Source organism: Pseudomonas sp. ERMR1:02 (assembly GCF_002277815.1).
Lineage (GTDB): Bacteria > Pseudomonadota > Gammaproteobacteria > Pseudomonadales > Pseudomonadaceae > Aquipseudomonas.
Genome location: NZ_NKJI01000010.1, coordinates 1 through 57,671, shown reverse-complemented (window position 1 = coordinate 57,671; position 57,671 = coordinate 1). Strand labels below are relative to the sequence as shown.

Annotated in this window: 44 protein-coding genes and 12 pseudogenes (1 of these 56 running past the window's edge); 33 read left to right on the top strand and 23 right to left on the bottom strand. The window is 55.2% G+C overall.

The annotated features are described in order from the left end of the window. The 3 genes and pseudogenes from CES87_RS18540 to CES87_RS18530 form a co-directional block, all read left to right on the top strand. Positions 1-471: the 3' portion of an aldehyde dehydrogenase family protein gene (locus tag CES87_RS18540; protein ID WP_128607261.1), read on the top strand. The gene continues 108 nt to the left of window position 1, outside the view; only the last 471 of its 579 coding nucleotides appear in the window; its start codon lies off the left edge, out of view; the stop codon is at positions 469-471. Between the two features lie 14 nt (positions 472-485). After that, a complete protein-coding gene (locus tag CES87_RS18535) occupies positions 486-956 on the top strand; it encodes an aldehyde dehydrogenase family protein (RefSeq protein WP_371858226.1) in 471 nt (156 codons plus the stop codon). Between the two features lie 15 nt (positions 957-971). Then, a pseudogene (locus tag CES87_RS18530) lies at positions 972-1,153 on the top strand (TolC family protein); the annotation flags it as partial. A gap of 68 nt (positions 1,154-1,221) precedes the next feature. Here the strand turns inward: CES87_RS18530 and CES87_RS18525 are convergent. The 4 genes and pseudogenes from CES87_RS18525 to CES87_RS18510 all read right to left on the bottom strand — a co-directional run. Further along, positions 1,222-1,320, bottom strand: a pseudogene (locus tag CES87_RS18525) (AAA family ATPase); the annotation flags it as partial. Between the two features lie 20 nt (positions 1,321-1,340). After that, positions 1,341-2,661, bottom strand: a pseudogene (istA, locus tag CES87_RS18520) (IS21 family transposase). 326 nt (positions 2,662-2,987) lie between these two features. Continuing rightward, a pseudogene (locus CES87_RS34390) lies at positions 2,988-3,170 on the bottom strand (hypothetical protein); the annotation flags it as partial. Positions 3,171-3,229: 59 nt separating this feature from the next. Next, positions 3,230-3,649 carry a helix-turn-helix domain-containing protein gene (locus CES87_RS18510; protein WP_128607259.1) on the bottom strand — a complete coding sequence of 140 codons (420 nt, stop codon included), beginning with the start codon at positions 3,647-3,649 and terminating at the stop codon, positions 3,230-3,232. Positions 3,650-4,004: 355 nt separating this feature from the next. Here CES87_RS18510 and CES87_RS18505 point away from each other — a divergent pair, with 355 nt between their 5' ends. The 9 genes and pseudogenes from CES87_RS18505 (at position 4,005) to CES87_RS18470 (ending at position 11,572) form a co-directional block, all read left to right on the top strand. Further along, positions 4,005-4,922, top strand: coding sequence for a LysR family transcriptional regulator (locus CES87_RS18505; protein ID WP_128607258.1), 918 nt, complete (start codon positions 4,005-4,007; stop codon positions 4,920-4,922). 128 nt (positions 4,923-5,050) lie between these two features. Further along, a complete protein-coding gene (locus CES87_RS32645) occupies positions 5,051-5,194 on the top strand; it encodes a hypothetical protein (protein ID WP_218196329.1) in 144 nt (47 codons plus the stop codon). Between the two features lie 67 nt (positions 5,195-5,261). Then, the gene (locus CES87_RS18495; RefSeq protein ID WP_128607257.1) at positions 5,262-5,981 is read left to right on the top strand and encodes a TetR/AcrR family transcriptional regulator; all 720 of its coding nucleotides are present in this window, start codon (positions 5,262-5,264) and stop codon (positions 5,979-5,981) included. 299 nt (positions 5,982-6,280) lie between these two features. Further along, complete coding sequence (locus CES87_RS18490; protein WP_128607256.1) at positions 6,281-6,763, top strand: VOC family protein; 483 nt, start codon at positions 6,281-6,283, stop codon at positions 6,761-6,763. 292 nt (positions 6,764-7,055) lie between these two features. Further along, positions 7,056-7,586: pseudogene (locus CES87_RS34385) on the top strand (FAD-dependent oxidoreductase); the annotation flags it as partial. Positions 7,587-7,723: 137 nt separating this feature from the next. Then, complete coding sequence (locus CES87_RS33280) at positions 7,724-7,978, top strand: hypothetical protein (protein WP_256590986.1); 255 nt, start codon at positions 7,724-7,726, stop codon at positions 7,976-7,978. A 31-nt stretch (positions 7,979-8,009) separates the two neighbouring features. Beyond that, on the top strand, positions 8,010-8,372 hold the full coding sequence (locus tag CES87_RS18480) for a DUF485 domain-containing protein (RefSeq protein ID WP_128607255.1): 363 nt from the start codon (positions 8,010-8,012) through the stop codon (positions 8,370-8,372). Then, positions 8,369-10,023 (top strand): annotated as a pseudogene (locus CES87_RS18475) (cation acetate symporter). Before CES87_RS18480 ends, CES87_RS18475 begins: the two are co-directional and overlap by 4 nt. A 211-nt stretch (positions 10,024-10,234) precedes the next feature. Further along, entirely contained in the window at positions 10,235-11,572 is a 1,338-nt protein-coding gene (locus CES87_RS18470) for an OprD family porin (RefSeq protein ID WP_128607254.1), read from the top strand. Between the two features lie 239 nt (positions 11,573-11,811). Here CES87_RS18470 and CES87_RS18465 read toward each other — a convergent pair whose 3' ends face one another. From CES87_RS18465 to CES87_RS18455, 3 genes are read right to left on the bottom strand one after another with little or no spacing between them, the layout of a single operon-like run. After that, positions 11,812-14,067, bottom strand: a complete 2,256-nt coding sequence (locus CES87_RS18465; protein WP_128607253.1) for a molybdopterin cofactor-binding domain-containing protein — start codon at positions 14,065-14,067, stop codon at positions 11,812-11,814. Beyond that, positions 14,064-14,528, bottom strand: coding sequence for a (2Fe-2S)-binding protein (locus CES87_RS18460; protein WP_128607252.1), 465 nt, complete (start codon positions 14,526-14,528; stop codon positions 14,064-14,066). The genes CES87_RS18465 and CES87_RS18460 overlap by 4 nt, the downstream gene beginning before the upstream one ends. After that, positions 14,525-15,799 carry a cytochrome c gene (locus CES87_RS18455; protein ID WP_128607251.1) on the bottom strand — a complete coding sequence of 425 codons (1,275 nt, stop codon included), beginning with the start codon at positions 15,797-15,799 and terminating at the stop codon, positions 14,525-14,527. Before CES87_RS18455 ends, CES87_RS18460 begins: the two co-directional genes overlap by 4 nt. 244 nt (positions 15,800-16,043) lie before the next feature. Between CES87_RS18455 and CES87_RS18450 the strand changes: the two genes are divergently transcribed. The 5 genes from CES87_RS18450 (at position 16,044) to CES87_RS18430 (ending at position 20,761) form a co-directional block, all read left to right on the top strand. Beyond that, complete coding sequence (locus CES87_RS18450) at positions 16,044-16,961, top strand: LysR family transcriptional regulator (protein WP_128607250.1); 918 nt, start codon at positions 16,044-16,046, stop codon at positions 16,959-16,961. 112 nt (positions 16,962-17,073) lie between these two features. Further along, on the top strand, positions 17,074-17,718 hold the full coding sequence (locus tag CES87_RS18445) for a DsbA family oxidoreductase (protein ID WP_128607249.1): 645 nt from the start codon (positions 17,074-17,076) through the stop codon (positions 17,716-17,718). Positions 17,719-17,755: 37 nt separating this feature from the next. Further along, on the top strand, positions 17,756-18,868 hold the full coding sequence (locus CES87_RS18440) for an alkene reductase (protein ID WP_128607248.1): 1,113 nt from the start codon (positions 17,756-17,758) through the stop codon (positions 18,866-18,868). A gap of 53 nt (positions 18,869-18,921) precedes the next feature. After that, positions 18,922-20,064, top strand: coding sequence for an FAD binding domain-containing protein (locus CES87_RS18435; RefSeq protein WP_128607247.1), 1,143 nt, complete (start codon positions 18,922-18,924; stop codon positions 20,062-20,064). Between the two features lie 31 nt (positions 20,065-20,095). Beyond that, a complete protein-coding gene (locus CES87_RS18430) occupies positions 20,096-20,761 on the top strand; it encodes a DsbA family protein (RefSeq protein ID WP_128607246.1) in 666 nt (221 codons plus the stop codon). Positions 20,762-20,823: 62 nt separating this feature from the next. Here the strand turns inward: CES87_RS18430 and CES87_RS18425 are convergent, their stop codons facing one another. Further along, on the bottom strand, positions 20,824-23,628 hold the full coding sequence (locus CES87_RS18425; RefSeq protein ID WP_128607245.1) for a winged helix-turn-helix domain-containing protein: 2,805 nt from the start codon (positions 23,626-23,628) through the stop codon (positions 20,824-20,826). Positions 23,629-24,268: 640 nt separating this feature from the next. Between CES87_RS18425 and CES87_RS18420 the strand changes: the two genes are divergently transcribed. The 6 genes from CES87_RS18420 to CES87_RS18395 all read left to right on the top strand — a co-directional run bounded on the left by CES87_RS18420 (position 24,269) and on the right by CES87_RS18395 (position 32,357). Beyond that, positions 24,269-25,486 (top strand): MFS transporter, encoded by a 1,218-nt coding sequence (locus tag CES87_RS18420; protein ID WP_128607244.1) that lies wholly within the window; start codon positions 24,269-24,271, stop codon positions 25,484-25,486. Between the two features lie 326 nt (positions 25,487-25,812). Further along, entirely contained in the window at positions 25,813-26,712 is a 900-nt protein-coding gene (locus CES87_RS18415; protein ID WP_128607243.1) for a LysR family transcriptional regulator, read from the top strand. A gap of 1,707 nt (positions 26,713-28,419) precedes the next feature. After that, positions 28,420-29,484, top strand: coding sequence for a DDE-type integrase/transposase/recombinase (locus tag CES87_RS18410; protein WP_128607242.1), 1,065 nt, complete (start codon positions 28,420-28,422; stop codon positions 29,482-29,484). A gap of 14 nt (positions 29,485-29,498) precedes the next feature. After that, positions 29,499-30,260 carry a Mu transposase C-terminal domain-containing protein gene (locus CES87_RS18405; RefSeq protein ID WP_128607241.1) on the top strand — a complete coding sequence of 254 codons (762 nt, stop codon included), beginning with the start codon at positions 29,499-29,501 and terminating at the stop codon, positions 30,258-30,260. 14 nt (positions 30,261-30,274) lie between these two features. Then, a complete protein-coding gene (locus tag CES87_RS18400) occupies positions 30,275-31,156 on the top strand; it encodes a TniB family NTP-binding protein (protein ID WP_128607240.1) in 882 nt (293 codons plus the stop codon). Then, a complete protein-coding gene (locus CES87_RS18395) occupies positions 31,149-32,357 on the top strand; it encodes a TniQ family protein (protein WP_178081444.1) in 1,209 nt (402 codons plus the stop codon). Before CES87_RS18400 ends, CES87_RS18395 begins: the two co-directional genes overlap by 8 nt. On the opposite strand, the gene CES87_RS18390 is transcribed toward CES87_RS18395, so the two are convergent. Both CES87_RS18390 and CES87_RS18385 read right to left on the bottom strand, forming a co-directional pair. Next, on the bottom strand, positions 32,270-33,307 hold the full coding sequence (locus CES87_RS18390; RefSeq protein ID WP_128607238.1) for a tyrosine-type recombinase/integrase: 1,038 nt from the start codon (positions 33,305-33,307) through the stop codon (positions 32,270-32,272). The two genes, CES87_RS18395 and CES87_RS18390, sit on opposite strands and share 88 nt — an antisense overlap. A gap of 374 nt (positions 33,308-33,681) precedes the next feature. Next, on the bottom strand, positions 33,682-34,794 hold the full coding sequence (locus CES87_RS18385; protein ID WP_128607237.1) for a site-specific integrase: 1,113 nt from the start codon (positions 34,792-34,794) through the stop codon (positions 33,682-33,684). A 93-nt stretch (positions 34,795-34,887) separates the two neighbouring features. Between CES87_RS18385 and CES87_RS18380 the strand changes: the two genes are divergently transcribed. Beyond that, positions 34,888-35,760, top strand: coding sequence for a DNA-binding protein (locus CES87_RS18380; protein ID WP_128607236.1), 873 nt, complete (start codon positions 34,888-34,890; stop codon positions 35,758-35,760). Between the two features lie 321 nt (positions 35,761-36,081). Here CES87_RS18380 and CES87_RS34380 read toward each other — a convergent pair whose 3' ends face one another. From CES87_RS34380 to CES87_RS32640, 3 genes are all read right to left on the bottom strand, one after another. Continuing rightward, a complete protein-coding gene (locus CES87_RS34380) occupies positions 36,082-36,582 on the bottom strand; it encodes a Mov34/MPN/PAD-1 family protein (protein ID WP_128607235.1) in 501 nt (166 codons plus the stop codon). Further along, positions 36,579-37,247 carry a ThiF family adenylyltransferase gene (locus CES87_RS18370; protein WP_256590985.1) on the bottom strand — a complete coding sequence of 223 codons (669 nt, stop codon included), beginning with the start codon at positions 37,245-37,247 and terminating at the stop codon, positions 36,579-36,581. Before CES87_RS18370 ends, CES87_RS34380 begins: the two co-directional genes overlap by 4 nt. A gap of 1,118 nt (positions 37,248-38,365) precedes the next feature. Continuing rightward, positions 38,366-41,008: an SAVED domain-containing protein gene (locus tag CES87_RS32640; RefSeq protein WP_218196327.1), complete on the bottom strand. Its 2,643-nt coding sequence runs from the start codon at positions 41,006-41,008 to the stop codon at positions 38,366-38,368. A gap of 286 nt (positions 41,009-41,294) precedes the next feature. Here CES87_RS32640 and CES87_RS18355 point away from each other — a divergent pair, with 286 nt between their 5' ends. Both CES87_RS18355 and CES87_RS18350 read left to right on the top strand, forming a co-directional pair. Further along, the gene (locus tag CES87_RS18355) at positions 41,295-42,674 is read left to right on the top strand and encodes a transposase (RefSeq protein WP_128607233.1); all 1,380 of its coding nucleotides are present in this window, start codon (positions 41,295-41,297) and stop codon (positions 42,672-42,674) included. A gap of 604 nt (positions 42,675-43,278) precedes the next feature. Further along, complete coding sequence (locus CES87_RS18350; protein WP_128607232.1) at positions 43,279-44,289, top strand: NAD(P)-dependent alcohol dehydrogenase; 1,011 nt, start codon at positions 43,279-43,281, stop codon at positions 44,287-44,289. 194 nt (positions 44,290-44,483) lie between these two features. On the opposite strand, the pseudogene CES87_RS33275 reads toward CES87_RS18350, so the two are convergent. Then, a pseudogene (locus CES87_RS33275) lies at positions 44,484-44,794 on the bottom strand (nucleoid-associated protein); the annotation flags it as partial. Between the two features lie 45 nt (positions 44,795-44,839). Between CES87_RS33275 and CES87_RS18340 the strand changes: the two are divergent. Next, complete coding sequence (locus tag CES87_RS18340) at positions 44,840-45,196, top strand: autotransporter domain-containing protein (protein WP_256590966.1); 357 nt, start codon at positions 44,840-44,842, stop codon at positions 45,194-45,196. A gap of 55 nt (positions 45,197-45,251) precedes the next feature. Here the strand turns inward: CES87_RS18340 and CES87_RS18335 are convergent. From CES87_RS18335 to CES87_RS32385, 9 genes and pseudogenes are all read right to left on the bottom strand, one after another. Further along, positions 45,252-46,577, bottom strand: a pseudogene (locus tag CES87_RS18335) (MFS transporter); the annotation flags it as partial. A gap of 220 nt (positions 46,578-46,797) precedes the next feature. After that, positions 46,798-47,444, bottom strand: a pseudogene (leuD, locus tag CES87_RS18330) (3-isopropylmalate dehydratase small subunit). Between the two features lie 8 nt (positions 47,445-47,452). Continuing rightward, complete coding sequence (leuC, locus tag CES87_RS18325; RefSeq protein ID WP_128607229.1) at positions 47,453-48,856, bottom strand: 3-isopropylmalate dehydratase large subunit; 1,404 nt, start codon at positions 48,854-48,856, stop codon at positions 47,453-47,455. A gap of 190 nt (positions 48,857-49,046) precedes the next feature. Continuing rightward, positions 49,047-49,265, bottom strand: coding sequence for a fumarylacetoacetate hydrolase family protein (locus CES87_RS34375; RefSeq protein ID WP_371858225.1), 219 nt, complete (start codon positions 49,263-49,265; stop codon positions 49,047-49,049). Continuing rightward, positions 49,193-49,918: a fumarylacetoacetate hydrolase family protein gene (locus tag CES87_RS18320; RefSeq protein ID WP_218196323.1), complete on the bottom strand. Its 726-nt coding sequence runs from the start codon at positions 49,916-49,918 to the stop codon at positions 49,193-49,195. Before CES87_RS18320 ends, CES87_RS34375 begins: the two co-directional genes overlap by 73 nt. Positions 49,919-49,941: 23 nt before the next feature. Continuing rightward, positions 49,942-50,208, bottom strand: coding sequence for a hypothetical protein (locus tag CES87_RS32630; protein WP_218196320.1), 267 nt, complete (start codon positions 50,206-50,208; stop codon positions 49,942-49,944). A gap of 26 nt (positions 50,209-50,234) precedes the next feature. Further along, positions 50,235-50,918 (bottom strand): cupin domain-containing protein, encoded by a 684-nt coding sequence (locus CES87_RS18315; protein WP_218196319.1) that lies wholly within the window; start codon positions 50,916-50,918, stop codon positions 50,235-50,237. 66 nt (positions 50,919-50,984) lie between these two features. After that, the gene (locus tag CES87_RS18310; RefSeq protein WP_128607228.1) at positions 50,985-51,266 is read right to left on the bottom strand and encodes a hypothetical protein; all 282 of its coding nucleotides are present in this window, start codon (positions 51,264-51,266) and stop codon (positions 50,985-50,987) included. Next, positions 51,248-52,638 (bottom strand): annotated as a pseudogene (locus CES87_RS32385) (FAD-dependent monooxygenase). The gene CES87_RS18310 and the pseudogene CES87_RS32385 overlap by 19 nt, the downstream one beginning before the upstream one ends. A 523-nt stretch (positions 52,639-53,161) precedes the next feature. Between CES87_RS32385 and CES87_RS18300 the strand changes: the two are divergent. The 6 genes and pseudogenes from CES87_RS18300 (at position 53,162) to CES87_RS34360 (ending at position 57,425) form a co-directional block, all read left to right on the top strand. Continuing rightward, on the top strand, positions 53,162-54,124 hold the full coding sequence (locus CES87_RS18300; RefSeq protein WP_128607226.1) for a 3-keto-5-aminohexanoate cleavage protein: 963 nt from the start codon (positions 53,162-53,164) through the stop codon (positions 54,122-54,124). A 117-nt stretch (positions 54,125-54,241) separates the two neighbouring features. Beyond that, positions 54,242-54,928 carry a DUF1302 domain-containing protein gene (locus CES87_RS32625; protein ID WP_128607225.1) on the top strand — a complete coding sequence of 229 codons (687 nt, stop codon included), beginning with the start codon at positions 54,242-54,244 and terminating at the stop codon, positions 54,926-54,928. Beyond that, the gene (locus CES87_RS34370; RefSeq protein WP_218196339.1) at positions 54,909-55,157 is read left to right on the top strand and encodes a DUF1302 family protein; all 249 of its coding nucleotides are present in this window, start codon (positions 54,909-54,911) and stop codon (positions 55,155-55,157) included. Before CES87_RS32625 ends, CES87_RS34370 begins: the two co-directional genes overlap by 20 nt. Positions 55,158-55,339: 182 nt before the next feature. Beyond that, positions 55,340-55,384 (top strand): annotated as a pseudogene (locus CES87_RS34365) (hypothetical protein); the annotation flags it as partial. A gap of 25 nt (positions 55,385-55,409) precedes the next feature. Continuing rightward, complete coding sequence (locus tag CES87_RS32610; protein WP_218196315.1) at positions 55,410-55,844, top strand: DUF1302 family protein; 435 nt, start codon at positions 55,410-55,412, stop codon at positions 55,842-55,844. Between the two features lie 53 nt (positions 55,845-55,897). After that, positions 55,898-57,425 (top strand): annotated as a pseudogene (locus tag CES87_RS34360) (DUF1329 domain-containing protein). Positions 57,426-57,671: the final 246 nt, after the last annotated feature.

The window sequence follows — 57,671 nt, the reverse complement described above, 5'->3', positions numbered from 1 at the left end:
GGTCCGCTGCTGCTGTCGCTGCGTCCAGCGATCACCGCCCTGGCAGCTGGCAATACCTGTGTACTGAAGCTCAGTGAAACGCTGCCAGCGACTACAGCTCTGTTGGAGCAGTTGGTCGAGAAATACTTCGATCCGCGCGCCGTGACCACGGTACGTGGTAATCGCGAGGAAACCGGCGAGCTCTTGAAGCTCCCCTTCGAAAATCTCACACCGGTTATTCCCGAGCTTGGAGGTCAAAACCCGGCTTTTGTCGACGAGTCCGCCAACATCAAGGATGCCGCCAGGAAGATTGCGTGGGGCGGCGCATGGTGCACGTCCCCGGGATATGCGTACGTGCACGAGTCCGTAGCGGAAGAGTTTGTGGCAGAGGCAAAAAAAACGCTGGTCGAGATGTATGGCGGGACCCCAAAAATAACCCCGACTTCTCCCGCATCATCAACGCAAAAGAGGCGTCTCGCCTGGCTGCGCTGATTGATCCGGCGAAGGTGGTGCATGGCGGCGGATCCGACCCGCAAGCCCACTACGTGGATCCAACCATTCTCTATCCGATCTCATGGGAAGACCAACTCATGGAGGACGAGGTCTTCGGGCCGATCCTGCCGGTGCTGGTCTTCAAGACGCTGGACGAAGCCTTTGCAAAAGTACGTGCCAACCCGCATGCGCTGGCCGCGTTTATGTTCAGCCGAGACCAGGCCAACATCGACCGGTTTACCGCCGAGCTGACGTTTGGCGGCGGCGCAATCAACCAAGTCAACATCCACCTCTTTATCGAATCGACGCCATTTGGCGGAGTAGGTGCCTCCGGCATGGGCCACTACTACGGCCAACATGGTTTCAACTCCCTGACACACGCAAAATCGATCCTCGTTTCGCCGCCTGATGTCGCCATCGAGCATCTGATTCCGCCCTACACGGAAGAGAAGAACCGAGCACTGAGCCTGTGGTTTGACTACTGACACAAAGGAGCCGGGATCGCCAAGTCGTTGCCGATTGGCGATCCCGGCGAGCTATTGCCCCGGCGACCGAATGTGCTCGCCGCCGGGCGCGGTTGGCAGCTTCAACGGTCGATATCGGCATGGTCACCGCAAACCTGTTTCCACGGGTGAGTTTGAGTGGGTTCCTTGGGTTCACGGCGGGGGATGGTTCACAAATGCTTTCTGTATTTTTAGGTTCATTCAACAGCCGTTCGTACCTCCGGCTCGACCTGTGCGATCTCTACTCCGATTTGATGTCAGGCGTTGCGTGTTGTTCGCCAAGCGCCTTGACCATGCCGTGCAGTCTCAGGGTTTGCAGCTTATCGAGAGTTGGGTTGGGCAGCATGTTTATGCTCCTTTTTCAGGTCAGTGGTAGTAGCCGGGGCCGCGCAGGTTGATGTGTTCTTCGGGCAGTAACGGCAGGTTTTGCTGGGCCAGTGGTAGCCGCTCCAAGCCTTGGCGCAGGATCGATTCCAGGCTTTTGTAGCTGCACGTGCCCAGTGCCAGCGCTCGCTGGCAAGCGGCTTCCAGCCGCTCTTCGCCGTGCTGTTTGCCCAGGCGCAGGATGCCCAAGCAGGCGCGGAAGCCGTGCTGCGGATGGATTCGGCGTTCGAGGATGTAGGCGATGACACCGGCCGTATTCGGGCCCGTCTGCTCAGCCCAGCGGATCAGCCGCTGGGGCGTCCACTCGGCGTGTTCGCGGTGGCTCTTGGGCATGTGCTCGGTTTGGGTGGTGTGGCGGCCTCTATGTGCTGAGCGCAGATGGCTGGCCACGCGCTGGTTGGCGTGGAAGCACTCGACGGTCTGCGCAGTCAGCCGCACTTCGAGTTGGTGCTTCACCAACTGGTACGGCACCGAGTAGTAATGGCCGTCAAGGAGAAGAACTGGCGGTTGCGCAGCACCGCCAGGATCCACCGCTCGACTACCTGTACGCCGACTTCAACCTTGGCTTTGTCCTTGGGTTTACGCGAACGCGCGGGCAGTACGGCTACGCCGTAATGCTCGGCGAGATCGCGGTAACTGGGGTTGATGTCGGGCTCGTAGCGATGCGCCTTGGTGACGCCGCTGCGCAGATTGTCCGGTACCAGGATCTGCGATGTACCGCCGAGAAAGGCGAAGCCGCGCACGTGCGAGCCCAGCCAGTCGGGCAGTTTCTGCGACCAGGTGGCCTCGGCGAAGGTGTAGCTGGACGCGCCGAGGACGGCGACGAAGATCTGGGTCTGGCGGATCTCGCCGGTTCGCCGATCAATGACCGGCACGGTCTGGCCGGCATAATCGACAAATAGCTTTTCGCCGGCACGATGTTCCTGGCGCATGACCACGTCGACCTTCGCGGCCCAGAGGCGGTAGTGCTCGCAGAACCAGCTGTATTGGAAGCCTTGTGGGTGGCTGAGTCGATATTCCTGCCAGAGCAAAGCCAGAGTCACGCCGGGGCGGCGCAACTCGGCGTGAGCCCATGCCCAGTCAGGCACCGGACGTTGATCGCTGGGAACGGCGGGCGACGGTGGAAAAAGCCGCCGCTGCAACTCGGCGTCCGTGAGCACAGAGGGCCAAGTCAGCCGCTGGCAGCAAAACGATTGAGGTACTCACCGACGCTGGCTCGACCCACTTGCAAGCTGACAGCGACTTGGCGGGCAGATAGGCCGACCTCGAATTTGAGACGTAGCACTTCTCGAATCTTACGCATGGATAACCGCTCCACGACGACCTCTCTGCTTCGATAAAAGAGGTCGATGGTAGTGAATTAATCCTGCGTTGCTGCCTGCTTTAAGGGTGGCCGGATGAGCGTGGAACGGGTGGCCGGATCACCGTGGAATCAGTGGCCGGATGTTCATGGAATAGGTGGCCGGATGGCCGTGGAATCCGCATTTCTGTATTTAAAGCGTAGCCAGCGGCACATCGCTAATTGTTGGCTTCGGGCATCAAGTCAACCCGTTTCCAGCAGCTCACCCGGGGGTAGGTGCTGATCCGAGCTTTACTCATAATGCCGTGCGCTCTTTTCCATGATAAGCACACAATTTCAGCCGCACCGAGGATTGGTTCTCCCGGTTGGTCGAGAAGATGTACTCCGACATGCTTGGGCAGTTGTAGAAATCGCATGATTAGATAGCCGCTCCAATCGTAGCTACGCACACCTCCTGCGTCGTAGCCAACCTTCTCAAACATCGTCCAGCTAGCCGACTGCACGATGCCGCCTAACGGCCAAGCTATTCAGCGAAAAACATCTCGCGAAAGCTTGTCCGTGAACAGGGTATCTACGGGGTATGTGCGTCGCCAACGGAGCGGACCGTCCGGCAACGCCAGGCAAACGGAGTTGTACCTTCGCTGCGGGTAAACATGTGACAGAAATGCACCTGATCGCAGAAGCCGCACTCCAGGCTGATTTGGGTGAGGCTCAGGTCCGTGTGCTGGATCAACAGCTTGGCCCGGGTGATGCGTTGCCGGCGAATCCAGTCTTTAGGCGAGTAGCCGGTGCTGCACTTAAAGGCACGGGAGAAATGACTTCGTGACAACGAACAGGCCTGGGCCAGTTCGGACACTTCCAGGCTGTCGCCGAGACGATCGAGGATCAGCTGTTTCACCAGCCGTTCGCGCTGCGGTCTGAGCCCCCCACTGGCTGATTTGCGTGGCTCGCTGGCGGGAGCACGGAAGATGCTTTGCTGTAAATGAGCCATGGCCAATATCCATGTCGGTGGGAATGCACGGATGCACTACATGGAGGATCAGCGCATTCCCATTGGAGAAAGAACAACTCTAAGCAGACGGTTTTATTGTTGGGCGCCCCCCACCGGATAACGAGTTAAACGTTGTTAATTCAGTGCTTTTACAGCCAAATCAGCACACCGTTGCATGCCCGCGCCCGGTGGGTGCGGGCAAGATGGGCTCAATAGGGGTGGACCATTTCGGGCCGCCGTTTTTGGCTCGATCAACGGCGGACAGATGAACGGTCGAGGCCGCTTGGAGGTGGCGTAATAAAGTTTCCATACTAGTGCCCCCTTAGAAACATACTGATTTCATTCAAGGACTGTCATGGATAAGCTGCTCGCATTGAAGATGTTCGTACAGGCTGTGGATTCGAAGGGCTTTTCATCTGCCGCTCGACAGTTAGGTCTGGCGACGTCTTCTGTGACTCGGATGATCGATGGGCTCGAGGCGGAACTGGGCGCTGTCCTCCTTAACCGCTCTACGCGTCAAATCTCATTGTCAGATGCCGGCGCCGCTTACTACTTGAAAGCGCGGGAGGTATTGAGCGCCGTAGCCGAGGCGGATGCCTCGATTACCGACCGTGGGGAAGTTCCCGCAGGGCATCTTCGTATTTCCGTACCCGTTGCGCTTGGACGTCGTCTGATTGCGCCTCATATTGCCTCGCTTCTGAAGCGTTATCCGCAACTCGTGTTGGACATGACTCTTTCTGACGACATCGTTGAATTGCTGGGGGAGCGTGTCGATCTAGCGATCCGATTGGGATCGGCAGCAGCAATGGATGGTGTCGTCAGTCGTCCTGTCGGTCATTTCAGGCGCAAGGTGGTTGCCAGCGCCGAGTATCTAAATGCACGCGGTTTCCCCGAACATCCCATGGAGCTCATGCAGCACGAATGTGTGCGTTTCAGCTATAGCCCAAAGCAACAGGTCTGGACTTTTTTAAAGGACGGTGAGGAGACTCGAGTGCCCATTGAGGGTCGCTTTAAAAGCAACAATGCGGAGGTTTTGCGTGAGGTCTCACTGGCCGGCGGTGGGGTGGCTCTGTTACCTGATTGGATCGTCAACGATGATATCGATAGCGGTCGCCTGACTTCATTGTTCGAGTCTTTTGTTATCAATCCGAACGATGCGAGTTCGGCCATTTCTGCGCTGTATCTTCCCAATCATCGTGGCTCCAAACGCGTCAATGCGTTTATCGATTTCATCAGCGAACTACTAGGGCCTGACGGCTCGCCTGAGAGTTGAACACCTTATCGCCGCTTCTCGTCCTCACGAAGCCAGGATTACCGCGTTTGAATCAAATGCGTTTATGGCGACCTTTGACTCGATCATGGAGTCCTCGTTGCAGGACCATATCGAGCGAAAGCAACGGGATGCGCGACGTCCCGCAAGCGCGCGGCCTTTTTTCGGAATTCGCGCTAAAAATCGATGGTCAAATGGCAGTTCTGGCCATCGGGCATTATTTAAGCCGACCAGCCTTGTTCAAAAAGGATATTGAAAGCCGGCTGACCAAATAGGTGTGGTTCATAGTCAGTGCATTCTTTTGTTTTGTATGATGCCTCTTTGAAGCTCTAGTGAGGCGTTATGCAAGACTCAAAAAACTGCGGCGAGAAAAAGTCGGGAGAATCAGCAGACTCGGCAGACCTCGTCAAATTGACGACTCGACGCCTTTCACCTGAGGTCCGGGAAAAGCAAATCGTGCAGAAAGCCATTGAGCATTTTGCGACGTGCGGATTCTCGGGGAGTACCCGTGAGCTGGCACGACAACTGGACGTTACCCAGCCTTTACTCTATCGATATTTCCCTAGCAAAGAGGCTCTGATAGACCGCGTGTACGACGAGGTCTATCGGTGGGATAGCTCGTGGGAGACGATGATCAAGGATCGCTCGCAACCGCTTCAGTCTCGCCTGGTTCATTTCTATACCTCATACGCAGGTGTGATTCTGCGGCGAGAATGGATTCGTATCTTTGTATTCGCGGGGCTGACACGTGCAGGTATCAATGACCGGTATCTGTCGAGATTGCGTGAGCGAGTCTTCATTCCTGTCATTGCAGAAATTCGCCATGCGCATGGATTGGCGCCATCCTCAGGTGAAACGATCAATGAAAAAGAGCTTGAGCTGATCTGGAGCCTGCATGCCAGCATTTTCTACATTGGCATGCGCAAATGGATTTACGATCTTCCAGTGACGGAGGACATTGATGCGCTGATCGAGCAGATGGTTGATGCGTTCCTTAACGGCAGTCCCCACGTACTGCAGCAAGTCGATAACGACCTCGACGAGAAGTCTCGCTTGAATTGATCGGCATCGATCCGATTTTTCACCTTTCTTGCCTCTTGATTTTTTGCTTCGACCCTCTTTTTTGTCGACCACTCATCACCTGTTTCAGCCCTCAGCTGAGCGAGTGATGAGGGGCGTGCGCGGGCCATTCTGCCCTGAAAAGCCCGTTCCCAACGCCTGAAGCCTGTCCTCTTTTGGCGATGCCAAGACATGGTTCAGGCCAATCCTCAAAAATTTGATCCTCCAGCTATTTACTTCAATTATGTCAGGTCGTATTGTTTATCGACTGATAAATAAATACAAAAACTGCTGGAGGCATCATGCAAGTCTTGAAACTCGCTCATTACTCGATCCGGTCGTTCGACCTGGACAAGTCCAGTCGATTTTATGAAAGGGTGCTCGGTTTTACCGCTGGCTACCGGCCGCCATTCGATTTTCCCGGCGTCTGGTTGTACATGGGAGGGGATGAGGAGGACTTCGGTACGGTCCACATTATCGGGATTGATCCTTCCAACCCCGAAGGTCTGAAGAAATACCTCGGCGATAAAGACATCCCGCTGACAGGCACTGGCACCGTTGACCACATTGCTTTTTTGGTAACAGGCTTGGTTGAGTTCTGGAGCGTCTTCAAAGCCGAAGGGATTGCGTGGCGCGATCGCACCGTCCCGAGCCTTGGCCTGCATCAAGTCTTCATCGAAGATCCTTCTGGTGTCACCATCGAGCTCAACTTCCCAGCCTCCGAAATTGAAGCAGTCGGTTCTTATGCCGCCCATGCAGCCGCAACTGTGGGAGAGCAGTCATGATTAATTCCTTGAACAAGCGCCGCGCTATTGTTGTGGGTGGCTCGCTGGGTGGTCTGTTTGCAGCAAATATGCTGTTACGCAAAGGTTGGGATGTTGAGGTCTTCGAGCGCGTTCCGGATGAGCTCGCTGGACGTGGCGCAGGCATCGTTACACACCCTGAACTGTTCGAAGCGATGGCCGCAGCGGGAATTCCCCTCGACGCATCTGTAGGTATCGATGTGCTTTCGCGCGTCACTTTGGCCCAGGACGGCGATGTCGTCCTTGAGAACGCACTTCCACAAACGTTGACGGCATGGGGAAGATGTACCAAGTGCTTCGCTGCGCATTCCCAGACTCACTGTATCGCTGTGGTGGCAGTGTCGTGTCGGTCGAAAGTACTGGAACCCATGCCAGCGTTACATTGGCCGATGGGACGACTCATCAAGCAGACGTCATTATTGCAGCTGACGGGTTTCGGTCGACGATTCGCCAACATTTTTTACCCGATGTGCAGCTGCAATATGCAGGCTATATCGCCTGGCGCGGGTTAGTCGATGAAAGTGCTTTGTCTGACGCTGCCCACGCCGCACTTTTCGATAAATTCGCGTTTTGTTTGCCCCCGCATGAGCAGATTTTAGGTTATCCAGTTGCAGGGAACTCCAACAGCACCTTGGCAGGCGAACGCCGCTATAACTTTGTCTGGTACCGCACCAGTGGTGACGAAGATCTGCGCGATCTGCTGAGGGATGAAAGCGGTAAACAATTTGAAGGCGGAATTCCTCCGGCACTGATACGCCGTGACGTACTCGACACTATGTATAAGTCCGCAGAGACCTTGCTTGCACCGCAGTTTGCCGAAGTCGTAAAGAAAGCTGCTCAGCCGTTATTCCAGCCAATTTACGATCTGGAAGTACCAAAGATGAATTCGGACGTGTTGCTTTGCTCGGCGATGCAGCATTTGTGGCGCGTCCTCATTGCGGGATGGGTGTTACCAAAGCCGCCGGTGATGCTTTGGCAATCACGGAAGCACTTGAGCGACATCCGTCTGTTGAAGAGGCATTGGCGGACTATAGCGAGCAACGCTGTCGTTTCGGGGCGTCGATTGTTCAGCATGCCAGGCATCTCGGTGCGTATATGCAGGCGCAACTGAAAAGCGAGGAAGAGCGCGAAATGGCGGAGTTGTATCGGACCCCGGAAGCCGTGATGCGTGAGACTGCAGTGCCCGTGAAGTTTTAAATCAGCCACAAGCCCTTTGCAGGAGATAACCATGGAACATGCATATCCGCAAGACGGTGGCCCGGCCATGTCCGCTGAGCAGGTTAATGTCGCTATTCAAAATCCGATTCTCGAAAATTCGGAGTTTCGTGCGTTGGTAAAACAACGACGAATATTTTCGTGGAGTATGACTGCTCTTATGCTGGCGGTGTATTTCGGTTTTATTCTTTCTCTGGCCTTCATACCTGCCCGTTTGGGTACGCCGATCACCGAAGGGCAACCGATGACCTGGGGCGTGCCAATTGGCTTTGGAATGCTCGCCTTCACGATTCTCCTCGTTGCTGTCTATGTATGGCGCACTAACACCTGCTACGACCCTAAAATAAAAACAATCATCAGGAGCTTCACCAAATGAAGCGTCTACTTATTGCACTCTCTGCCGTCCTTGCACCGGTAGCGGTATACGCGGCCGACGCCCCTGGCGTAGCACACAAGCATAATCCCATTGCGATCGGCATGTTTTTAGCGTTCGTTATATTCACTCTGTTTGTCACACGATGGGCGGCGCGTAAAAACAATAGCGTGGCGGATCACTATGCAGCAGGGGAAAAATTACCGGCTTCCAAAATGGTTGGGCCATCGCCGGGGATTATATGTCCGCGGCGTCTTTACTGGGCATCTCCGCGCTGGTTTTTACCAGTGGTTTTGATGGACTGATCTACTCAATCGGCTTCCTTGCGAGCTGGCCGATCATTTTGTTCCTGATTGCGGAGCCATTGCGAAATCTGGGGCGCTACACCCTGGCAGACGTGCTGTCCTATCGGCTGAAACAACGACCTATACGAGCATTTTCGGCCTCCAGTTCTATTGTGATCGTGTTGCTTTACCTGGTTTCTCAGCTGGTCGGCGCTGGAAAACTGGTGGAATTGCTGTTCGGCTTCGATTACACCGCGGCTGTGCTACTCGTTGGTACGCTGATGGTGATCTACGTTTTCTTTGGCGGGATGCTAGCAACCACCTGGATTCAGATTATCAAGGCAGTTTTACTGCTGACCGGATGCGTCTTCATGGCTTTCATGGTGCTATCCCGGTTCGGATTCAGTTTGAATCAGCTGTTTACTCAAGCTACCCAGGTTCATCCGTCCCATGTAGCAATCATGAGCCCAGGAGGGCTGATTACCGACCCGGTATCTGCGATCTCACTAGGATTGGCATTAGTCTTCGGCACGGCAGGCCTGCCACATATTCTCATGCGGTTTTTCACTGTCGGTAACGTTAAGGCCGCGCGCCAAAGTATTCTTTATGCCACGGGTCTTGTCGGCGTAGGGTATGCCCTGATCGTAATCATCGGCTTCGGCACCATCGCCCTGGTTGCCAGCAATCCCGATTACCACGATGTATCAGGTGGAATATTAGGCGGCGTTAATATGGTTGCGATTCACCTCGCACACAACGTTGGCGGTAATGTTTTCCTGGGGTTCATGTGTGCTGTGTCGTTCTCGACGATATTGGCGGTGGTGGCCGGGCTCACCCTTGCAGGCTCGTCTGCTGTTTCCCATGACCTCTATGCACATGCCTTACGCCGGGGTACCGCCAGCGACCGTGAAGAGATGCGCGTCTCTCGCGTTACAACCATCGTGTTGGGTGTGTTGGCGATTCTATTGGCCATCGCTTTTGAAAAACAGAACATCGCATTTATTGTGAGCTTAACGTTCTCCATCGCCGCGAGTTCCAATTTTCCCGTGCTGTTATTGTCGATTTACTGGAAGGGCCTGACGACACGCGGCGCCGTGGTTGGTGGATCGTTGGGGCTGGTATCAGCCATTACCCTTTGCATTCTCAGTCCAACGGTTTGGGTCAAGATTCTTCATAATCAGCAAGCCTGGTTTCCGTATGAATACCCGGCCCTGTTCTCCATGGCCGTAGCATTTATCGGTATCTTTTGGTTCTCTATTACTGATCGCTCGGTCAGTGCGATAGGTGAGCGCAATCGATTCGAAAGCCAGCTGGTCGATTCTGAACTGGGTACACCGGCAACATGGAAGGCGCAGTTGAAGGCGGATTGAACCAGGTAATAACTGCCTGCATTAAATTATTATAGTATTTCTGCGTAAAAGTGCAGCGCCTGTAAAGTTGGTCGCGAGAAGTTCATTTTATAAACGAATGTAGGTTTGACTGTGCGCTTCTCGCGCACCATAAGCAGTCGGGATTTCTGCGCCTGGAAAGTCGCTTAATAGTTTATACAAAAAATAATAATCTCAACTTGAGTGCGAGCCAATGAAATGTATTTTGACTGTTGCAGCCGCCCTATGTGTATTGGCGCAGCAAGCCCACTCGGCTGGTTTCATCGAGGATAGTAAAGCTGCGCTTAAACTGCGTAACTTCTATATAAATAGTGATTACCGAGATTCAGCGACACCCGCTCAAAAAGCCGCCAACCAGAGTTATCAAGCTGAGTGGGGGCAAGCCTTTCAGCTCGAATTCATTTCGGGTTACACCCCGGGGCCTGTAGGTTTCGGTGTCGATGCGTTGGGTATGTTGGGCGTCAAGCTGGACTCAAGCGCCAGCAAGCATGGCAATCCGACGGGTACAAACTTCGGTGGCATTGTATTTCCAAGCGACGGCAATCATGCCGTTGACGATTTCTCCAACCTGGGCTTGACCGGCAAAGTAAAAATATCCAAGACCGAGCTGAAGCTCGGAACGTTGGTCCCGAAACTGCCGGTGATCTTCAGCAATGATGGACGTTTGTTGCCGCAAACCTGGCAAGGAACCCAGGTTACTTCGGCAGATATCAAAGATCTGACCCTGGTGGGTGGGCAAATTGATGAGGTGAAGGGGCGTAACTCCAGCAACAATGAAAACATGTCCATCGCGGGCGCGAATAATGCCGTCACTGGTCGCTTCAGTAATAAATTTATCTATGCCGGTGGCGACTATAAACCGACCAAAGATCTAACCTTGCAATACTATTATGGCAATCTAAAAGATTTTTATAAGCAAAACTTTCTCGGCCTGATTCACAACTGGGCAATTGGTCCTGGCGCACTGACCAGCGATTTTCGATACTTTAATAGCAGGGATGATGGTGCAAACGGCCATGACCCTGCGTACTTCACGACAGGCTACTACGGCGGGAATGTATTAAAGGGTAAAGTCGACAATAATCTGTTCAGCGGATTATTTACTTATGCGGTTGCCGGTCACACTTTTGGAGCGGGCTATGAAGTTAGCGATGGGAAAAGTGATTTCCCCTATTTGAACCAAGGTGATGGCCCGACCACTTATACCATCACGGAAATGCAGGTTCAGAAATTCGTTCGTGCCGGCGAGAAGTCATGGCAAGCACGCTACTCTTTTGACTTCGCGAAACTAGGGTTGCCAGGTGCGACAGCGGGTGTCGTTTACGTTAAAGGTGATGATATCAATACTATTGCTTCCAGTAATTCCAGTGAATGGGAGCGTGACATAACGCTAGCCTATGTCGTGCAATCAGGCCCCTTAAAAGGTTTCAGTGTCATGTGGAAGAATGCAATGGTGCGAAATAATATACCGAACGCCCGCCAGCAAGATGAAAACCGGGTAATTATAAATTATCAATTGGCACTGTTTTGATTTTTAACGGCAGGGTTACGCTTCGCGTAAGCAATATTTCCAACTGAAAGACATCTTCGGTGGGTCAGTGCTGTTTTAGGCTGACCGCTGTAACTGACAGGCAGCTCTTTAACGAGTGTTGCGTGTACATGTCGTTCTCTTCCAACGGCATGTTTTATAGAAGAGATACATTTCCCTTGATTGGGTAGGGCGGTGCAAGTGATCCTTCACCGCCTTTTTTTATTTTGAATCTGGATCGATCATGACCCCAGTACATCCTGCCAGCCACGTCGTGCCAGGGGCAGATCGAGCAAGCGTTTGCCGGTGGCATCGTTGATGGCATTGCCCAGCGCTGCTGCCATGGGGCCCTGGACGATTTCCGCAGCACCGAGAAATGGCTGATCCGGCTGATCAATCATGTGGACCTCGACCTGTTGCGGCAAATCGGGAAAACGCATGATCGGATAGCCGCTCCAGTCAAAGCTGTGCATGCCACTGGCGTCATAGAGGATTCGTTCATAGAGCGTCCAGCTGGCGGACTGCACGATGCCGCCCTGGATCTGATTAAGCAGCCCGTCGGGGCTGACAATTTGGCCCACGTCGACGGCGGCGACTACGCGATCAATGGTTATCTGCCCGGTCTGGCGCTGTACATGCAACTGCACGGCGATCGCACAGTAGCCCATGATGTTTTTATAGCGGGCGAAGGCGAAGCCGATTCCGCTGCCGGGTCCCGTTGCTTTTTGCGGCCAATGGAACACAGCGGCCACGCGCTCCACCACCGCCCGTGCTCGTGAATCGCTCAAGTGATTCAGGCGAAATTGCACAGAGTCCAAGGCGGCCCGAGCCGCCAGTTCATCGACGGTGCTCTCGATGGCGAACACGTTGATATGGGCCCCGAGCGAACGCATGGCCGAGGTCCTGAATGGCATGGTCAGCACAAAGTTCAGATCGACCTTAAGGTTGGGTATCTCATACAACGGAACGGCGTTACGGTCGCCGTCACCTTCGGGTTGCGCGATCGGGACTGAAGGTGCCGGGGCGAAGGGGTTGGCCAACAACCACGCCGGCAAGAGGCGCCCGGCATTGACGATACGTTCGTTGTGCGGAGTACTCCAGAGTTCGTATTTCCAGTCACGAAGATGCCCGCTGTCGTCCAGTCCCGCTTCCACTTCGGCAAGCATGGCCGAGCTGTAGGGCTCCCAGAGATTTTCCTGTTCGCGCATCCATTGCACCCGTATCGGCTTGCCAGGAATGGCCATGGCGATCAGCGCGGCATCGGCGGCGGCGTCATCGGCCCCGTTGTGGCCATAGCAACCGGAGCCTTCAGCGTGGATGCAACGCACTTGGGGCACCGGCAGGCCGACCATCTCGGCGATGCCTGTGCGCAGAGGATAGACACCTTGAGTATGGGTCCAGACGGTCAGTGTTCCATCCTTGAACCAGGCCACTGCACAGGACGGCCCGATGGATCCGTGCATGAGGTATTGCTTGGTCACCCGCGCTTTATAGGCGCGCGGCACAGGTTGCGTGAGGTCACCTTTTGCGCTCACCGGGTAGTGACGTGCCGGCAATTCGGTGAGGAGTTGATGGATGTGTGTCGAGTCGGGTAGCGGATTACCTTCTGTCCAGCGGGCAGTGGCGTAGCCCTCGCGCATCGCTTTGACTGCCAGCCATTCATCGGTGGCGACCACGGCGAAGTAGCTGCCGTTGCGGACCAGTTTCACCACGCCGGGAAGTTTCTTGAGGGCCGTCTCGTCGATGTTCAGTAACTGGCTGCCGCGTCGGGGTGGACGTATCACACGGGCATGCAGCATATCGGGCAGGCGCATGTCCTGCACATAGGCTGCACCGCCGCTGACCTTGGCGGGGATGTCCAGCCGAGGCAATGATGTGCCGATAAGGGTGAAGCTGTCGGCTGGTTTGAAAGGGGAGCTGGCCGATGCGAAGCGATGCAGTTGAACCCCGACAACCGCTTGTGCGTAGGTCATGCTGCGGCCTTGAGCGTCGTGGATCACGGCGTCTCGCGTGCTCAGGCTGTCGATGTTGCACTGCCATTGCCTGGCCGCGGACTCTAGTAACAGTTGACGCACCTGGGACGCGGCGTTGAACAACGCAGTGCCGCTGTCGACGATCGAATGGCTGCCGGCGGTGTAACCTTCATTGGGTGTCAGCGCCGTGTCGGCAGTGAGAAAACGGATGAGACCAGGTGACACTTCCAGGCGTTCGGCGGCGATCTGCAGGAGCGCAGTTTTAACGCCAGTGCCCAGTTCCACTTTGCCGGTGTAGACGGCGATGCCATCTTTCGCATCAATGCGGATCCAGGCGTCCAGATACGGCGTGGCCCGCAGACTGCCGGGCAGATCAGGCGCCAGAATTGCCGTACCCAAAGTGTCCACTTCGGTGTCAGCGAAGGCCCGGGGAATACCCGCAAGCATCGCGAACCCCATCACCAACGCTCCATTTATCACGAAGGCGCGACGGCTCAGATTGATGTTCTGCGTGGGGTTTTTCATACCTTGCCTCCCTGTGCAACGACCGACTTGATCGCGGCGAGGATCCGCACATGGGTGCCGCAGCGACACAAGTTGGGCGCCATGTAGCGACGGATCGTTTCATCGTCTGGATGAGGGTTGGCCTCCAACAGGGCCTGTGCCCGTACGATCATCCCCGCGATGCAATAACCACACTGGGCAGCCTGTTCGTCGATAAAGGCTTTCTGCAACGGCCCCGGTTGGTCGGCGCTGCCCAGGCTCTCCACGGTGCGCACCGATTTGCCCGCCAGTGCACCGCACGGTGTCAGGCATGAGAACACCGGTTTGTCGTTCACTAACACTGTGCAAGCGCCGCACTGACCCAAACCGCAGCCGTATTTGGCGCCATTGAGCCCCACCTGGTTGCGCAAGGCATACAGCAGGGGCATGTCCTCCTCGATGTCCAGTTCGTGGGTCTTGCCGTTGATGTCGAGTGTGATCACGGTTGCTGCTCCTGAGCCCGAATGCTTTTGATTGTCTTGTCGAGATCCGTCCAGGGTCTGGTCGCACAGCTTTCGTTGCGCAGGTACTCGGCAAGTGCAGCCACATGGGCATCGTCCAGACTATGGGCGAAGTCAGGCATGTAGTGGCTGGAAGCGGAGGCGGACATCGGGATCCCCTGCAGGATGGTCTGGATCAAATTGCGTGGCGAATCCGCCATCACCGCTGAAGTGCTTGCCAGCGCCGGCCTTGATTCAATGACGCGCATCGGTGCCGCGCTGCCGTGGCAACTCGCGCACGCCCCCTCGAACAATGAGGCGCCCGGAAGCGTTCTGGCGCTGGGCTTGGCCCCTGAGGTGCAGGGCGGCGATGTGGCATCCGATGAGGTTTTTTTGAGGTCGAGAATGTACTGCGCGATGGCGTGGGTGTCTTGCGCTGGCAATTGCGCAATGCTCAGGCTCACCGGCAACATCGGGCCCGCCGCTGCGCCGTGTCCTTCGGCGACCTCGCCCTTCAAATAGGCCACCAGCTGGGTTTCATTCCAGGGCTGTTGCGCCTCGGTCATTGCGCGCAGGGCAGGGGCCGTCCAGCCGTCGACGACGCCACCGTTGAACAGTTCACTGCTTTTCTCCCCGCCAATCAGATTCAGGGGCGAATGGCAGGATGAGCAGTGTCCCGTTCCCTCAACCAGATAGCGTCCGCGGTTCCATTGTGCTGAGCGGTTGGGAAGTGGCTCCAGCGGATCCCCATGCAGGAACAGCAAGTTCCAAAAAGACACCAGCGGACGGAAGTTCATGGGGAAGACCATATGGTTTTCCGGTGCAGTGTATTTGACCGGATCCACGCTCATCAGGAAGGCATAGGCGTCGGCAATATCGGCGCCGCTCATCTTTCGGTAATGCACGTAGGGGAAGGCTGGATAGAGAAAATGGCCATCGCGCGCGATGCCTTCACGCATGGCCCGTTCAAAGGCGTCCAGCGACCACTGACCGATACCGGTTTCTGGGTCGGGGGTAATGTTGGTGGTGAAGAGAGTTCCGAAGGGCGTTACCAGCAGCAAACCGCCTGCCATGTACGCGCCCCCTGGCCGTGTGTGGCAGACCGCACAGTCTCCCGCTTCGACGATGCGGCGGCCACTCTCCAGGGTTTCGCGACCTGCATGGCGGGGCTCGCTGACAGTGGCAATTTCCGGCCTCCACATCATCCAGAACGCAAACCCTATCCCCACGACGCCGATCGCCAGAACGGCACCGATGATCGTATTGCGCTTCATCGCCTTACCTCTCGAGCAGAAATAACGACAGATTTTTCAATCCACCGCGTGCGATTGGCGTACGGCGATTTCCCATGGAGTGAGCTTAGAGAGGGCGGTTGTGATGGAGTACCCCATCAAGGCGCAACGCTACATTGCGCCAGACGCAACGGCGGCAGAATTAACAACCGTTAACTCGCGTAGCGTGCGCCCATGTCCAAGGATAGGTCCTTAAGGACCGTAACTATGCTACGCAAGGGGTTCAATGGATAAGCTGCTCGCGCTGAAAATGTTCATCCAGTCGGTAGACGCCAAGGGCTTTTCCTCTGCCGCCAGGCAACTCAATCTGGCGACTTCTTCAGTGACCCGAATGATCGACAGGCTAGAGGATGACCTCGGTACCGTGCTGCTCAATCGCTCTACACGACAAGTCACGTTGACGGATGCCGGTACTGCTTACTACCTGAAAAGCCGGAAAATTCTGAACGCCATGGCTGACGCGGACGAGTCGGTCTCGGATCGGGGTGAGATGCCCGCAGGACAGCTGCGTATTTCTGTGCCCGTGGCGTTTGGGCAGCACCTCATTGCCCCGCATATCTGCGCGCTTCTAGAGCGTTACCCATTGCTCGTACTGGATATGACGCTATCTGACGACATCGTCGATTTGCTCGGCGAACGCATCGATCTATCGATTCGGCTGGGGTCACCAGCGGCGATGGAAACTGTGGTCAGCCGCTGTATCGGTAGCTTTCGACGCCGAGTCGTCGCCAGTGCTGAGTACCTGAACGCTCGAGGATTGCCCGAGCAGCCCATGGACCTCACGCAACATGAGTGCATGTGCTTCAGTTATGGCACACCGCAACAGGTCTGGACATTTACACAGCAGGGCCAGGAGATTCGCGTGCCCGTCGATGGGCAATTGAAGTGCAACAATGCAGAGGTCCTGCGGGACGTAGTGTTGGCGGGCTGCGGACTGGCGCTGTTACCTGACTGGCTGGTCGACGATGACATCGAGAGCGGTCGCCTGACCTCCTTGTTCGACGCTTTTGTTGTCAATCCGAACAGCGCGAGTTCGGCGATCTCGGCCCTTTACCTGCCCAATCATCGCGGCTCAAAACGTATTAATGCGTTCATTGATTTCCTCACCGATTTACTCAGGTCGGGAAGTCAGCCCGTGGGGTGATCGCTCCATCTTTGCGTTTGGCGAAACGCTACGTTGTGCAACAGGTGGATTCTCTGACCGGGTTCAGGCGCCTACCTTGGGGATGTGAAAACATTCAACCACGGAGACCGTCATGAATTTGCACTCATCCAATATTCAGGTGACTTACGACTTCATCTGCCCATGGTGCTGGATCGGTGAAGAGAATCTGGAACGCGCGCTTGCCGCGTCGGGTTTTACAACTGACCGGCAAGTGACTTTTCTGCCTTATCAGTTGAACCCGGACATGCCTGCTCAAGGCATGGATCGTAAAGCCTATCGCTCTGGCAAGTTCGGCAGTTGGGCGCGTAGCCAGGCCATGGACGCGCAGGTCACCCACGCTGGCAAGGCTGTCGGTCTTGAGTTCGATTATGAGCGAGTCGAAAAAACCCCCAATACCCTGGCAGGGCATCGGCTGGTTTGGCGAGAACAACAGGCGGGTAGGGACGCTTGCGTCCTGGTCAAGGCCATTTTCAAGGCGTACTTCGGCGAAGGGCGGGATATCGGCGACCTCAATGTGCTGGCCGACATCGCTGCCGAAACCGGGCAGGACCGCAGGGCAACTGTCGACTTTCTCAACACCGATGAAGGCACTGCTGAAGTCTTGAAGCTCGAAGCCAAAACCAAGGCCTCCGGCGTGCGCTCTGTACCGAATATTCAGATCGCAGAAGACGTGATTACTGGTGCTCAGCCCACCGAAATAATGATCCAGATACTCAGACGCAGCCAGGCTGCCTGAGCCGCTTTTTCAATACCTATCCACTCAGGAAACCATCATGCCCCATCACTTGTTCAGCCCAATCAAACTCGGCCAGCTCAACCTCGCTCACCGCGTCGCCATGGCCCCACTGACTCGCTCCCGGGCGGGGCAACCAGGCAATGTACCGACACCGATGAACGTCGAGTACTACCGTCAGCGTGCCGGTGCTGCGTTGATCATTACCGAGGCTACGCAGATTTCGCAGCAGGGCCAGGGCTACGCCTGGACGCCCGGCATTCATAGCGACGAGCAGATTCAGGGCTGGAAGGCTGTCAGCGAAGCCGTGCACACAGAAGGCGGGCGCATCTTCCTGCAGCTCTGGCATGTCGGGAGGGTGTCACACCCGGTGTTTCAACCAGGCGGCGGTCTGCCGGTGGCACCCACCGCGCAGCCGGTCCCCGGCAAGACGTTCATCCTTAATGAGAAGGGTGAGGGAGTCTGGGGTGACGTACCTGTCCCTCAGGAGCTGGACATTCCGGGGATCGAAGCGATCGTTGCCGACTTCCGCAACGCCGCTCGCAATGCTCTTTTGGCCGGTATGGACGGTGTGGAAATTCACGCGGGCAATGGCTACTTGCTTGACCAATTTATCAATAGCGCCAGCAACCAGCGCAGTGACCGCTACGGTGGAAGTATCGAAAACCGTGCGCGGCTACTGCTTGAAGTCGTGGAAGCCGTGACTGCGGAAGTGGGCGCCGAACGCGTTGGTGTGCGCCTGACACCGATGGGGCGTTTCATGGGGATGGACGATGACACCCCGGAACAAACTTTTGGCTACATTGCCTCCCGGCTAAATCACTGGAATCTCGCTTACCTGCATTTGGTAGAACCGATGATGGTCGGCACAGTGCTCGATGAAAGCAACGATCCACGCTGGGACGCCATCATCAAGCAGCTGCGTACAGATTTCCACGGCGTTCTGATGCTGGCGGGTGGTTACACCGGCGAAACGGCCGAACAGGCCATCGCGCAGGGGCGTGCCGATCTCATCGCTTTTGGTCGCCCGTTCATTGCCAACCCCGACTTGCCGGCTCGCTTGCGCGGCCGTAACGAACTCAACGTGGCGGACGGCAACAGCTTTTTTGGCGGCGACGCCAAGGGGTACATCGACTACCCGGCACTGGCATAACGCAACGTCCAAACCAGGGCTTGGGAAATCACCACGCAAGAAGGAGAAAGGTAATGAAAAGTCCAGACGTTCCAAAGGCCTTGGTCATTGGTGGTTCTCTGGGTGGTTTGTTCACCGCCACGGCGTTGCGTGCGATTGGCTGGCAAGTCGATGTTTTCGAGCGATCCCCCGCGGCGATGGATAGCCGTGGCGGTGGCAACGTTCTGCAAGCGGATGTTCTACAGCATTTTCGCTTTGCGGGGATCAAGCACACAAATGCGCTGGGGGTCCGTTCCCACGATCGTCTGTATTTGAATAGAGCTGGCACAGTCGTGCACAAAGAGCCGATGCCACAAACTCAGACATCCTGGAACACTCTGTACAACGCATTGATCTCGGCATTCCCTGCCGAGCGCTATCACCGTGGTAAGACGCTGGTTGATTTGACTCAAAATGAGCAACGAGTGACTGCGATTTTTGCAGATGGCAGCAGCGCCGAAGGAGACCTGTTGATCGGCGCCGATGGCGCAGGTTCAACCGTGCGAAGTCTGGTGTTGCCCGGCGCGGAATATACCTATTCCGGGTATGTGGTTTGGCGTGGTCTAGTTAATGAAAATGAACTTCCAGACTTCGCCAAAGCGCAGCTGTACGAGGACTTTGTATTTCAACAGGATCCTGAATCGCTGATGTTGGAATACATGGTGCCGGGATTGAATGGCTCCGTTATACCTGGTGAGCGACGGTTCAACTGGCTTTGGTATCTGAAAGCTGCGCAAGGGCCAGAACTTAACGCTGTACTCACTGATCATGATGGACGACGGCGTAGCCACTCCATCCCCCCGGGGGCTTTGTCCGCTGAGAGGGAAGCTTACATACGAGAAATGGGCGAGCGGCATGCCAATCCCGCGTTTCGTGAACTGATTCGCCAGACAACGGATATTTTCGTGCAGGCGATCCTTGATCTCAGAGTTCCCCGAATGGTGTTTGGCCGAGTGTTGTTGACTGGCGATGCCGCCTTTGTGCCACGCCCTCACACTGCCGGAAGCACTGCCAAGGCAGCCCAAAATGCACTGTCCCTGGCTCAAGCAATCAACGGTAAAGGAGGCATCGATGCCGCCCTGGTGGTCTGGCAGCAAGAGCAACTCTCCGAGGGCAAGCGCATGGGTGATTGGGGCGTGAGTATGGGCAATCGGATCATGGGCATCACCCAATCCTGATTCACTTGTTAATTACTGTGGAAAAATCGAAATGAGCATTGCAATCTTGCACTACGTCTACGACCCCTTCTGTGGTTGGTGCTATGGCGCAGCACCGATGATCACCGAAGCTACTGCTGTTCCTGGCCTGGAAATACAAGCCCATGGGGTGGGCATGCTGTCTGGTGAAAAAAGCAAATTTGTATCTCCCGAATGGCGTGACTTTGTTCGCCCTCACGAGGCACGAATTACTGCATACAGCAAACAAAATTTTGCCGATGCCTATGTCCAAGGCGTACTTGAGCATGAGGATGTACGGCTGGATTCTTCTCCCCCGATTGCAGCCATGTTGACGGCGCAACAACTTTCCGGTCGCGGAATTGAAATGCTTAAACGCTTGCAAACCGCCTATTATCAGGAGGGTCGAGCCATTGCTGATCACGCTGTGATTCTCGAAATAGCCAGAGAACTAGGTTTTGAAAGCGAAGCATTCATACTGACCTTTGATGCTGTCACTAAAAGCTCCTTGCAAGCTCATATCGAGCGTAGCAATGAAATGCTCGAAGCACTGCACGCGCGAGGATTTCCGGCGTTTGCGCTAGAAATCGATGGTCAGTTAGAGGCTCTTCCGGTGGGGCATTATTTAAATCGACCAGCGTTGCTCAAAGCGGACATTGAAAGCCGCTTGAATGCTTCATCCATGCCTGCGGTCGTGTGAAAGTACGCTGGACACACGTTAAAGCCTTCGGGCGTTCGAGCGTCAGTCCTGCGCGCTTGGTTTCAGATAGTCAGCTGCCCATGGAGCTCGTCGAGTAGGCACCTGACTATGGTCAGGTCCGGCGTGGCTAAGCCTTCGGTGAACCGGGCGTAAACCGGTGCCAGCAATGCGTGGGCTTGTTGGAAGCGGCCCTGACGTTGCCAAAGCTGTGCCAGCGAAGTAGCGCTGCGCAGTTCCCAGGCTAGAGCGCCTTGGTGCTGTGCCACGCTCAACGCCCTGATCAACACCGCTTCGGCCGCGTCGGTTTTCAGCGGGCATTTCTCTGTGAGGAGCGTATCGGCCTTGGCCCGCAAAATTTCCGCCGTGCTCCAACCGGCCTGGCCGGAATTGGCGCGCTGCAACAGTTCATCGTCGACGAAACCAGTGTCGAGCGTCACCATGATTTCCTTGATCAGGCCCGCGCCCGGTTGCGGCGTCGCCTGCGTATGGGCGCCATCGATCACCCGGGCATACTGTTGCGCCCAAGTGTAGAATAGCTGCACCGAGTGCTTTTGCGCTTGCTCAAGCAACAGGTGCAAGAGTTCGCGGGCGGTCCGGGTGTCTCCGTTGTAGTGGGCGATCAGGCAACCGGCCAGCGCCAGGGTGTAACAGATCGACGTGCCGTGGTTGATCTGGAGCGCGATGTCCAGCGCCTGCCGTGCGGTGTGCCAGGCCTGTTCCGGTTGGCCTTGTATCCAAAGGATGCGCGCCAGGACCGTCAGCGCAGCCACGCTCGGGTCGTAATGGAAGCCAAACCCATGGGTGAAGCGGTTGAGGTGACCGCTCTGAGACATGCGCTGGATGACCTGTTCAGCGTTGGCCCGGGCGAGTCGCTGATCGCCGATGAAGTGCAGGGCCAGCACCCGCAAGCGGTGAGTGCTCAGGGACAGCACGGCGTCTTTGTCCAGCCCCAGCCGATCGAAAAGCTGACTCTGCTCCAATGCCATTTGATAGTTGCCGCAACTGAGATTGACCGCCATGTGCCCTGAAACCGCCCTTAGCTGACCGGCCACGTCGTCGTTGCTTTCGGCCAGGGTTCTGGCGCTGACGAAGGCTTCGATGGTTTCGGCACTGCCGCCCTGGGTGTGATAACAGGAGCTGCCGAGGGCCAGCTTGAGAACCATTTTCAGGCGAGGGCAGGGCTCGTGTGAAGCGTCGAGCAGGGCCAGGGCCCGGCGCACATAACCGCCATGCTCCTTGAGCAGCGACAGTTCCTGCCACAACGGCGTGGACGTTGCCGCTAGCCGAATCGCCAGTGCGTGCGGCCCTTGAGCATTTAAACCCCAATCGAGGGCCGAGCGAATGTCTTCCAAGCCACGGGCATAACGCTCTATCCACAGGCCGGTGGGGATGTTTTCCCAATCGATCTGCGCCTGATGCATCAAGGCCAGGCAGCGTTTGGCATGGCGCTCGCGGGTGTCCGCCAGGTCAACGGCCTGATCGAGTTTTTCCATGGCATAACTGCGGGTGGTATCGAGCAGGCGGTAGAACACCTCTTCGTCCCCTACCTCGACGTTCAGCAGGGATTTGGCCACCAGTTGCGTGATCGAGCCGAACACTTCACAGGGCTCAATATGGTTGCCGACGATCACCGCCGCTGCCGACTCCAGCGTGAAACCACCGCGGAAGACACCCAATCGACACAGGCAGGTTTGTTCACATGGGCTGAGCAGTTCGTAGCTCCAGTCCAGCGTGGCGCGCAGGGTCTGATGCCGGCCCGGCGAGGTCTGGAAACCTTGGGTAAGCAGGCGAAAACTGCCTTGCAGTTTCGCCAGCAACCCGCTCAGACCGAACTGGCCCACTTGCGCGGCGGCCAGCTCTATGGCCAGTGGAATGCCGTCCAGACGGTGGCAGATTTCTATTAACAACGGCAGTTCGTCTTCGCTCAGCTCGAAGCCGTCGTAGCTGGCCATCGCTCGCTCGACGAACAGTTGTAGCGCGGAAAAGCTAAGCGCTTGAGCACGATTCAGTACCGCGATAAGGGGCGGGCAGTCCAGTGATTCAAGGCGTTGAACGAATTCACCTTCCGCTCGCAGGCTTTCGCGGCTGGTGGCGAGAATGTGCACGTCGGGCGCGGCACGCAGCAGGCTCTCGCTCAGCGGGGCAATGGCGTCGATCAGGTGTTCGCAGTTGTCGATCACCAGAAGCATTTGCCGGTTGCGCAAAAACGCGGCGAGGCCGCTCATGGGTTCGGCATCGTGCAGTGACAAGTCAAGCAAGGTTGCCAGGTGAGCGGTGATCATCGACGGATCGTTGATCGGCGCCAGATCCAGCAGACGAATGCCATCGCGGTAGCGCCCGATCGACTGCTCGGCGACGCTCAGGGCCACGGTGGTCTTGCCGATTCCGCCGGGGCCGACCAGGGTAATGAAACGCTGGAGTGGCAGCCGCAACTCCAGGCTATCAACGAGGGACTGGCGCCCGATCATCCGCGTCCGCCGCACAGGAAGGTTGTGGCCACTCGGCGCAGTTGCTGCGCTAGTCGGCTGCTGCTCGATGTGTTCCAGCGAATAGGGCGCCACAAAACTGTAGCCGCGCTGGGCTACGGTGACGATGTAGCGCTGGCCAGCCTGGCCATCGCCGAGCGCCTTACGCAACGCGGCCATGTGTACCCGAAGGTTGATGTCCTCGACTACGCTCTTGGGCCAGACCCCGGCGATCAGTTGCTGTTTGCTCACCACTTGGCCGGCGTGTTCGAGCAGTATCAACAGGATGTCCATGGCTCGCCGACCCAGGCGCAACGACTGGTCGGCCTCCATCACCAGACGTTGTCCGGGATAGATCCGGTAAGGGCCGAAGTGGATGGCCTGTTCGGGGGAAAGGGTCAACGGGTTGCTCCTGTCTTAGGCGCGGCTCAGCGGGCATGGTCCGTATACTTAGTTAAATGACTTCTTCACGCGCCTGTCTATGTAGCGGGCAACTGCTATTGACCGGTTGCCGCAAAGACAGGCGCCCGTCTACTACGCAAGTCGTGCCGAGCGGATTTACAAAATGCTCTTTCTGAGACTTACGATAGTCGACGATTCTTGCGTGGCAATACGGCGAGACATGTTCCCATCAAGCTTATTGCCTCAGCAGACTATGAGTCGGCAGGTGGGAAAAGCGTAAGAAGCGTATAAATCGGAACGTAAGTACCATTGTGGATTGCGTGCGATACCGCCGCGGCGTTTTATAAAGGTATCAGTTGATCTACGTTTAAGGTGTCACAGAGCCGTACGCTCTTGCCGCAATACACGCGCAGAACATCGGGTAATGCCGAAGGGCGATAGGCTTGAACCAAGGCCGTGAGGGTAGAGTAGGGGGCCTTCACTGCGGTATTACCAAATTGAGCAATGAAGTTTTGCGCCAGGCGCAACGCTAGGTTCGTTGCGCCAAATGCATAGCTCAATTGTCCATACGGTGGATTCTGGTCATTGAAAGTCGCGTATAGCCTTACAGCAACTTTCTTGAACCGATTGAGGTGTCATCATGACCACCGGCAACTCCGCATTAACGGCAAGCACTGCAGTAAAGAACAAACTGCCTGCTTCAATCTCTGGCGCCATGGTTGCCTTTTTAGCCTTCTGCTGTGGTGCCATCGTCGCGAACCTCTACTATGCCCAACCAATTGTCGAGCTCATCGCTCCGGAAATTGGTCTATCCAACGCCCATGCCAGCCTGATTGTTTCGTTGACACAGTTAGGTTACGCCATGGGGTTGCTTCTGCTTGTGCCTTTGGCTGATTTGATGGAAAACCGTCGTCTGGTAGTGGGTTTCACGCTAGTCGTGAGCCTTTGCTTGATCTCAGCTGGACTTACTCAGTCCCCCTCACTGTTTTTGATTTTTTCACTGCTAATAGGCCTCACTTCAGTGGCCGTGCAAATTTTAGTGCCGCTGGCTGCACACATGGCGCCCGAGGAAAGTCGGGGTCGTGTGGTAGGGAACATTATGAGCGGATTACTGCTGGGCATATTGCTGTCCCGCCCACTGTCGAGCATGTTGGCGGAGGCCTTTGGCTGGCGCGGAGTTTTCTTCAGCGCCGCTGCACTTATGGCAGTAATAGCCTTGATTACGGCTGTTGCTCTGCCCAAACGTATGCCGACCCATCGGGCCACCTATGGCGAGTTGATTAGCTCGGTGTTTGTGCTTGCCCGGCGTTACCCGATCCTGCGGGAGCGTTCTTTATATCAAGGGTTACTGTTCGCAAGCTTCAGCCTGTTCTGGACAGTCGCTCCTATTGAACTGATTCGCCATCATGGGTTCAGCCAGGCGCAGGTTGCATTGTTTGCTTTGGTCGGAGCGTTTGGCGCCGTTGCAGCCCCGATTGCTGGCCGGTTGGCCGACGCAGGGCATGGCAACCGAGGCACTCTGGTCGCGTTGGTGTTAGCACCTGTTTCTCTGCTGATAGGTGCTCTGCCTAGCGGTGGCTACCTGTGGTTGGTCATGTGTGCGATTTTTCTCGATTTTGCTGTGCAACTTAACATGGTGCTCGGGCAGCGCGAGGTATACGCAATTGATCCACATAGTCGAGCACGATTGAATGCCGTGTACATGACTAGCATTTTCGTCGGCGGTGCTCTGGGGTCGCTAGTGGCAAGCCCACTGTACGAGCATTTTGGATGGAGTTTTTCAGCGGCCTCGATAGCACTGATTCCCAGTCTGGCGTTGGTGGTCTTCTTAATACGTAAGTACCGCGCCCAACAGTGACCATCGTCAAGAACATATAGACCGAAGTGAGGGGATCCGTTGCGCTGTACGAACTTCAAGCCAAAAAAGAGTTCCTACAGCTTCCGCTACAATGAGCCATGCGCAGAATTTCGATCACAATCCCGATTTACGCGGCTATACGACGGATGTCGCCGGGCTCTCGGACAGCAAATCGGGAATCGGTTTATGAAGGCGAAGTGACTCACCGCGCAGCCGCTACCGATTAAGCACAGACATGCAAGACGCCCATTGCCTCCTAATGCACAGTCGTTACCTTTACCTTTACCTTTACCTTTACCTTTACTTTTCGATTTCGGAATCTGTTTATGGATAAGTTGCTGGCGCTCAAAATGTTTGTCGAAACTGTTCGCTGTGGTGGTTATTCCTCAGCGGCGCGCAAGCTTGGCATCTCCACTTCTTCAGTGACGCGGCAGGTAGCTGTGCTGGAAAGTGAGTTGGGCGCCAGCCTGCTTAACCGCACCACGCGCAACACCAGTGTCACGGTGGCGGGGCAGAACTATTTTGAAAAAGCAGTGGCGATCCTCGAGGCAATTGACGAAGCCGATGCCGCCGTCACTGACCGCGGCAGCGAAGCCCAAGGGCGTTTACGGGTCAGTGTTCCGGTGGAATTCGGCCGGCGCATCATCGCCCCTCATTTGGGTCGGCTGCTTGAGCGCCATCCTTACCTGGAGATCAGTCTCTCGCTGAGCGACGAGGTCAGTGACCTGCTCAGCGAGCAGATCGATGTCTCAGTGCGTCTCGGTTCATCTGTCGTCAGTGATAATGTCGTCAGTAAGCGGGTAGGCGAATTCCAGCGCTGGGTCGTAGCAAGTCCCGAATACCTGACGCGTACCGGACTACCCCGACACCCCCGTGACCTGTTGGAGCATCAGTGTCTGCGTTTTGATTACCGCACGGGCCACCAAAATTGGGCATTCCAGAACGATGAGGAAATCATCCGATTGAATGTGCAGGGACGGCTGCAAAGCAACAACGCCGACATTCTGCGCGAGGCCGCGTTGGCCGGTGGCGGGGTGACTCTGTTGGCCGATTGGCTGGTACGTGACGACGTAGGCGAAGGTCGGCTGACCCGCGTGTTGGAACAATATGAGGTCAACCCCGGCAGTGCAAGCACCTACATCAATGCGCTGTATCTGCCCAACCATCGCGGCTCCAGTCGCGTCAATGTGTTTATAGAGTTTCTCAAGGAAATACTCGCTTCCTAAGTACCTCCTTGCAATCGACAAGAGCGTTGCGCGCAGGATATCTACTCGCGTTGGCAGCAGCGGCTCTAGAGTCCGGCCGTCGTTCTTTGAAATTAGGTCGCCGCCGTTCAAGACGTCATTCATCTCGCGTACGACTTGATTAACACCCTGGTGCGGTTTTTCGACAGGGCAGTGGAACACCTCCTCGGGTGAGGGCGACAGATTCAGAGAAGAGCAAAGACAGGAGGTTAACGACAATGCCAAAGAGCAGGCAAGGCCCCGACTCCCAGGCTGACTCCCAGATACATTCCAAAAACATAGAACACAACCTGCTGATTGAACTACTTATCTATCAACTCAAGCCAGGTGCCCTGCTAATATCGGTACTACGCTGCAAAAGGAGGCTCGCATGATGCGTTTGAGCAATTCTCGCTCAGCACAAACAGGTAAGCCCAAATCGCGCACTAAGAAGGGAAAACAGAGGCTCACACGCGAAGCTGTCTTGAAGGAATTGCATCGCTCTGCATTCGTATCGATATATTCGATTCGTATTTTTGTTGTTTATCACAAGTTACGGGGCGGGGCAGAGAGCGGGTAGAAGTCGCTCGGTTCTTCTGATGAAGCTTAACTCAACTAAATAGATGTTTAGTTGAGTTAGCTAATGACTTCACGTAGAGGTCATTACGTTGCCATTGGCGGTAGACCATCTTTAAGAGTACATATCTCTCGTCAGACACGCGGCGTCAGGGCGCTCTGATGTGGTCCAACCACATCTTGCAGGGTGCCAAAAATTGGAAGTTGCGGCTGCCAGAGCAGTGTGAGTGATAGTAAGGGTAAACAATCTAACCGGCAAACCCCAGAGCTCGCACAGCATTACGGAGCTTTGAAATCCCAAGCGCACCAGGCAAATCAAGGCTAACACGCAGGTTCAGTATTACTCTGTAAACTTGTTTTTTGACTTGTTAACTACGGTGGTTAACAAGTCAAAATTGTGGTTAACAACGGTACTGGACGAGCATTTTGCTGAGCTTTTCATCCAGCCAGATTTTGGCGAGCTTCCAGGGGTATTTGGTGGCCGGAGAGCTCAACAGCCTTCAAACGCAACATGTGCACGCCAAACCGTCAGCGTCTGCAAGCAAATCAATGGGCGTTTGTGTTTTCCACGTGTGGCAACCCTTGAAATTTGCGCACTAACTCCACGCGGAACGCTGCAGATTTCACACAGCGACCTGTTTGCAGGTGTATCTGTGACGTAAGTAATGCCGTAAACGAACAAGCATTCCCCAGAAACACTCCTTAAATCAAACGAATAGTCGATTTCGCATGCGGTGTGCGACCACGCCAATAGAAGGCAATGTTTTTGGATTCACTGTACATGACGTAAAATCAGGCATTACAACGCCGGCAAAGGCCGCGCCAGAGCCTGTAGCGTTAAGATGTTTTCCGGTCAAGTGATCCGTGAGTAAACCGTGAACGTGAGGCGAAATGCTCGATTCACACGATGACTTTCCGTTTTTTCATACATTTACTTCTGAGGACTGTTGCAGGCTTCAAATCTGACCGCTACTGTCGGAATTCAAAGAAAACGATAAATCCTAACCTAATGTTTATTAGAGATTTTTGGTGCAATCCGATTGCGCTGTGATTGTTTTTTTTCGGATTTATTGAAATTTACGCAAAATAAGCTTCAATTATTGCTTTATAGAGCAACGATTTGAGGCTTGCGCTATGAAAGGTATGCATAAAGGTCAGCTTGTTTTATGGCAGGGCCGCGCATATTCCTATGAAGCTTCACTTTCTTTGGAGCGTGTCCATCTACTCGATAAAGAAACCCATCAATACATCGATGCTCCTATCGGAGAGCTTTTGCTTTTACCTAAAGAAAAGGAGGCTCGAAAACCAGGTGGATACTCGCGTGGAATGGAAGACGTTCCAGATAGGGAGTGGGCGTTAGCTGAGCGAAAATTCCAAGAAATTCAATCTTATTTTTCAAGCAACAGAGAAAAGAGCGACTTTACGGCGCTATGTGAAAAACTAGGCGTTAGTACTCCCAGAGGTTATGTGCTATTAGGGCAGTACGATGAAAGTGAGGGTCCTAGCAGTTTAATACGGTCCAAAAGAGGAAGAAAACCAGGGTCAAGTGCCCTATCTCCTGAGGTGGATTCAATAATAGAAGTAGCAATAAAAGAAACGTGGGTCGGCCCAGGAACTAGAGTGACAGCGGTAAAATCTAAAGTTGATGAAATATGCCGTGCCGCAAACTGCAACCCTCCTGGATATCGAGCCGTCAATGCCCGAGTGGGGAAAAAAAATCGGTCGGAAATGATGGGTTTACAGCAAGGCAAGAAAAAAGCGAATGATGTCTATCAAGCCCGACCTAATCATAACGAGGCTAAAACCATTCTTGAAAAATGGCAAATGGATCATTGTGTCATTGATTGCATTATAGTTGATGAGAAGGATCGCAAACCATTATGCCGACCATGGGCGACGCTAATTATAGACGTTTACAGTCGAGTTGTTATCGGGTTTTATTTGTCAATACACGCGCCCAGTTCTTACAGCGTTGCGATGGCAGTAACGCACGCTACCTTGCCAAAAAACAGGTGGCTGGAAGCAGTTGGTGATACGGACATTTCTTATCCCTATTATGGCAAGGGAGAGAACATATCCATGGACAATGCAAAAGAGTTCAAATCACGAGGCTTTCGCATTGCTGCGAAAAAGCACCAGATAAAACTCCGTTGGCGACCTTATGGTAAACCTTGGTGGGGGGGCACATTGAGCGTTTAAACGGAACGTTAGCAATGGGTCATATTCATTATTTGCCGGGGACGACACTTTCCAATGTAGTATTAAAAGGCGATTATGACAGTGAGAAAAATGCTTGTTTAACATTCTCTGAATTTCGACTTTGGTTTGCAAGAGAGATACAAATTTACCACCATACTGTACATAGAATTTTGGAGGTGACGCCCCATGAAAAGTGGATGGAGGCCTTAATGCAGAGCGGATCATTAAATCATCCAGAATTGGTAGTAAACCCTTTCGAGTTCACTCTGGATTTTTTGCCAGAGCAGTCTAGGGTAATAAGTCGGCAGGGGATAGAGTTAAATAGAATTCAGTATTGGTCTGGGGCGCTGTACGGTCACGTGAAAGTTCGTTGCGCAGTTAAATATAACCCACTGTCGCTAAAGCAGGTATGGGTAAATCCAACCGGAGAAGGTTATATAGAGGTCCCATACTATGATATACGAAGGCCAGATGTATCACTAGAAGAGTTAAAGCTTGCGAAGCAGCAATTGGCACGCGAGCGTCATATCAGAGAAGGTAGTCATGCCCGAAAAGCAAGTGTTGATGAAACATTTGAATTAATCAAAAAAAACAGAGAGCTAGTGGAGCGCTCACGTTCAACAACAAAAAAAATGAAGAAGATAAAGGAGAATTCGTCTCAGAGCATTTTTTTCGATGATACGACTCGCCATTTACAAGTGGAGGATCTCAAGCTTGATTCAGATGATCTAGAAGGCGACGATGACCCACCTGGGTTGTACAAAGTTGATTTTTAGGTGAGGATGGTTAGATGGATATGCAAGAAGAATTTTCTCATGTGCTTGAAGCCAGGCGAGCGTTAGTTTCAGAAAGCGTTATTAAACGATATCAAGCTATCTATGAAGACGTTTGGGTGAACTATCCAACGGCAGCATACATATTGGCCGTTATCGATCAGTTTTTGCAGATACCAATAGGTATTCAAGCGCCTTGTATTCTCGTCCATTCAAACCCCGGAATGGGTAAAACAGCGTTATTTCAAAAAATAGACAAAACATATGGAATAGCTTCTGGGGCAAAGTCATGTGTGGTTTCACTAAGTCTTCAAGACAAGGAAACTGACAATCATCGAAAATTTGTGGATTCCACAGTTGCGGCTTTAACTTCAATTGGCAATCTGCGACTGGATAGTAACGAATATGCGCTTTTGCAGGCTATCCGTATGAATGGAATTCGGGCGCTGGTAATTGATGAGTTAAACGACATGTTACTTTGCAGGCCTACGGATATAAGAAAAAACATAAAATGGTTAAAGGAACTTTCCGCTTGGCCGTATGGATTGGTACTTATATGTATCGGTACCGGCGATTGCCAAAACGTGGTTGAGTCAGACCCACAGATCCAAAGGAGGTTCGATAACTTCGAGTTAAAAAGATGGCTCGATAAAGCCGAGCTTCGCTCGTTCCTTAACTCATTTCAAGGTACGCTTCCACTTAGGTTTAAATCTGAATTGCATACAGCGCCTGTTGCAACCTATTTGATAAATGAAACAGGTGGGATTTTAGATAGTATTGTCAAGCGTGTAAGGCGCGCGGCAATTTGGTCGATAAAGGAGGGGCATGAAAAAGTCGATCTGGAGATGCTAAAACTGGCAAAAACCATCCCGATTCTTGATGGGCTGCATTGTGAGTGAATTTCACACTGACGAATCCGTTTCATCGTGGATTTGTCGCCAGATTTTTTACGCCAAAACACCAAGTAGTCAAGCTAACTCGGTAGGCCTCCGGCATTTTATTCAAAGCAAACAGAATTATAGCGACCTGGATTATTTCTATTCGTTGCAGGATATAGTGACCCTACAGGAATACTTGCCAATTCCAGTGCCGAACTTGATCTCGCAAAGCGCTGCAGAGTGTTGGTGGACGTTGCCCACTCATCGCAACCGTATTCATTTTTGTCCACAGTGCGCAATTGAAGATCTAGCCTTTACTCGAGTCCCTGTTTGGAGGCGCAATTGGCTGCATTGGTGGTATCTCCTTTGTGATAAACACTACAGCGTCATGCGACCGCTCACAGGGCAATACTGCGTACTTAACGTTGTTGATCGCTCCATTGCAGCAATGAAAATGGTAATTGATGGTCAAAGTAAATCGCATTCAGACAATGATCTCTTTGGAAATCTGGTGCCGTTTTCCAATTTTGAGTTACTCTGCGGTCGTGGTCCGAATAAGTATCCTGAAATGCAACTCGCGCTGACTGTATTCAGTAAAATGGCGTCACCCGTTCAGGCTGAGATAGCATCCTATTACTCGATCCCTGGGCTAGAGACCCCCCCAGAGCGAGTCACTATGATTTTAGATTTATTAAATCTGTTGTTGAGGCGTCACGTCAAAGGCATTGATCCTCCAGCGTATGCATATCAGTTATTTAATGTGTTTTTTTGGCGCCCTGAATACCAGTATAATCAAGGGTCACGTGAGGATGTGGCTTCTCTCATTGATCGTGCCTGCGAGGGGGTTGATCCGTTTATTCGCTTAGTCGCTATGGCCATCGCCTCTTATCTGTTGGATTATCCTAATTCCGATTTTTTATGGGGAGTAATTGCTGATAGTAGCGCTAGATTGGGTGCGCTTGTTCCCGACTCCAGGGGGTGGTTATATGCGGTAATCTGTGGTCCGACCGATATTCCCTTGAAAAGCTGGTACATTGACCGCATCGCCACATATTCAACTGTAGGCCGAGATCAATGCTTGAAATTTACAACGGCCCCCTGTGCTTTGAACGAATTACTAAGCGAGTTTCAAATTTATTCTAATATATCAATATCGCATGTTAAAAAAGCTTGTAAGCTTGGCGTGCTTTTGACAAGGGCGTCGTGGTGCTGGCTGAGTTGAGCCCAACCTACATATTCCAATATTGATTTGATATCCCACCCCATTTTCACCGCCCAAGACGCGAAACCACGTCGTAGACTATGCCCCGTAAAATCCACGTTTAAGCCAACTTCCTCTATCCAACTTCTCACTATGAGTGTAATTGAGCGTGAGTTAAGGCTGGCAGAGTCAATAGTTCCCCAGCGATCGATTCCCCTGAAAATCGGACCATGACTAATTTCCCCAATGCTCAGCCAGTCTTGCAGAGCTTTTACCGGGCAGTAATGTTTCAAAAATGGCGTAAAAAAATCTCTTAGACTTTGCGAGGATGGGTCATGAGCCAAGATGGTCATGCCTTGATTAGGAACGATATTTAATTGCTCAACGACAAGCCCGGAAAGTTGATGGTTAAGAAATCCACGCCAGAACCCAAAAAGTATTAGGGATTTGTCACGATAACAACGCAATAGCTTGCTGTCTTGCGATGGCGAGCGGGCAGTTTCTTTTTTTAGCTGAAAGATAACGCTATCAAGATGGTCTACAATTGTCTGCAGTTCTTCAAATTTTAATGGCGATGTAGCTTTCTTTTTCTTTTCGCTAATCATTGCCAGGTCTCTAATGAGGTTTCTAATCTTCGTGTTACGGGTTGGGTCGTCGAAGCCCATCTTGCGATGCCACGCGGAAATTGCACTCAGTCTAACTCTTAGTGTTGGTACGGATGTTGTCTCTGCGCAGATAGTTAAATAGTGAGCCAGCTGTTCGATTATGACGGGTAAATAACAATGACCTACATTCCGATAATGATCGATGGCTGCACGGTATGACAATTCGGTATTCCTAGAATGCTGTAATGCCGGAAGATTTCTTATTTTTTTACCGACCTCCAACTCCCAGTTCAGCTCCTTGATTCTTTCAAGGCGGACCTCAGTTTCTATTCTGAGTTTTGGGTCATCATCTAGGAGGTGAGCCATTTACAACTCCTTTATTTGAAGTGTTCGGGACAGTGCTAGATATGTAATTTATTTTCTGGATGACATAGGTTCTACAGTGTCCATGCATAATATACTATAGTAACTCTAGCGGCATTCGATCTCGTGTCAAGAAATTTATGAGTGAGCGTGCCTTTGTAGAGGATTTGTTTGGGCTTTTAGATGCTGTGTTGCGACTTCAATTAACCTGTTGCGCAAAGGCGCTAAGCTTTACGTAAGATTTTTTGGTTATTGTTTTCTTGGTACTTATAATGTTGCGGATAATAACTAATGTTTAGCTATTTAGTGACAGGCTGGTGTGGGTGGAAAAGAGGGTACATCTTATCGGCGACTCGTACCAGTCACTGTTTTGCCTCCTAAAGTGGCGTTTGCACATCTCTCGCCGGCTCATCGTTCAGTAAATTTGCCGCATGACTGTTTAGCAATGAGCCCGCCTGAAAGTAACCCATCACTGTGGCGACGCTACGGTGCTCAGTCATGGCCATCACTTCACCGAGCGACACTCCTTGCCGCCCGGCTTCGGTCACGAAGCCGGATCTCAAGCTGTGCGCCGCCCAATCCCCCTCCAAGCCTGCCAGCTTCGCCCGACGTTGCACGATGCGCGCGACCTGATCTGCCGACAATGCGCTGGTGCCGATCTTGCCGCCTTTGTATAACCGGCGAAACAGCGGTCCGTGCGTGGCGGGTGCCGCGGCCAGCCAGGCGGCGAGGGCGTGTGCTGCCGGGCCGCGTAGCGGCTTCTCGCGACGGGTGCCGTCGGTGTCGGTCTTAGTGGCGCCCAGGCTATACAGCCAGGTGTCGGCATCCAGCGGCCGCACATCGCCGACCTGCAGGCCGACCACCTCGGAACGCCGCCGGCCACCGCCACTCCAGGCTAATAGCAACAGGGCTCGATCACGAATGCCGCGCATACCGTCATCGCAGGTGGCGAGCAGCGCCTGCAAGGGTTCGAGCACCAGGGCCGTCTTCTTGCGCACGTTTATGCCCTGACGCGATTGCGCCTTGCGCGCTTCGCGCAATAGGGTCTTCAACGCCGATGCTTCCGTGGGGCTGTCCCAACCATTGATCCGGTGCCATTTGCCCAGCACGACCAAGCGGTGATTGACCGTGTTGTACGCCAATGCGCCGGGTTTGTTTTTGACCCGCGCCTTGACCAACGTCGCGTCGATGCCGGGCGGTAGCAGGTGCGTCCAGCCGCCATCAGCCAGGGGCCGAGCCAAATGATCAACAACAAACTGAATCACCACCGCGGTCGGCAGCGGCGCGCCACCCAGCACCTGGCCATAGCGCAGTTGCAGCCAGGCTGACCAGTAGGCGAGGGCGCTGCGGTAGCTGCGCACGGTATTCGCTGCGGTGCCGGCAGCGATAAACGCCGCCGCCGCTTCCTGAGCGTTAAGCGCCAGAAAATGCGGGTCCAGCGGGGCAGTGTCGACCAAGGGCAATTGATCTGTAAGATCTATTACGTTCAACGTATTATATTTCCATAAATTGAAAAATAAGATCGGATAACATTCTATTATCAGACCTAATATAGCGGAGGGCAGGGCAGGGCAGGGCAGGGCATGGCGGTAGGCGTACCGGAACACGAGGTATATGCGGCGGCGGATGCGGTGTTGGCGCGCGGCGAACGGCCGACCGTGGAGCGTGTGCGCCTAGAACTGGGTCGCGGCAGCCCGGCACGGGTTGGCGGCCTGCTCGATCAATGGTGGGCGCGTCTGGCCGGACGGCTGAATGGCGAGACCCGCCTGCCGACACTGCCCGGCGAGGTGTCGCAAGCCTTTGTCGCGGTGTGGCAACAGGCGATCCACCTGGCGCAGGGTGTCGCTGAGCAGGCCTTTGCGGAACAACGTGAGGTCCTGACTGCCGAGCGCGAACGGGTCGCGGCGGTCGAGGAACAGGCGCGTCAGGACGCGGCACAGTTTCGCCAGCAGGCGGCCGAGGCTTTGGCTGGGCGTCAGGCGGCCGAGTTGCGTCTGGCAGATCTGGAGCTGCTGCTGTCCCAACGCCAGACGCAGATCGAGGACTTGCAGCAGCAGCGTGAAGGTTTGCTGCACGAGCGCCGTGAAGCGCAGCAAGACAACCAGACGTTGCAGCAGGATCTGCAGGCGCTGCGGCTCAAGGCCGAGCAGGAGCGCGTGGCGCAGGAGAGTTACGTGCGCGGTGTAGAGGATCGCGCGCACCGCGAGGTCGACCGCGCCCGGGAGGAGGGCAAAGCCGTTACGGCCCAATTTAAGGAAGCCGGGCGGAATTTCGAGCTGTTACAACGGCGATTGGAGTCGACCCAAACCGAGCTCAGTCAAACCCAGCAGCGTGCCGCGGCGCAGCAGGCCCGTGGCGATACGCTGGAGCAACAACTGATCCAGCTACGCCAGGCTCCCGTGACCAAGCGTAGGCCAAGATCCCGGAAGCCCGTGGCGACAATGTCCGATTCCTGAGGGTGAAGTCGGCATCCTCGGGCCGATAAAAAGCAAGTCGATGCAGTTAGTTTTAGGCTCCCGATAAAGGCTGAAATCGGCCGAGGCTGTGTAAATACGTTTTTGAGCGCGGCAGGTACTCAAAACCGGACTGAAAATCGCGCTTCTACGCGAAATCCACATCTGCTGACGTGCCGATAAATTTCAGATTTAACATAGACGCGCACACTTCAATTTTTATGAAGCGTTTTTACACACTCTGGGCAAGAAGCGGCCGTCGGTTGAACTAACCGTATTAGGATGGCATTTAGGTTGAACAACCGGCAGGAAAGGCGGGGCGATTCAAAGGTAGTAGAATGGATTTAATCTAACGCTTGGCCTATTGGCCTGAAAAACTGTGACACTGAGCTTTACTTCTCGTGGGGGCCGTCCACCTAATATGATCAGAATCGGTTCTCGACACGAATATTTGGCGTTTGTCGCGATGGATCGCATGGCATGTATATCGGGGCCACTTGGTTCCGGTGAGCCGCCAGGATGATAGTGCCACTCACCGACGTAGTGAAAACCTTCATCCCAACGCGCGGCGAGCAATTCTTTCAGTCCGATGATTCCGCGTTGGAAGGTTACTGAGCTGCTGATCGAGTCCTTGGGGTGTGACGTAATCTCCGAGATCAGGGCAATGCTCCCGTCGCTACTGTAATTACCTATCAGGATGCCGCCTGTTTCGTGTGCTCCTGCCCGGGTGCAGTCACTCACCATCTTGCTCAAGACTGTAGCCTCAAGGGTAACAGTGTATGGGGCACTAGGGCTCGAAAATGACAGCGGAACGGAATCGTTCATTTTGCGCGCTCGACTGTGCCGTCCGACATCTGCCGGAAATACTCATAGCGCCGTCCTGGACTCAAAACTGCCCTACGGATGAATTTGCTACCAATCGCTCCCCATAGCTGAACATCATCAGCAGTCGCAGGGAATACCGCATGCCAGCATCCAATGCCTTCAATCTGTGCGTCTGACTCGTTGAGTGGCGGGGTGGGAGAGGCCGCAAATTGGGACTTGGCATCTATGGCCGGAAAACTTGATTCGGAAGCCGCATACGCGAAAAGGCCTTCCGCTCGCCACGTCATTGCTAGGCTCACAAAGAGCTTTTCACTTTTCCAGTCGAACGAAGCCAGAGCATCCAATACTTCATCGTCACCCGTGCAGTCGACAATCACGTCATAGCTTCTGACTGCTTGTTTCAGCTGTTCGTTGTGGGGCGGAAACACAGTATCAAACGCCTTGGCCTTTGCATCGGGCATGCATTCGTTGAGGTGAGCAGCAAGAGCCTTGGCCTTCTTGTGTCCCACAGCCTGCATGGAGAGTGTATGGCGACTGAGATTGCCCATCATCACCCAGTCATAATCCAGAATGCCCAGTTCGCAAACGCCCATGCGGAGGAGGTTCTCCGCGACTGAGCTTCCGAGGGAACCTGCACCTATCAGAAGAATTCGGCGCCCGCACATCTCATTCTCGGCAGCCCCCTCGTTCGCAGTTGGTCGGAGGCCCAGTTGGCTGTTCGCTGCCACTTCAAGGGTTCCTTGGACGTAGCAATCTCAGCATCCCAGTTGCGATGGTTGCGCTCGCAGGACCTGAAACCCTTTCGCCGCGCTGTCTTGCTGGCGAGTGAGGGGGATCTAATCGCGAGCCAGTGCAATCGGGATGGTGCTAACCCGACCTGCTCCGCGATCGGGAATCCGAGAAGTAGTACCCAGGAAGGGGCTCTCCGAAGACTTCGCCTAACCGCGCTCCCCATTTCAACGAGTAGTTTTTCAAGATTGATGTGGTTAGCCGCTAGCCGTTCATTCAGCTCCAGCCAAGATGTAGGCGCTTGCCAGGGGCGCGTGACTGGAATCTCAGGTAAGACAAGCTATACGGCATCGGATGTACGTCCTTTGCCCAGCATCGAAGGCGACCATTCAATGGTCCTGATGATTTCGCCGTCGGGCAGTTGGAATGCCGTTATGACCCGGGTGCTATCGGCCCCTCGCAACGGGCTTGTGCTTGCGTACCCCAGCTCCCATGATGAGGCATCCACTGCGAAAGGTCGCTAGCGATTTCTCGAAATCCCAACAGGGGAAAGAGGGATTGCCCGGGTAATGCCGGCAGTTCAAGTGGGTCTCCCTCAACGCTAAGGGAATCGCTTGCCGCCGCGTCAATCCAGTTCAACAAACGCTGCAGCAACCAGGGCAAGCGTTCGGCCAGGTTGCGAGGTTCGTTCGACCAACTAGTACGATTGAAAACGCCGATAGGTTTTTCCAAGCATGGTTTGCCGAGCCTCCAGTGACGCGGTGGATACGCTTCGCCGTTGCAATCCTGATGAGGGAATGTAGCGGTGATACCGTGAGTAGCATCCGGATAAACGTGAGCTGTCTCCCCATTGGGGTTGTCCAGACCACCAGGTGCCAGATCGATTCGTTTGGCACAAAGTCGGTCGCCGGTACGGAAAGACGCGCGGAAAACCGTAGCGACCATTCTCCTTCTGGATGCAGCACCCAGCTGCTGTCTGTGTGGGTGCGTGCATCGCTGTTGATGGCATCGACGACAGACAACAGAACGTGGGGCGTTATCGCCTGAAGGGCAGTCAAGCGAACCGCTCAGTCTTGTTTGGCTGGGCAGAGTGGGTCGGTGCGGTAAAGCCGCCATTCGACCTGTCACCACCTTTTGGGCCGGGCAGCGGGAACTTGCTCCCCAACAAGTCTTTCCACAACTGACTGCTCTCCCGGGCATCTATGCTGTCGAGCGCTTTCCTGGCCAGCTTGGCTGCTTCGCATACTGCCGCGTAGAAGGCCTTGAAATCCTCTACCGGCAAGCGCGCGAGAACGTTGTGCTCTGGGACTCCGTGGTCGGCAAGTGTTGGGACTACATTGAGCAGGTCATAGTAGGACCAGGTATCCCTGAAGCTCTCCAAGGCCTGAACCAGGCCCGTTGCCATGGAAGTGGTACCGTCGGCCAAGACATGTCCAATCATGTGCTCCAGTGGGTAGCCTTTTGGGTACTTGGGAAGACTCTCTGCATTCTCTTGGCGCCACCACTTTATTGCCCGCACAAGGTTCACGTAGTGGCCGTTGCACGTTCGATTTTTTGCTGCCGTCCATTGGATCTGTGCGAGTGGGTGAGTGCGCCCCCACTTGCCGGCATCCCGATCCGGAAGAAACAGTGGGTGAGGCTTCCACTCCTCCTGAGGGGCGTCCTGAAAAAGCGTCGTGTTGCCGAGCAGGCCGCTAGGTGGTGTCCAACTGCGGTTCAGTCGCCAGCTGGCCTCCTCTTCGAGCGAGTTAGTGGTCAACACCGACTGCGACCGGTAGAGCTGTTCTAGGAGGCTGCGACGTGAACCGTCGGTGGGCAGAGCTGTGATTACCAGGTCGAGATCCACATAGGAAAGCTCAATCCCAAATGAGCGCCCCTGGGGTCGCCATTTTCCCTTGTAGTAGCGCTCCAGAAAGGGCTCGAAGAGATCCATGGCCTCCTTCGGTGTCAGTCGGTTGTAGTCCAGATTCGTCACCACCACGACATCGACGTCTGGACGTTTCTCTCCCAAGGGGCGGATGGCTGTTGACCTGCGAACGCTGCCTTGCAGGAAGGTGGCTACGACAATGTCCTTGAGTTTTTCATCGGACTCGAGCCGGCTCCGCAAGGTCTTCGAGCCGACTTTCCAATCTTCCTGCTGCGAGGTCGTTGGCCGAATTCCGGCAAGGAACTCCGCGAATTGAGGTTTGAGTTCCATATCATTGAACCTTGAAGGTGGGTGGTAGCTACCGTCGACGCGGCGGTTGAAATCGAATTCGTAGAAGACGCATGGGCCCATGGCTTCAACATGTTGACCCACGAAGAAATTGACCGCATTCGGCGCCGCGCTGAATACGTGGATTTGAGCTCCGAGTGGAACCCGAGCCTTGGCCACTGCCTTGGCAACGTCGTCCGCCAGGCGGGCGGCATGGGCTCCTCCAGCTACAGCGTTTTGGCCTGGCCCTTCTGCAGGAGTGATGTGCAAAATCTTGCCTATCGTCGGCTGCTTGGCAACGTAGTCCCGCACATCGTCCACAGCATCTCGAGATATGCTCAGCACGAGCGCAATGTCTGGACCAGCGTGGAGCTGTTCAACCGTGACAGCGGCCGCGCACTTGTCTTTGCCGTCATCTGCCCGCCAAACGGATGTCCCTGAGCGCCCCTTCTGAACGAGCTCAACCTCCATGCCGGATTTCAGCCCGAGGCATCGCCCTGCCAGGAATGCAATAGAGGTATGAACGTCCAGAAACAGTCGAATACGGCGTTCCGCTTGCTTTATTCGCGCCAGGAACGACTCAACCGCTGGTTGAATTGCAGATGCCCAATCCTCGCCTGGTCTGAGGTGACGGCCGTCAAAGTGCTGCAAGAGTGAAAGAGTGTTTTCCGGTAGCGCGTCTATTCGGTCGGTTGGACCATCTGTGAACGAGCGAAGGGCTATGTTGAGGCGATTCTCAGGAGTATCGGAACGAACCCAACCTTCCTCTTTGCAAAGGGTTTCGAACTGCTCACGCGTAAACTGGTACAGGCCTTTGCTCTTGAGAGACCTTGCAGCAGCGTCGAAGCGGAATTCTGAACTTTCATGGCAGCTGATCAGGCCAACTACTCGGAAGCGAAGGTTCACTTCTTCGCGTAGCTGAGTCAGGGATCGCTGGGCGGTGGCAATATGGAGTCCCTCCAACACCTTCTTCAGTTCGTCATCCGATGCGAGCTTGAGGTGTTCGCGCCACAGCTTACGAACCTTGCCCATTTTGCTGGTGTCCGTCTTGCCAACCGAGAGCTTGTCCAAGCGCAGGGAATAGTCCACGGCCGAAATGATCTCACCCAGTGGATCGTCATCTTTAACGCTGTCGATCGTAACGAGGTGAAAAGCAGAGTTCTGAGGGGCGTTCTCTTTTGCCTGCTTCAATCTTTCCAAGAGAGACACCGATTCGGCGCCTATGAAGGCCGGGTCGATGAGATCTGCGTAGCCGAATCGACCTGCGCCTGTGACATGAAACTTGATCTGGTGGTAGTCCACCGAGATGCGCACGGGGCCAGTGCTCGCCCGCGGCGGGTCATAGCGAATAATCACGTCGTCGAACGCTTTAGGGCCGTCAGCCTCGTAGGAGACCTCAATAACGTGCGACTGGTCCGGGTCCCTTAAGGCGGAGGCGTGAACCCAGAAGAAGCGAGCTTGATAGTCATGCCCGTGCCATCCAGCCAAAACCGCGTTTGCCATGCTCAATTCTTTATGTAGCTTAATGCCGAAAAGCTATCGCCTCTTCACGCTGGAATCAAGCAGGAACGATGGTGATGCGATCTCTTGATCGGCAGACGAGTAGATGCGAAACAATCGGAGACAGACCACGATATTGATGCTGGCGAGGAAAATCTAGAACTCACTCTGTTGGCAGCAAGTGACCGCTTTTGGCCGATTCTGTTGAAAAAGTAGCTCCCCTGTCAGGCCTGCGGCAAAATCTCTACATCGGCCAGCAGGGAAGCAGGGAAGCAGGGAAGCACGCAGCATGATGGGACAGTTATCGAGTGGGCAGGAACGGCTGTTTTACTCGTTCAACCTTGAAGATCGCATCCCAGCCAATCACCTTCTGCGCAGCATTGATCGGTGTCTCGATCTGAGCGACTTGCGCCATTACCTCGCTGATTTCTATAGCCCGATTGGGCGTCCTTCGATTGACCCTGAGCTGATGATCCGCATGCTGATCGTGGGCTATTGCTACGGTATTCGCTCCGAGCGGCGGCTGTGCGAAGAGACTCATTTGAACCTGGCGTATCGTTGGTTCTGCCGGTTGAGCCTTGAAGATGAAGTCCCCAATCACTGGACCTTTTCCAAAAATCGACAGGGCCGTTTTCGGGACAGCGATCTGTTTCGCTGGCTGTTCAATGAAGTGCTGCGTCGTTGCATGGACGCAGGCCTGGTCAAAGGTGAAGGCTTTGCCGTGGACGCCAGCATCATCAAGGCGGATGCCAGCCGGCAGCGCGGTGTACCGGGCGATGAACAGGTCAACTGGAGCGATCCTGCCCTGAGCACTCGCGCCGTGCGTGAGTATCTTGAGGCGCTCGATGAAAAGGCTCTGGCCGAAACGCTACCGAAACGTCTATTGCTGACTGATCCTCAAGCCCGCTGGACCGCTGCTCCAGGTGGCCCAGCGTTCTACGCTTACTCCACGAATTATCTGATCGATACCGAGCACGGTGTGATCATGGATGTGGAACCCACACCGGCCCATCGTACGGCCGAAGTCGAGAGCACCAAGATCATGATCGACCGGGTCGAGGCGCAGTTCGACATCAAGCCGGAACGCCTCATTGGCGACACCGCTTACGGTACAGCGCCGATGCTGGCCTGGATGGTGGAGGAAAAAGACATCGAGCCGCATGTGCCGGTGTGGGACAAAACCGAGCGCAAGAACGACAGTTTCTCGAGCACCGATTTCCACTGGAATGAAGAGGCTGAGGAATACCGCTGCCCAGCCGGCAATGCATTACGCAGCGAATGGCGAGCCTTCAAGAATGAGCGTTCGCACGTTACCAAAACCAACACCAACACCATCATCTTCCGATCCCGGCAGACCGACTGCGCGGCGTGTCCGATAAAAGCCAAGTGCTGCCCGAACACTTCGTTTCGCAAGATCGCTCGCAGCATCCATGAGGCTGCTCGTGATGTCGCTCGGCGCATTGCAGCAACGCCGGCGTATCAGCGCTCCCGCCACGAACGTAAAAAGGTCGAAATGTTGTTTGCTCACCTCAAGCGCATCCTGAAATTGGATCGCTTGCGACTACGAGGCATGAGTGGCGCGACCGATGAGTTCACGCTGGCCGCCGCGGTGCAGAACCTGCGGCGGCTGGCCAAATTTACCTCTCAAGGGCCACCAATCACGGGATAGGTGCGCCTGCACGAAGCAAAAAACCTCAAATTAACCCAATAACAGAGCAGCAAAGGTCAACGAAGAGCCGACAAACCACTCAATGTGGTGAGTAGGTTCTCCGGTGGTAGCAGTGCCTGAGTTCAGGCGAACTGAAAATCCGACTTTTTCAACAGAATCGGCCAGAAGCGGCCCTTCACGACCGGTGCGAGGAGGTCCCAGTCCCCATAGCCAATGCACCATGCGATTGTGTGTGTAGCTCCGCACGCACGGATCTGTGTGGGGGCAGGTCACTGCCATTCCTGCTGCGACCGGGTAGACGGCCGCTACCGTCGGGGGAAAAGGAACGTGAAAGCCTCAAAGGCTGTGGCTTGCGTAGTGAGAGGGAAGTCGTTGAACAGTGAAGTAGGCTCTCATGACTTTGGCGAATAAAAAAGCTCGTAGCAACAAGCTACACCTCACTGTTCCATATGCGAGATGGAGAGGTCTAATTCAGCGGCTACCAATACCCGCGCTCGACGACTAGGGTTATCCCATCTGCTTAGCATACTCACCGGCATCTCTGGCGCTTTTTGATGTGCCTAACTTGCCACTTCTGAAAATCATCAACCTGAAGGGCCGTTCCATGAATAACAAAGCCATATTCGTACAAGCCGGCGGCGGCTATGACAAAGTCGTGATCGGTAAGAGCGACGCCGCAGCACCCAAGGCTGGAGAAATCACCGTACGGATGCGAGCCAACTCTCTTAATTATCACGATTTTGCTGTTATCAGCGGTTTAATGGGGCCGAGCGAGCTGCGCATTCCCATGGCCGATGGTGCTGGTGAAGTCATCGCAGTAGGTGAAGGTGTCGGTGAGTTCGTGGTGGGTGACGCAGTGGTAAGCACGTTCTTCCCTGACTGGTTGGATGGCAAACCAGGCGCTGTGGGCTTCTCTCGGGTTCCGGGTGATGGGCTTGATGGCTATGCCCGTGAGACGGTAACCGCTAGTGCGACATCTTTTACTCGTGCACCCACGGGATGGAGTCATGCTGAGGCGGCCACTCTGCCCACTGCGGGACTGGTCGCATGGCGTGCGCTTGTTGACGTAGGCCAAGTGAAGGCGGGTGACTTCGTGCTTGTGCAAGGCACTGGCGGGGTGTCTATTTTCGCTCTGCAGTTCGCCAAGATGCTCGGTGCTACCGTTATTGCCACCTCCTCAAACGATGCCAAGTTAGAGCACTTGCGCGCGCTCGGCGCCGACCACTTGATCAATTACCGCCAGGATTCGAACTGGGGCGAGACAGCCCTGCGGCTAACTGAGGGGCGTGGTGTAAACCTTGTGATAGAGGTTGGTGGTCCGTCCACACTGCAGCAGTCCATGGCCGCCGCATGTGTCGGTGGGCATATTGCGATAATCGGTATTCTGTCTGGTGTTAGCGTCGAGCTACCGGTTCTCGATGCACTGGTTAAGCAACTGCACCTACAGGCAGTATTGGTTGGCAGCCGACGGCAGCAGATGGATATGGTTCGCGCCATCGAGGCGAACAGCATGCGTCCTGTGATCGACAAACACTTCCCTTTGGAAAAAATGGTTGAGGCGTTTCGATACCAGGAGTCCAACCAGCATTTCGGCAAGATTGTGCTGGATATCTGAGTGAATCGGCCCGGCGCCTGTCACGAATACCGTTGATCATTACCCAGCTCTTCGCCTTCGGAGCCGAACTGACGCGGGATATGGTGCCCCTGAGTGGTCGCCAGGTTACTGTTTTTCGGCCTTCCAAGATGGCGCGAACCATTGGCCCGCTGAAAAATATCGGGCGCTCCTTTTGAAACCCGATGGTCGATGGTGCCCTCGGCTTCCTGTAGCAGGGGAATGACCAAGTAATCGGTCATGCCTTGCAAATAGTGGCAGAAGAGGGCGCTGCCGCCCATCGACAGATTGGATTCTTCCATGAGCCTTGTCAGGTGCTCGACGGCGTCGCCGCTGAAGCTCACAAAGTCTTTGGTACCGGCCATGTATTTACTGAGCCATCCACTGAGAGGGAAGGCGCCCGATTCGTGATGAAAGAACCCCCCGGCCTTACCTGTCTTGGCATTGTAGCTTTCGTTCAGCTGGTTCATTAGGTCTCTCGAGCCTGGCTATCGGCCAACTCAGCGTTACCGTACTGGACTCACTTCGACCCTGAAGGCTGGATCTGGACACCGTGCTGGATCTCAACCGATTCGACATCGAAGCCAAGCCCGGCAACATCGGCAAGCTCAAGACAGACGGTTGGGGATACACCGCATCACTGGAAGGCGGCTACCCCTTTGAAGTACGCAAAAATCTGTACATCGAACCGCAAGCGCAAATCATCTATAGCTACGTGGAGCTCGACGACAGCGATGACCTGGCCGCTGACGTGCGCATCGAGGACGTCGATTCGTTAATAGGGCGGCTCGGGGTGCGGATCGACAAGGACTGGTTCCGCGAAGACGATGATGGCAAAACCCGCCGCACCAACGGCTGGATACGGCCCTCCACTTATGTCATCGGCGTCCTTGGCGGACGATGTGGTTGACTGACTTTATTATTTGAGCGGCAAGCCCATAGTGCCACGAACTTTCGATCTGATGCTTGTCCAGCGTACGCAGCTTCTGCGGCAGGCCCCAGAGCAGTAGCGCCGCCGCGATCAAGCTAACCACACCGATAACATACAACGCCGGCGTAGTGCTGCCCGTAAGGTCCTTGATGCGCCCTACGATGATCGGGCTGACGATGCCGCCAAACTGACCAAGGGTGCTGATCAGCGCAATCCCGCCTGCCGCCCCGGCGCCCGCACCGGCCAGCAGCTTCGGCGGCAAGGTCCAGAAGGTCGGAATTGTGGTAATGATGCCGGTGCCCAGCAGGCTCAGAGCGACAATCAGGAAGGTGGTGTGGTCGGCAAAGATCCCCGCGCTGAAGAAGCCCACAGCACCGAGCGCTAACAGACCACTGACGAATTTGCGCCGTTCACCGCTGGCATCGGACAGCCGCCCAACCACGACCATGCTGATGGCGCCGCACACATAAGGGATAGCCGTGAGCAAGCCAATCATCACCGGGCTTTGGGGGCCGGCGCTGCAGATCAGTTGTGGCGCCCAGAAATTCAGGCCATAGGAGGCGACCTGGATCAGGAAGTAGATCAGCGCGAGAGTCAGGAAACCCGGAATGCGCAACGCTGCCAGCAATGAACTGCCACCCTTGTGTGGCTCATGCTGGGCAATGCGGCTCGACAACAAAGTCTTCTCCGCCGGCGTCCGCCATTGGACGTCTTCGATGCGGTCCTTGAGCAAGGTCAGCACCAAAAAGCCAAGACCGATGCAGGGCAAGCCGCTGAGCAGAAACAGCCAATGCCAATCGCGCATTTGCAGGACGCCGTCAAGGTGCTCCAGCACCAACCCGGAGAACGGCGCACCGACCAAGCCGGCGCAAGCCGAGGCGAGAAACAGCATCTAGGTGATGCGCCCGCGATAGTGCTGTGGGAACCACAGTGTCAGGTAATACAGCACACCAGGAGCGAAGCCCGCTTCCATCGCACCGATCACGAAGCGCAAGGCATAGAACTACCATTCGCTGTTGACGAAGACCATGGCCGCAGTGACCAGTCCCCAGGACATCATGATCCGGGCGATCCAGCGGCGGGCGCCGACCTTATACAGCATCATGTTGCTCGGGACTTCGAACAGCACGTAACCAACCGCGAACAACCCCGCGCCCAAACCATACGCGGTGTCACTCAGGCTGAGGTCGGTCTGCAACTGGAACTTGGCGAAGCTGATGTTGATACGGTCGAAAAACGCGAACAGGTAACAGACCATGATCAGCGGCATCAGTCGCTAGGCGATTTTGCTGACCAAGGCTTTTTCGGCGTCAACAATTGCGGCCGGGCTCGCGCCGGCCTCCAGGACATTAAGGCTCATCGAGTTTCTCCAGGCGGACTTCCCATGGGTGTCCGATTGTTTTTGTTGGCTGGTAATCAGTTGTGAAGTTCTGACGCTACAAACTCGACAGGTATTCCGGCGCCGGATGCAGATCACAGTTGCGGCCGGCCTTTGCCAATTGGACGGGTGGCTCATGGACTACGAATATTTGGCCCCAAACGGATGACGTTGACCGCTTTAGTTTCGAGTCCGCGGGTGGCTAGCCTTCACGCTCGAACAACCAGGGCTCCTGGCGTCGGCGAGCCTGTTCAAACTGGCGGATGAGTTCAGCGCTTTGCAGCGTTAGACCTACTACGTCGAGGCCGCGTAGCAGGCAGTCCTTGCGAAAGGGATCAATATCGAAATGATGCTCGCGACCATCCTGCTCGATCAGCAACTGTTGTTCGAGGTCGATGCGCAGGCTATAGCCGGGGTTACTTTCGACAGCGGCGAACAGCGAATCGATAACTTCTTCGTTGAGTACGATGGGTAGCAGGCCGTTCTTGAAGCAGTTCCCGTGGAAAATCTCGGCGAAGCTCGGTGCGATCAGCGCACGGATACCCCAGTCATGTAGCGCCATGGCGCGTGTTCGCGGCTAGAACCGCAGCCAAAGTTGGATCGTGCCAGAAGGATCTGTGCGCCTGCGAAGCGTGGTTGATTGAGTGAAAAGGCTAGGTTGAGCGCGCGCTGCGAGCAGTCCTGATACGGTTGTCCGTGATCCAGGTAACGCCACTCGTCAAACAGGAATGGACCGAAGCCAGTGCGCTCGATCATTTTCAAAAATTGCTTCGGCAAGATTGCATCGGTGTCGACATTGGCGCGGTCGATGGGAACAACCAGTGCGTTGAGATTGGTGAACATTTCCATGTCGGCTCCTAAAGTTCGCTGACGTCGACGAAGCACCCAGCGATGGCTGCGGCCGCAGCCATTGCTGGGCTTACCAGATGGGTACGCCCGCCCGGGCCCTGACGCCCTTCAAAATTGCGGTTGGAAGTGGATGCACAGCGCTCGCCTGGGTTAAGGCGGTCGTCGTTCATGCCAAGGCACATGGAGCAGCCGGCGTCGCGCCATTCGAATCCAGCATCGATGAAGATGCGATCAATACCTTCGGCCTCAGCCTGCAGCTTGATCAGCCCGGAGCCAGGTACGACCAGTGCCTGGGTGATGTTACTGGCGACCCGCTTGCCGAAGACGAGCGCGGCGGCGATGCGAAGGTCCTCTATTCGGGCATTTGTGCAGGAGCCGATAAATACTTTGTTCAGAGGGATATCGCGGATCGCCGTACCGGGTTCTAGGCTCATGTACTTTAGGGCCCGAGTCAGATCCCTGCGGATAAGTGCATCAGGTGCCGCTTCTGGATTCGGCACCTGGCCGTCGATGCTGCAGACCATTTCCGGTGAGGTTCCCCAGGTCACGTGCGGACGTACGCTTGCGGCATCCAGTTCTAGTTCAAGATCAAAGAGTGCAGCCGCATCGCTGTGTAGAGTGCGCCAGTAGACTTCAGCTGCATTCCAGTTTGCACCTTTCGGGGCTAGGGGACGGTCGCGCAAGTAGTCGAGGGTGGTCTGATCTACCGCGACCATGGCGCAGCGCGCGCCTGCTTCGATGGCCAAGTTGCACAGGGTCATGCGCGCTTCCATGCTCATCCTGGCGACCGTATCGCCGATGAACTCTATGGCGTATCCAGTGGCTCCCGCGGTTCCGATTTTAGCGATCAGTGCGAGGGCAAGATCCTTTGAAGAAACATGGCGGGAAAGACCTCCGTTGATGTTCACCCGCAAGGTCTTGAGTTTCTTGATCAGCAGACACTGAGTAGCTAATACATGCTCGATCTCGGAGGTTCCAATGCCGAAGGCAAGAGCCGCAAAAGCACCGTGGGTGGTGGTGTGCGAGTCGCCGCAGACAATGCTCATGCCCGGCAGTGTGGCTCCCTGTTCCGGACCGATGACGTGGAGGATGCCTTGACGCGTGTCGGCCATGGCGAATTGGGTGAGGCCAAATTCGGCGCAGTTGCGGTCAAGAGCCTCTACCTGCTTGCGTGCTACTTCGTCAATGATGCCCTTGGCCCGATGGGAGGTTGGCACATTGTGGTCGGCAGTCGCGAGCACTGAGGCCGCACGCCACGGCTGCAGGTGATTAAGGCGTAGGCCATCGAAAGCCTGCGGGCTGGTCACTTCATTGATTAAGTGCAAGTCGACATAGAGTAGAGTGTGGCCTTCATCGGTTTCTAGCACGGCATGTCGTTGCCAGAGTTTTTCGAAAAGGGTGCGTGGAGGCATGTGCAAATCTCCTGTTATCCGTAGGCGTTCGATGGGGAATGGCTCGGCCATTTCCGTTTATCGAAGCTTGGAGAGTTTCTCGACATATAGGTCGGCGCTGCTGGTAGGTGCGTGGGTGCGCTGGCCAAGTTTCGGATGCTGGTCAGCGCGGGATGAGCACTGGTCACACACGCACACCCGCACTTTTTTTTCAGAGCACTTGGATGGTGAACTCACCTATCCCTTCACAACCAGCTCTTATCAAGTCCCCAGCGTTGACTTGGCTTACTCCTTCTGGAGTTCCTGTCAGAATCACATCGCCGGGATAAAGGGTATATACACTTGAGGCCAGTTCGATCAGCGGGCAATGCCAACTGTGAGAGCCGCGGTTGATGAGTGCTGACGGCACTCGCCATTCACCTCCAGCCATATGTCGAGGTGCTCAGGGTCAGCGACTTCATCTGCGGTGGTTAGCCAAGGTCCTATCACGGTATAACCGTCGGCAGACTTGCGGAAGCTGCGGTCCTCAGTACCACGTACAGACATGTCCAGGCCGATCGTATAGCCAGCAATGTATTCGAATGCTTCGGCAGCCGGGATGTTCTTGCCTGCACGGCCAATGACCACCGCTAACTCTACTTCATGGTCGTTACGACGATCACGCCAGCACAAGGGAATGCCATCGGCGGGACCAACCAGCGACGAGTTGGCCTTGAGGAACAGGCCGAGCTTCTCCACGGGTTTATCCAGACCGTTGAGTTGGACGTTGTGGAACCCGTGGTGCAGATTCGGGTCTTGCACGTCCTGCTCCACGTGCAGCCGGTAGTTTGCCGGCGCCGCCATGATCTTGCTCGGCGCGGTGATCAGGCTGTGCAGGCTGACCTCGTCCAGCGAGTAGCTGGGAGCACAGGCGCGGAGCTCGGCGGCTGCGGCGCGGAGCTCGTCCAGTCTGGCAATCAACGGATCGCCCGGCGAATAGGGCCAGGTGGGTGTGGCCAGCGACTCCAACGCCGGGGTGATATCGAACACGCGTGCGCCTTCGACCAGGCCAAGTCGATCATGATTGAAACGACAGATATGCATAGATACTTTCTCCTCTGTTGGGCTCAGGCCAGCGCTTCATGCCGGTAGTAGCGGGTCCAGCGCATCAGTTGTTCATCGCTCATGGCGAACAGAATGCTGTCGGCTCCAACCTGATGTTCCACCCGTGACCAGGCCGGTACGGCCAAAGTGTCGCCGAAACTCCAGTCGAAGGTGTTTTCGCCGATGATCGAGCGACCGTGGCCTTGCATCACCAGATAAACAGTGTTGGCGGTATGCCGATAAGGCCGGTTGCGCCAGCCGGCTGCCCACTGATGCACTTTGAGGGTCATGGTCGGCATGTCTGGTGCGGGTAGCACTATGGTCTTGCCGAAGTGCCCATCGCTGTCCGACGAGGCCTGTGCGAGGGCGGCCCGAGTATCGGCCCAGGAGAATCGCATAGGCGAGTTTGGGGTCTCATGCTGGATCGGTTCCCAGGCTTGTGGGTGCTCCTGGTAAACATGGGTTCCAACAGGTTCGTCAGCGGAATGTCCAGACCGTCGAACCAGTAGGCTTGCTCGTTACCCTCGTGGCCGTGGCCGTGCCAGCACCAGCCTGGGGTAAGCACGATGTCGCCGGTTTCCATGGGGTGTTTCTCGCCGTCGACTACCGAGTAGGAACCGTGTGATTCCAGTATCACGCGCAGTGCATGAGGAGCGTGGCGATGCGAGCGCGCCTTTTCTCCAGGGAGAATGGACTGGTAGGCGCAGATTAGGGTTCGCAGTGTGGCTGTGTCGTTGTCAGGGATGGGGTTGCGCATTACAAAGTTGCGCCGCTCGGCTTTGTCCGTGCCAATCAGGCGCCCGGCCGCCTGCATAGCGGCTTTGGCTGTGGCATAGCTCCAGTGGCTGGGGATGAAGGCTGATTTAGGTTCGGCCCACATCATCGGCTGTTCCCGCTCAATCCAGCCGGGGGTCATGTTGTGTTTCTCCATCGCAGCACAAAGCTCTTGCAGCGAATCCATCTGGCGCAGCGTGGCTGGGCTGGTCAAATTCAAAGTCATGTTGTACTCCTCGTTGTCACTGCGCTGGCCCGCAGTGCTGGTGCGGGCCAGCTAGGGCATTGGGCGCTAGCTGCAGGTGAAGCCGGCAACGCGGGCAATGAGGGACTCGGCCTTTTCCGGCACGCTGTCGCCACGCCAGGCGATATGTTGGTCCGGGCGGATCAATACCAGGCCGTTTTGGTACAGGTCTCGGGCCTCGGCGTTATCCAGCTTGAGCACCTTTAGAGGGATACCGCGGGCGCGGGCGGCCTCTTCAAGGGCGCGCGTGTCCTGGGTGTGGTCGAGTTTGAGGAGGGTGAATCCGCAAGGCGAGAGCAGGTCGAAGAGCGCTACCCCTCGCTGATCCACAGATGCGGTGCCCGAGCGCCAGGACGTGCATGCGGTACATAGTGGTGGGGATCGTCGACGGGCCCTTCGCCCGGCTCAGTGCAGACGATGGAGGAGTCCTTGTAATACATCCCGAAGTGGATGCCCGGGGCGTCGAATTCCTTCCAGGCCAGCTCCTGCAGGCGTTGGCCAAATTCGGCCCGGCAGGCATCACCCGCCGGGCCGCTGTCTTCCAGTGCCTGGGGCATACTGATGCGGCCAAAGAAGTCGGCGATCGAACGGGCAAAATTGGTGTTGCGATGGCCGATTGGCTTGCGCTCGGCTTCATAGGTGGCGAGCAGGTTGGGTCCGCCCCAGCCCAGGCAAGCGGCGGCGAGTTTCCAGCCGAGGTTGGCGGCGTCGTCCACCGAGGTGTTGTAACCCTGGCCTGAAGTTGGAGTGAAAAGGTGTGCTGCATCACCCGCAATGAAGATACGTCCTGCGCCGTAGTTTTTGGCCACCAGGGTGAATCCGGCTGTCCATTCGGCTACACCGATGATCTCGTAGGGGAAGTCGCCGCCAGTTGTCAGGGCAATCGACTCGTGGCCGTACTCGAGTGAGCTTTGTGCGCCCTTTGGCAGCTGGGTATGGAGGACGAACTCGCCCTTGCCATCGACCGCGATCATGATGCCGAAACGTTGTGGATTCATCGCCCAGTACTGCCAGGCTACGCCGCCAGGTACTACGTCGTAGAACGCCGGTGCACGCACATAGGTGGCTTGCATGCGCCCGCCAAGAAAGTCACGGTCTTCCGAACCGGTACCTTCGTAGCGAATGCCGAGAGCTTCTCGTACCAGGCTACGCGGACCGTCACAGCCGACCGCGTAGTCGGCCTCGAACTCGCATAGCTCGCCGCTGGCTGGGTCGCGGGCGAACAGACGTGCGCAGGTGCTGTCCTGCGAGATGCTCTCGACTTTCCAGCCGAAGCGAATGTCTACTCCCGGCAAGCTTTCGGCGTGCTGCTTGAGGACTGGCTCGATAAACATCTCCTGACCTCGGTGCAGAGGCTCGGGGGTTGGCCAGCGCCGGTCGCCGGCATGGCGGTTGGCCAGGGCGTCGCGCCGGCTCGGCCAATGCAGGCGAGCGATCTCGTGCGAGGCGTAGCGAGTGTGGTAGGAAACGTCCGGCGGGTAATCGTCGGGCAGTCCCAGGGTGCGGATCTCTTCGGCAACGCCGAGACGGCGATAGTGCTCCATGGTGCGCGAGGTGGACGCGTTGGCTTTAGGGAAGGTCGGGGTGTCGGGTCTTCTTCGAAAAGAATGCAAGGTACTCCCCACCGCCCCAATTCCAATGCCAGTACCAGACCGGCTGGGCCACCACCAACAATTAACACCCGCGTTTTTTCACTGCTCATCTTTGCACTCCTGCGGTGTCGCTGCACACCGACTTATCGCCTCCTGGTGGGGCGAGTATTTGCGGGAAGCCTTTCTGATTACAGCTCCCCCATCGGGAGGGCCAGCATCAGCAGGTGGCTCGGTTTTTTTTTCTTGTATGCCCGTCGAATTTCTTTGGTGAGCTTCTCAGTCTGCACTGAGCGGGTGAGCTCACCTTGAGAATTAGACTCGAATCGAATAGTACTGTCTCGAATCATTCTGTCAATAAATTATATTTTAAAGCTGCTTGCATATTTGGACGGGGCTAGCAGCTATGCGCTTCTGCGCCTGAATCCAGCAGGAATGGCAGATTTCGACCTGCGTTAAGGGCAAGTGATTGGTGTTGACAGGATCATTCGATGCAGTACTATTCGATTCGGTTCGAATATTTCAAGCGCAGCAAACGACTTCTCGATCAGCGCGCGAGTCAGTTGGTGAGGTTGCCGGACATGCGGGTTTCTGGATGCGCCGGTTTGAAAAAAACTAGAGAGCGAGGGGTAAGAAATGAGCGAGAAATTATCTTTGTGGGAAGCAGCTAAACGCGAGGTGGAGGACTATCAGTTTGTTGCCGGTGCCGAACTGCAGCCGAAGTGGGATGTGCCACAGGAGATCGCAATAAACGTGGCGGTATCTGGACGTTTCAACCCCGACGGTAGCAGTCACCCTACCTCCATAGAGGAGTACATCGAGGCTGCATCCAGCGTGATTGAAGCGGGCGCTTGTGGCGTTCATCTGGATTTTTCCATGGTGACTGACCATAAAGGACGCCGGCTTGATCGAGATATCCCGCCGGTGGAAGCCTATGGCACGGTGCTTGAACCTCTGCGCAAACGTTTCGGTTGGGATTTTGTGGCCAACCTGAATGTGCTCAACGGCAGTAGCTTCGAGATGTGCATGAGCCCGGTTCAGGCTGGAATGGCTGAGGTCGCGCCCTGTGCAGCAGGGCATCCGGATGCCTTCATGGTGCCTGCCGTGCAAACGTTGGAAGAGTGCGGGGTCAAGCCGGAAATCGTTATTCACAGTTCCGGCGAGATCGAACTGGCCAAGCGCAAGCTGATCGACACCGGGATTCTGAAAGGGCCTTTTAACTGGCTGATTCTCTACGGCTTGCCGTTCAATGTCGGGCGCACCTTGATTTCAGGAACATGGGTCACTGATGCACAGGATATGACCCAGCACCTGTTCATGATGGTCGACCAGATCCGCAAGATCGATCCCGGTGCGGTCATCGCCGTCTGTGCGGCGGGTCGCTCGACCCTGTACATGACTACCGTGGCAACCATGCTCGGATTGAACATCCGAGTGGGTACTGAAGACACCCCTTGGAAGTACCCCAATAGCGACGAACTGCTTGTCTCCAACCTGGAGATGTTCAGTATGGCGCGTGATATCGCCGGACTCTTGGGGCGTCGGCCAGCCTCGGCTGATGAGTACCGACGGATGATTGGTAAACCCGCACGAGGCTAAGCCTGCACAAGGCCACATCGAGTCCTGCCGGCTCGATGTGGCTCAGGGCATGCTTGATGGAGTAGTTCTGAACAGGAGATGTGATTGATCCGTAGTACTTGTTGAAGGTGTCCCACAGTGGGTGCAGCACCAACGACCCCAAAATTTGGAGGCGATATGACAATAATAAAAGAAGAGAATCGCAAAGAATCCTTGCTTGTCATGCGGACGTTCCGATTACCGTGCCTGCTGACCGCAGCCCTGACATTCACCGGAGCGGAGTCGGTACACGCTTTCGAGTTCAATACCGGCATTGAGGAGTTAACTACACGCTTGGACACTACGCTGAAGTATAGCGTTGCTCAGCGTCTGAATGCGCCGTCGTCAAAGCTCACGGAGGACGCCAACCTCGACGATGGTGATCGTAACTTTGACAAAGGAAGCCTGATTTCCAACCGTCTCGATGTCTTTTCCGAGTTCGATCTTAAATATCGCGATTATGGCTTTCGCCTGAGCGGGGCAGGGTGGTACGACAGCGTCTACAACGATTCAAACGATAACGACTCGCCGAACACGGTCAACAGTCGCTCGCATCAGAACGACCACTTTGCCAGTGGAACGGAGAAGTTGCATGGGCGCAAGGCTGAGCTGCTGGATGCCTTCGTTTTTGGCCGTAGTGAAATCGCAGAAATGCCGATCACCATGCGTGCCGGCAAGCACACGGTGCTGTACGGCGAGAGTCTGTTTTTCGGTAACAATGGCATTGCCGCAGCACAATCCCTGTGGACATCGTCAAGTTGCTCTCGTGCCAAATACCCAGTTTAAAGAACTGATTCGACCGGTTCAGCAATTTTCCGGCCAGATCCAGCTGCGTCCGAATCTCGCCATCGGTGCCTACTACCAGGTGCGCTGGGAACGTAGTCGCCTGCCCGGAGTGGGCAGTTACTTTTCCACCGCCGATATTCTTGATACGGGCGCGGAGGAGATTCTCGCGGCCCGAATACCATCATCCCTGGCGGCGAGCCATTGTTTTCGCAAAAACCTCGGATCTTAAGGCCAGGAATTCTGGACAAGGTGGTGTGCAGATCCGCTACCGCCCAGAGAACCTGGATGTGGAACTTGGTGCCTATGCGGTCAGTACCACGCCAAAGATCCACTCGTTTATGTTCGCCCGGGTGATGGTTTTAACCCAGTAAGCGGGCAGCTCGGTACTTACCAGTTGGTCTACCCGAGGACATCAAGGCCTATGGTCTCAGTCTATCAACGGCAGTTGGCGACACCAATGTCGGGGCCGAGGTCTCGCTGCGTGACGACATGCCGCTGGTCCCACGTGGTGGGTCGGTCGTGGTTCCCTCGGGTGGCGGCGAACAACGATGACAAAGCGTTGTACCCCGTCGGCAAGACTGCACATGCGCAAGTGTCGTGGGTCGCCTTGCTGTCTCCCGGCAGCTTTTGGGATGGCGGTAGTTTCATTGGTGAGATTGCCTGGAACCGGCTTCTCTCTGTGAGCAAGAACCGCGAGGCACTCGAACCCAGCGCTTCAAGGGATGCTTCTGCTCTGCGCATGGTCTTCGAGCCCTCGTATTACCAAGTGTTCAGTGGACTTGATGTGTCACTGCCGGTGGGGCTGGGCTACGGCATCTCTGGACGCTCTTCCGTGATCAACCCGGGTTCTCTGTGGAGCACGGCGGGGATATCAGCCTCGGGGTCAATACGACCTATCAGCGGGTCTGGAAAGTAGGCCTCAACTACACACATTTCTTGGTGGCGATGACGAGCTGTTGACGCCGGCCAATGCGCCGTGCAGTCCTATTCCTACAAGCAGTCGATGCGGGATCGGGATTTCATTGCGCTCACTGCACAGCACTCGTTTTAGCACCGCCCATGGAGGCGAAAATGAAGCAGTCCAGCAAGTACTTGATGGCAATGATTTGTGGTGCCCTTAGCTTTGCTCCACTAGCCCAGGCGGCAGTTTCCGCCGACGAGGCGGGCAAGCTGAAAACCACGCTGACCCCCTTTGGCGCCGAGCGCCAAGGTAACGCACAAGGCACCATTCCTGGCTGGGACGGTGGCTACAGCAAAGTACCCGCCGGCTATACCAGTGGTGATGCACGGCCAGATCCTTTCGCCGACGAGAAACCATTGTTCTCGATCAATGCGCAAAACATGGGCGAGCATGCCGATCAGCTGTCGGATGGGGTTAAGGCGTTGTTGCAGAAGTATCCGCAGAGCTATCGGCTAGATGTGTATCCCACGCATCGCACGGCGGCAGCACCGCAGTGGGTATACGACAATACCTTGGCTAACGCGACCCGCGCCCATACCACTGAGGGCGGCACGGGATCGAGGGTGCTTACGGTGGTATTCCCTTCCCGATTCCCCAGGATGGCTATGAGGCCATATGGAATCACAAGTTGGCCTGGGGCGGGGAGGCCACTTCCGTTAACGTTGCCAACTATATCGGCACGAGCGACGGCAAGTTGGTGCTGGCGGCCAAAGTTCACAATACCATGCAATTTCCCTATTACGACCCAAAGGGGACGCTGGAAAGTTTCAAGGGCAACAGCCAGTTGCTACGCGTGTTTATGACCGATCCACCGTTTAAGGCCGGCGAGCAGTTTCTCATCGTCGATTCACTGAACCGCCCGCGTAAGGCCTGGCAGTACTTGACCGGCCAGCGTCGTGTGCGTCAGGCCCCGACCCTGGCCTATGACACTCCGGACGATGTCAACTCGGGTTTGAACTACTACGACGAAGCCTTCGTCTTCTATGGCGCACTCGACCGTTTCAACTGGAAGCTGATCGGTAAAAAAGAACTGCTGATTCCTACAACAACAGCAAGTTCTTTCAGCACAGCACCAGCAAGGAGCAACAACTGATGCCTCATCACCTCAACCCGGACTCCGTGCGTTGGGAGCGCCACCGGGTCTGGGTGGTGGAGGCTGATCTGGCAACGGGCAAACGTCATCCAGTGGCCAAACGCCGTTACTACCTTGATGAAGACACCTGGTACGCAGTATTGGCCGATGGCTGGGATGCTCAAGGACAACTTTGGCGCACGCAGATGGCACTGCCATTTGTAGTTCCAGAGGGACCTTTGATAAACACCACTACGAGCTCGGTATATAACCTGTTGTCCGGCAGTTGGGTCTCGATGGCTAACACTGACTGGGAGAATCCTTCTTACAAGTACCACTTCAAGGTTCTCAAACCTGAGTCGCTGAGCTACTTCACACTGAGGCCTTGGCCGGTGAGGGTGTTCGCTGAAGTTCGTGGTAATGGGGCTGCGGTGCCTGATCGGTGCCGCGGCCGCCGGGTCTAGAATCGAAGGCAGGATATGCAATGAAAAATAAGAATGTGCTGAGTTTCGCCGCCATTGCGCTGGGACTGTTCTCCACCTTGATCAATGTTCAGGTTGCCTGGGCGCAGGAGGCAGTAGATGTGCTGGAGTATCCAGCAATGCCCAGTCAGCGTCTGCAGAGCGGGTCCTGTTGGCGATAACCACGCCGGGGCACGCGTGGTGGCGGTGGGCGAGCATGGCCTGGTGCTCTTATCCGACGATCAAGGG

Bases quoted from the DNA above. Each gene is read 5' to 3' on its own strand.
- CES87_RS18320 (WP_218196323.1), bottom strand. From the start codon at position 49,918: ATGCATATCTGTCGTTTCAATCATGATCGACTTGGCCTGGTCGAAGGC.
- CES87_RS18435 (WP_128607247.1), top strand. From the start codon at position 18,922: ATGAAAAGTCCAGACGTTCCAAAGGCCTTGGTCATTGGTGGTTCTCTG.
- CES87_RS18480 (WP_128607255.1), top strand. From the start codon at position 8,010: ATGGAACATGCATATCCGCAAGACGGTGGCCCGGCCATGTCCGCTGAG.
- CES87_RS18380 (WP_128607236.1), top strand. From the start codon at position 34,888: ATGGCGGTAGGCGTACCGGAACACGAGGTATATGCGGCGGCGGATGCG.
- CES87_RS18350 (WP_128607232.1), top strand. From the start codon at position 43,279: ATGAATAACAAAGCCATATTCGTACAAGCCGGCGGCGGCTATGACAAA.
- CES87_RS18370 (WP_256590985.1), bottom strand. From the start codon at position 37,247: ATGTGCGGGCGCCGAATTCTTCTGATAGGTGCAGGTTCCCTCGGAAGC.
- CES87_RS18430 (WP_128607246.1), top strand. From the start codon at position 20,096: ATGAGCATTGCAATCTTGCACTACGTCTACGACCCCTTCTGTGGTTGG.
- CES87_RS18495 (WP_128607257.1), top strand. From the start codon at position 5,262: ATGCAAGACTCAAAAAACTGCGGCGAGAAAAAGTCGGGAGAATCAGCA.
- CES87_RS18465 (WP_128607253.1), bottom strand. From the start codon at position 14,067: ATGAAAAACCCCACGCAGAACATCAATCTGAGCCGTCGCGCCTTCGTG.
- CES87_RS32640 (WP_218196327.1), bottom strand. From the start codon at position 41,008: ATGGCAAACGCGGTTTTGGCTGGATGGCACGGGCATGACTATCAAGCT.
- CES87_RS18415 (WP_128607243.1), top strand. From the start codon at position 25,813: ATGGATAAGTTGCTGGCGCTCAAAATGTTTGTCGAAACTGTTCGCTGT.
- CES87_RS34380 (WP_128607235.1), bottom strand. From the start codon at position 36,582: ATGAACGATTCCGTTCCGCTGTCATTTTCGAGCCCTAGTGCCCCATAC.
- CES87_RS18300 (WP_128607226.1), top strand. From the start codon at position 53,162: ATGAGCGAGAAATTATCTTTGTGGGAAGCAGCTAAACGCGAGGTGGAG.
- CES87_RS18440 (WP_128607248.1), top strand. From the start codon at position 17,756: ATGCCCCATCACTTGTTCAGCCCAATCAAACTCGGCCAGCTCAACCTC.
- CES87_RS18490 (WP_128607256.1), top strand. From the start codon at position 6,281: ATGCAAGTCTTGAAACTCGCTCATTACTCGATCCGGTCGTTCGACCTG.
- CES87_RS18400 (WP_128607240.1), top strand. From the start codon at position 30,275: ATGGATATGCAAGAAGAATTTTCTCATGTGCTTGAAGCCAGGCGAGCG.
- CES87_RS32630 (WP_218196320.1), bottom strand. From the start codon at position 50,208: ATGACCCTCAAAGTGCATCAGTGGGCAGCCGGCTGGCGCAACCGGCCT.
- CES87_RS18505 (WP_128607258.1), top strand. From the start codon at position 4,005: ATGGATAAGCTGCTCGCATTGAAGATGTTCGTACAGGCTGTGGATTCG.
- CES87_RS18410 (WP_128607242.1), top strand. From the start codon at position 28,420: ATGAAAGGTATGCATAAAGGTCAGCTTGTTTTATGGCAGGGCCGCGCA.
- CES87_RS18315 (WP_218196319.1), bottom strand. From the start codon at position 50,918: ATGACTTTGAATTTGACCAGCCCAGCCACGCTGCGCCAGATGGATTCG.
- CES87_RS18455 (WP_128607251.1), bottom strand. From the start codon at position 15,799: ATGAAGCGCAATACGATCATCGGTGCCGTTCTGGCGATCGGCGTCGTG.
- CES87_RS18510 (WP_128607259.1), bottom strand. From the start codon at position 3,649: ATGGCTCATTTACAGCAAAGCATCTTCCGTGCTCCCGCCAGCGAGCCA.
- CES87_RS18445 (WP_128607249.1), top strand. From the start codon at position 17,074: ATGAATTTGCACTCATCCAATATTCAGGTGACTTACGACTTCATCTGC.
- CES87_RS18420 (WP_128607244.1), top strand. From the start codon at position 24,269: ATGACCACCGGCAACTCCGCATTAACGGCAAGCACTGCAGTAAAGAAC.
- CES87_RS33280 (WP_256590986.1), top strand. From the start codon at position 7,724: ATGGGTGTTACCAAAGCCGCCGGTGATGCTTTGGCAATCACGGAAGCA.
- CES87_RS18450 (WP_128607250.1), top strand. From the start codon at position 16,044: ATGGATAAGCTGCTCGCGCTGAAAATGTTCATCCAGTCGGTAGACGCC.
- leuC (WP_128607229.1), bottom strand. From the start codon at position 48,856: ATGCCTCCACGCACCCTTTTCGAAAAACTCTGGCAACGACATGCCGTG.
- CES87_RS18470 (WP_128607254.1), top strand. From the start codon at position 10,235: ATGAAATGTATTTTGACTGTTGCAGCCGCCCTATGTGTATTGGCGCAG.
- CES87_RS18355 (WP_128607233.1), top strand. From the start codon at position 41,295: ATGATGGGACAGTTATCGAGTGGGCAGGAACGGCTGTTTTACTCGTTC.
- CES87_RS18405 (WP_128607241.1), top strand. From the start codon at position 29,499: ATGGGTCATATTCATTATTTGCCGGGGACGACACTTTCCAATGTAGTA.
- CES87_RS32645 (WP_218196329.1), top strand. From the start codon at position 5,051: ATGCGCGACGTCCCGCAAGCGCGCGGCCTTTTTTCGGAATTCGCGCTA.
- CES87_RS18390 (WP_128607238.1), bottom strand. From the start codon at position 33,307: ATGGCTCACCTCCTAGATGATGACCCAAAACTCAGAATAGAAACTGAG.
- CES87_RS34375 (WP_371858225.1), bottom strand. From the start codon at position 49,265: ATGGCTGGAGGTGAATGGCGAGTGCCGTCAGCACTCATCAACCGCGGC.